The sequence below is a fragment of the Mycobacterium europaeum genome, from assembly GCF_002102155.1.
GTDB lineage: Bacteria > Actinomycetota > Actinomycetes > Mycobacteriales > Mycobacteriaceae > Mycobacterium > Mycobacterium europaeum.
In genome coordinates this window covers 1-54942 of sequence record NZ_LQOU01000044.1, presented here as the reverse complement: position 1 = coordinate 54942, position 54942 = coordinate 1, and the positions used below count along the sequence as shown (strand labels likewise).

General features: G+C 69.0%; 46 protein-coding genes and 2 pseudogenes. 21 read left to right on the top strand and 27 right to left on the bottom strand.

What is annotated here, in order from left to right:
* From AWC03_RS20745 to AWC03_RS20735, 3 genes and pseudogenes are all read left to right on the top strand, one after another.
* A pseudogene (locus tag AWC03_RS20745) lies at positions 1 to 237 on the top strand (HNH endonuclease signature motif containing protein); the annotation flags it as partial.
* A 39-nt stretch (positions 238 to 276) separates the two neighbouring features.
* The gene (locus AWC03_RS20740; protein WP_085242599.1) at positions 277 to 1185 is read left to right on the top strand and encodes a LysR family transcriptional regulator; all 909 of its coding nucleotides are present in this window, start codon (positions 277 to 279) and stop codon (positions 1183 to 1185) included.
* 105 nt (positions 1186 to 1290) lie between these two features.
* Positions 1291 to 2457, top strand: coding sequence for an NAD-dependent formate dehydrogenase (locus AWC03_RS20735; RefSeq protein ID WP_085242593.1), 1167 nt, complete (start codon positions 1291 to 1293; stop codon positions 2455 to 2457).
* Here AWC03_RS20735 and AWC03_RS20730 read toward each other — a convergent pair.
* The 5 genes from AWC03_RS20730 to AWC03_RS20710 all read right to left on the bottom strand — a co-directional run bounded on the left by AWC03_RS20730 (position 2443) and on the right by AWC03_RS20710 (position 9897).
* Positions 2443 to 3888, bottom strand: coding sequence for a lipase maturation factor family protein (locus tag AWC03_RS20730; protein WP_085242592.1), 1446 nt, complete (start codon positions 3886 to 3888; stop codon positions 2443 to 2445). The two genes, AWC03_RS20735 and AWC03_RS20730, sit on opposite strands and share 15 nt — an antisense overlap.
* Positions 3889 to 4070: 182 nt before the next feature.
* On the bottom strand, positions 4071 to 5057 hold the full coding sequence (locus AWC03_RS20725) for an LmeA family phospholipid-binding protein (RefSeq protein WP_085242591.1): 987 nt from the start codon (positions 5055 to 5057) through the stop codon (positions 4071 to 4073).
* 77 nt (positions 5058 to 5134) lie between these two features.
* Complete coding sequence (locus AWC03_RS20720) at positions 5135 to 9391, bottom strand: alpha-(1->3)-arabinofuranosyltransferase (RefSeq protein ID WP_142278452.1); 4257 nt, start codon at positions 9389 to 9391, stop codon at positions 5135 to 5137.
* Between the two features lie 37 nt (positions 9392 to 9428).
* Positions 9429 to 9602 carry a DUF2613 domain-containing protein gene (locus tag AWC03_RS20715; RefSeq protein ID WP_065443914.1) on the bottom strand — a complete coding sequence of 58 codons (174 nt, stop codon included), beginning with the start codon at positions 9600 to 9602 and terminating at the stop codon, positions 9429 to 9431.
* Positions 9603 to 9699: 97 nt separating this feature from the next.
* Positions 9700 to 9897 (bottom strand): DUF2613 domain-containing protein, encoded by a 198-nt coding sequence (locus AWC03_RS20710; RefSeq protein ID WP_085242589.1) that lies wholly within the window; start codon positions 9895 to 9897, stop codon positions 9700 to 9702.
* 135 nt (positions 9898 to 10032) lie between these two features.
* On the opposite strand from AWC03_RS20710, the gene AWC03_RS20705 reads away from it, so the two are divergent.
* From AWC03_RS20705 to AWC03_RS20695, 3 genes are all read left to right on the top strand, one after another.
* Positions 10033 to 11172: a glycoside hydrolase family 3 N-terminal domain-containing protein gene (locus AWC03_RS20705; RefSeq protein ID WP_085242588.1), complete on the top strand. Its 1140-nt coding sequence runs from the start codon at positions 10033 to 10035 to the stop codon at positions 11170 to 11172.
* Between the two features lie 67 nt (positions 11173 to 11239).
* The gene (locus tag AWC03_RS20700) at positions 11240 to 11893 is read left to right on the top strand and encodes a TetR/AcrR family transcriptional regulator (protein ID WP_085242587.1); all 654 of its coding nucleotides are present in this window, start codon (positions 11240 to 11242) and stop codon (positions 11891 to 11893) included.
* Between the two features lie 16 nt (positions 11894 to 11909).
* A complete protein-coding gene (locus tag AWC03_RS20695) occupies positions 11910 to 13160 on the top strand; it encodes a chloride channel protein (RefSeq protein WP_085242586.1) in 1251 nt (416 codons plus the stop codon).
* Positions 13161 to 13166: 6 nt separating this feature from the next.
* Here AWC03_RS20695 and AWC03_RS20690 read toward each other — a convergent pair whose 3' ends face one another.
* Together AWC03_RS20690 and AWC03_RS20685 are read right to left on the bottom strand one after the other, a co-directional pair.
* Positions 13167 to 14009, bottom strand: a complete 843-nt coding sequence (locus AWC03_RS20690) for a MaoC/PaaZ C-terminal domain-containing protein (protein WP_085242585.1) — start codon at positions 14007 to 14009, stop codon at positions 13167 to 13169.
* A 19-nt stretch (positions 14010 to 14028) separates the two neighbouring features.
* Positions 14029 to 15393 carry a 3-oxoacyl-ACP reductase gene (locus tag AWC03_RS20685; RefSeq protein WP_085242584.1) on the bottom strand — a complete coding sequence of 455 codons (1365 nt, stop codon included), beginning with the start codon at positions 15391 to 15393 and terminating at the stop codon, positions 14029 to 14031.
* Between the two features lie 149 nt (positions 15394 to 15542).
* On the opposite strand from AWC03_RS20685, the gene AWC03_RS20680 reads away from it, so the two are divergent.
* On the top strand, positions 15543 to 16883 hold the full coding sequence (locus AWC03_RS20680; protein ID WP_085242583.1) for an acetyl-CoA C-acetyltransferase: 1341 nt from the start codon (positions 15543 to 15545) through the stop codon (positions 16881 to 16883).
* A 299-nt stretch (positions 16884 to 17182) separates the two neighbouring features.
* Here the strand turns inward: AWC03_RS20680 and AWC03_RS20675 are convergent, their stop codons facing one another.
* Positions 17183 to 19018 (bottom strand): acyl-CoA dehydrogenase, encoded by a 1836-nt coding sequence (locus AWC03_RS20675; protein ID WP_085242582.1) that lies wholly within the window; start codon positions 19016 to 19018, stop codon positions 17183 to 17185.
* A 381-nt stretch (positions 19019 to 19399) separates the two neighbouring features.
* Here AWC03_RS20675 and AWC03_RS20670 point away from each other — a divergent pair, with 381 nt between their 5' ends.
* On the top strand, positions 19400 to 19888 hold the full coding sequence (locus AWC03_RS20670; RefSeq protein ID WP_085242581.1) for a flavin reductase family protein: 489 nt from the start codon (positions 19400 to 19402) through the stop codon (positions 19886 to 19888).
* 6 nt (positions 19889 to 19894) lie between these two features.
* Here the strand turns inward: AWC03_RS20670 and AWC03_RS27520 are convergent, their stop codons facing one another.
* From AWC03_RS27520 to AWC03_RS20645, 6 genes are all read right to left on the bottom strand, one after another.
* Entirely contained in the window at positions 19895 to 20050 is a 156-nt protein-coding gene (locus AWC03_RS27520; protein WP_169716541.1) for a hypothetical protein, read from the bottom strand.
* A 99-nt stretch (positions 20051 to 20149) separates the two neighbouring features.
* Positions 20150 to 20896, bottom strand: coding sequence for a succinate dehydrogenase/fumarate reductase iron-sulfur subunit (locus AWC03_RS20665; RefSeq protein ID WP_085242580.1), 747 nt, complete (start codon positions 20894 to 20896; stop codon positions 20150 to 20152).
* Complete coding sequence (locus tag AWC03_RS20660; protein WP_085242579.1) at positions 20896 to 22812, bottom strand: fumarate reductase/succinate dehydrogenase flavoprotein subunit; 1917 nt, start codon at positions 22810 to 22812, stop codon at positions 20896 to 20898. Before AWC03_RS20660 ends, AWC03_RS20665 begins: the two co-directional genes overlap by 1 nt.
* A 45-nt stretch (positions 22813 to 22857) precedes the next feature.
* Positions 22858 to 23685: a hypothetical protein gene (locus AWC03_RS20655; protein WP_085242578.1), complete on the bottom strand. Its 828-nt coding sequence runs from the start codon at positions 23683 to 23685 to the stop codon at positions 22858 to 22860.
* Positions 23686 to 23763: 78 nt separating this feature from the next.
* Entirely contained in the window at positions 23764 to 24069 is a 306-nt protein-coding gene (locus AWC03_RS20650) for a hypothetical protein (RefSeq protein ID WP_085242577.1), read from the bottom strand.
* A gap of 209 nt (positions 24070 to 24278) precedes the next feature.
* Positions 24279 to 24728, bottom strand: a complete 450-nt coding sequence (locus AWC03_RS20645; protein WP_085242576.1) for an Hsp20/alpha crystallin family protein — start codon at positions 24726 to 24728, stop codon at positions 24279 to 24281.
* A gap of 227 nt (positions 24729 to 24955) precedes the next feature.
* Here AWC03_RS20645 and nirB point away from each other — a divergent pair, with 227 nt between their 5' ends.
* Entirely contained in the window at positions 24956 to 27535 is a 2580-nt protein-coding gene (gene nirB / locus AWC03_RS20640; protein ID WP_085242575.1) for a nitrite reductase large subunit NirB, read from the top strand.
* Complete coding sequence (gene nirD, locus AWC03_RS20635; RefSeq protein WP_085242574.1) at positions 27532 to 27888, top strand: nitrite reductase small subunit NirD; 357 nt, start codon at positions 27532 to 27534, stop codon at positions 27886 to 27888. The genes nirB and nirD overlap by 4 nt, the downstream gene beginning before the upstream one ends.
* A gap of 1 nt (position 27889) precedes the next feature.
* On the opposite strand, the gene AWC03_RS20630 is transcribed toward nirD, so the two are convergent.
* The 8 genes from AWC03_RS20630 to AWC03_RS20595 form a co-directional block, all read right to left on the bottom strand.
* On the bottom strand, positions 27890 to 28342 hold the full coding sequence (locus AWC03_RS20630) for a TetR/AcrR family transcriptional regulator (RefSeq protein WP_085242573.1): 453 nt from the start codon (positions 28340 to 28342) through the stop codon (positions 27890 to 27892).
* An 84-nt stretch (positions 28343 to 28426) separates the two neighbouring features.
* The gene (locus AWC03_RS20625; RefSeq protein WP_085242572.1) at positions 28427 to 29206 is read right to left on the bottom strand and encodes a sirohydrochlorin chelatase; all 780 of its coding nucleotides are present in this window, start codon (positions 29204 to 29206) and stop codon (positions 28427 to 28429) included.
* The gene (locus AWC03_RS20620) at positions 29203 to 30348 is read right to left on the bottom strand and encodes a uroporphyrinogen-III synthase (protein ID WP_085242571.1); all 1146 of its coding nucleotides are present in this window, start codon (positions 30346 to 30348) and stop codon (positions 29203 to 29205) included. The genes AWC03_RS20625 and AWC03_RS20620 overlap by 4 nt, the downstream gene beginning before the upstream one ends.
* Before the next feature lie 77 nt (positions 30349 to 30425).
* Complete coding sequence (locus tag AWC03_RS20615) at positions 30426 to 31832, bottom strand: nitrate/nitrite transporter (protein WP_085242570.1); 1407 nt, start codon at positions 31830 to 31832, stop codon at positions 30426 to 30428.
* Between the two features lie 634 nt (positions 31833 to 32466).
* A complete protein-coding gene (locus tag AWC03_RS20610) occupies positions 32467 to 33381 on the bottom strand; it encodes a 5-oxoprolinase/urea amidolyase family protein (RefSeq protein WP_085242569.1) in 915 nt (304 codons plus the stop codon).
* A 15-nt stretch (positions 33382 to 33396) separates the two neighbouring features.
* Positions 33397 to 34071 carry a 5-oxoprolinase subunit B family protein gene (locus tag AWC03_RS20605; RefSeq protein ID WP_085242568.1) on the bottom strand — a complete coding sequence of 225 codons (675 nt, stop codon included), beginning with the start codon at positions 34069 to 34071 and terminating at the stop codon, positions 33397 to 33399.
* A gap of 112 nt (positions 34072 to 34183) precedes the next feature.
* On the bottom strand, positions 34184 to 35182 hold the full coding sequence (locus AWC03_RS20600) for an ABC transporter substrate-binding protein (RefSeq protein ID WP_085242567.1): 999 nt from the start codon (positions 35180 to 35182) through the stop codon (positions 34184 to 34186).
* A gap of 56 nt (positions 35183 to 35238) precedes the next feature.
* Complete coding sequence (locus tag AWC03_RS20595; protein ID WP_085242566.1) at positions 35239 to 35823, bottom strand: acyl-CoA-like ligand-binding transcription factor; 585 nt, start codon at positions 35821 to 35823, stop codon at positions 35239 to 35241.
* 129 nt (positions 35824 to 35952) lie between these two features.
* On the opposite strand from AWC03_RS20595, the gene AWC03_RS20590 reads away from it, so the two are divergent.
* Positions 35953 to 37371 (top strand): MFS transporter, encoded by a 1419-nt coding sequence (locus AWC03_RS20590; protein ID WP_085242565.1) that lies wholly within the window; start codon positions 35953 to 35955, stop codon positions 37369 to 37371.
* 6 nt (positions 37372 to 37377) lie between these two features.
* Here the strand turns inward: AWC03_RS20590 and AWC03_RS20585 are convergent, their stop codons facing one another.
* Entirely contained in the window at positions 37378 to 38628 is a 1251-nt protein-coding gene (locus tag AWC03_RS20585; protein WP_420845687.1) for a DNA polymerase domain-containing protein, read from the bottom strand.
* A 59-nt stretch (positions 38629 to 38687) separates the two neighbouring features.
* On the opposite strand from AWC03_RS20585, the gene fadD2 reads away from it, so the two are divergent.
* Complete coding sequence (gene fadD2, locus AWC03_RS20580; protein ID WP_085242597.1) at positions 38688 to 40367, top strand: long-chain-fatty-acid--CoA ligase FadD2; 1680 nt, start codon at positions 38688 to 38690, stop codon at positions 40365 to 40367.
* Between the two features lie 7 nt (positions 40368 to 40374).
* Here the strand turns inward: fadD2 and AWC03_RS20575 are convergent, their stop codons facing one another.
* Positions 40375 to 40740 carry an ATPase gene (locus tag AWC03_RS20575; RefSeq protein ID WP_085242564.1) on the bottom strand — a complete coding sequence of 122 codons (366 nt, stop codon included), beginning with the start codon at positions 40738 to 40740 and terminating at the stop codon, positions 40375 to 40377.
* A gap of 511 nt (positions 40741 to 41251) precedes the next feature.
* On the opposite strand from AWC03_RS20575, the gene AWC03_RS20570 reads away from it, so the two are divergent.
* Positions 41252 to 41560: a hypothetical protein gene (locus AWC03_RS20570; protein WP_085242563.1), complete on the top strand. Its 309-nt coding sequence runs from the start codon at positions 41252 to 41254 to the stop codon at positions 41558 to 41560.
* 148 nt (positions 41561 to 41708) lie between these two features.
* On the opposite strand, the gene AWC03_RS20565 is transcribed toward AWC03_RS20570, so the two are convergent.
* Positions 41709 to 43910, bottom strand: coding sequence for an acyl-CoA dehydrogenase family protein (locus AWC03_RS20565; protein ID WP_085242562.1), 2202 nt, complete (start codon positions 43908 to 43910; stop codon positions 41709 to 41711).
* A 103-nt stretch (positions 43911 to 44013) separates the two neighbouring features.
* Positions 44014 to 45147, bottom strand: a complete 1134-nt coding sequence (locus AWC03_RS20560) for an alpha/beta hydrolase (protein ID WP_085242561.1) — start codon at positions 45145 to 45147, stop codon at positions 44014 to 44016.
* Positions 45148 to 45259: 112 nt separating this feature from the next.
* Here AWC03_RS20560 and AWC03_RS20555 point away from each other — a divergent pair, with 112 nt between their 5' ends.
* The 4 genes from AWC03_RS20555 (at position 45260) to AWC03_RS20540 (ending at position 49487) form a co-directional block, all read left to right on the top strand.
* A complete protein-coding gene (locus tag AWC03_RS20555) occupies positions 45260 to 45844 on the top strand; it encodes a VOC family protein (protein ID WP_085242560.1) in 585 nt (194 codons plus the stop codon).
* Positions 45841 to 46389, top strand: a complete 549-nt coding sequence (locus AWC03_RS20550) for a hypothetical protein (RefSeq protein WP_085242559.1) — start codon at positions 45841 to 45843, stop codon at positions 46387 to 46389. Before AWC03_RS20555 ends, AWC03_RS20550 begins: the two co-directional genes overlap by 4 nt.
* Before the next feature lie 299 nt (positions 46390 to 46688).
* Complete coding sequence (locus AWC03_RS20545; protein WP_085242558.1) at positions 46689 to 48110, top strand: condensation domain-containing protein; 1422 nt, start codon at positions 46689 to 46691, stop codon at positions 48108 to 48110.
* A gap of 27 nt (positions 48111 to 48137) precedes the next feature.
* Positions 48138 to 49487 carry a hypothetical protein gene (locus tag AWC03_RS20540; RefSeq protein WP_085242596.1) on the top strand — a complete coding sequence of 450 codons (1350 nt, stop codon included), beginning with the start codon at positions 48138 to 48140 and terminating at the stop codon, positions 49485 to 49487.
* A 7-nt stretch (positions 49488 to 49494) separates the two neighbouring features.
* Here the strand turns inward: AWC03_RS20540 and AWC03_RS20535 are convergent, their stop codons facing one another.
* Positions 49495 to 50163, bottom strand: a complete 669-nt coding sequence (locus AWC03_RS20535; RefSeq protein ID WP_085242557.1) for a TetR/AcrR family transcriptional regulator — start codon at positions 50161 to 50163, stop codon at positions 49495 to 49497.
* 82 nt (positions 50164 to 50245) lie between these two features.
* Here AWC03_RS20535 and AWC03_RS20530 point away from each other — a divergent pair, with 82 nt between their 5' ends.
* The 4 genes and pseudogenes from AWC03_RS20530 to AWC03_RS20515 form a co-directional block, all read left to right on the top strand.
* A complete protein-coding gene (locus AWC03_RS20530; protein ID WP_085242595.1) occupies positions 50246 to 51157 on the top strand; it encodes an oxygenase MpaB family protein in 912 nt (303 codons plus the stop codon).
* Between the two features lie 97 nt (positions 51158 to 51254).
* Positions 51255 to 52847: a PPE family protein gene (locus AWC03_RS20525; protein ID WP_085242556.1), complete on the top strand. Its 1593-nt coding sequence runs from the start codon at positions 51255 to 51257 to the stop codon at positions 52845 to 52847.
* Between the two features lie 10 nt (positions 52848 to 52857).
* Positions 52858 to 53763, top strand: a complete 906-nt coding sequence (locus AWC03_RS20520; protein WP_085242555.1) for a class I SAM-dependent methyltransferase — start codon at positions 52858 to 52860, stop codon at positions 53761 to 53763.
* A gap of 193 nt (positions 53764 to 53956) precedes the next feature.
* Positions 53957 to 54910: pseudogene (locus AWC03_RS20515) on the top strand (PPE family protein); the annotation flags it as partial.
* Positions 54911 to 54942 lie beyond the last annotated feature (32 nt).

Below are 54942 nucleotides of genomic sequence, written 5' to 3'. Positions count from 1 at the left end.
CACCACGTCACCGACTGGACCCAGTGCCGGCGCACCGACATCACCAACCTCACCTTCGCCTGCGGACCCCACCACCGCCTCCTGCGACCCGACGGCTGGACCACCCGCAAAAACACCAAAGGCCAAACCGAATGGATGCCCCCGCCCCACCAAGACCGCGGCCAACCCCGAACCAACACCTTCCACCACCCCGAAAAACTCCTGCGCGACGGCGACGATGATGACGACGCGGCCTAGCGACAGCGCCGCCGCTCTCTGCGCGTGGTCGAATGGTCCGTGCTATTCCGTCAGCTGGAGTATTTCGTAGCGCTCGCTCAGGAGCGCCACTTCGCACGCGCGGCGAGCGCTTGCTACGTCTCGCAGCCCGCGCTGTCGGAGGCGATCCGCAAGCTCGAACAGGAGCTCAACGTCCCGCTGGTGCGGCGTGGACAGAAGTTCGAAGGCCTCACTCCCGAGGGCGAGCGGCTGGTGCCCTGGGCCAGACGCATCCTGGCCGACCGCGACGCCCTGAGACAGGAAGTCACGGCACTGCAGACCGGCCTGACCGGCGAACTGCGGCTCGGGGTGGTGCCCGCTGCCTCGACTACCGTTGCGCTGCTTACCGACCCGTTTTGCGCGGCGCATCCGTTGGTTCGGGTCCAACTCGAGGTCAACCTGCGTTCGGCAGGAATCGTCGAGCGGGTCCGCCGGTTCGAACTGGACGCGGGCATTCTCTATCCGGACCAACAGGACACCGCCGACATGCTGGTCACCCCGCTGTACCACGAGCAGCCGGTGCTGCTCGCGAGCGCGGAGTTGCTTGGTGGCGAACGGGAGACCATCGCGTGGTTCGACGCATTGCGGCTGCCGCTGTGTCTGCTGACGCAGGGCATGCGCGGACGCCGGGTCATCGATGACGCGCTGGCCACCCAGGGCCTCGAGGTGACCCCACAGCTGGAGACCGACTCCGTGGTGGCCCTGCTCGCCCACGTTCGCACTGGCCGATGGGCCAGCATCGTCCCACAACCCTGGATCCACACCCTGGGCGCTCCAGCCGGGGTGAACGTGCTGCGGCTGGAACGCCCGTCCGTCACGGCGCTGATCGCGCTGGTGACAAACCGGGCCGAGCCGGGCTCGTTGTTGGCCCGGGCGCTGAGGCAGACGGCGCTCGAGGCGCGCATCGCCGAGACACTCGATGGGCCCTGAGCTCGCCTGATCGGCACCGCCTATCGGCTGGTCGGAATCCGGTCTTGGACGACCCCACCCCCGTCCGCCAAGACTGGAAGTCGTTGCCCGTCAAGGAGGATTCTCATGGCCAAGTGTGTGATGGTGCTCTACCCCGACCCCGTGAACGGCTATCCGCCGCGATATGCGCGAGACACCGTTCCGGCAATTAACGGCTACCCGGACGGCAACACCGTGCCAACCCCCTCGGCGATCGACTTCACCCCCGGCGCGCTCCTCGGCTGTGTTTCGGGTGCGCTGGGGCTCCGCAAGTTCTTCGAAGACGGCGGCCACGAACTGGTGGTGACCTCGGATAAGGACGGACCGGATTCGGAATTTGAGCGAGAACTTCCCGACGCGGACCTCGTTATCTCGCAGCCATTTTGGCCCGCGTACCTGACCCAGGAGCGCATCGCGAAGGCGCGCAATCTCAAGCTGGCACTGACCGCCGGCATCGGCTCCGACCATGTCGATCTCGACGCGGCCAAACAGCACGGCGTCACCGTGGCGGAGGTGACCTACAGCAATAGCATCAGCGTCGCCGAACACACCGTGATGCAGATCTTGGCGCTGGTGCGCAACTTCATCCCGTCGCATCGGTGGGCCGTCGAGGGCGGCTGGAACATCGCCGATTGCGTGGAACGGGCGTACGACCTGGAGGGCATGGACGTCGGGTTGATCGCTGCCGGCCGGATCGGACGTGCGGTGCTGCGTCGGCTCGCGCCGTTCGACGTCAAGCTGCATTACACCGACACGCGCCGACTGCCAGCGGAAGTAGAGAAGCAACTGGACGTCATGTTCCACCCCGACGTCGAATCGCTGGTCAAGTCCGTCGACATCGTTTCGATCCATTCACCGTTGTACGAAGCTACCCGCCAGATGTTCAACGAAAAGTTGCTGTCAACGATGCGGCGGGGCTCCTACATCGTCAACACCGCACGCGGCGAGGAGACCGTTCCCGAAGCGATCGCGGCCGCTCTGCACAGTGGTCAGCTCGCGGGCTACGCCGGAGATGTCTGGTATCCGCAACCGCCACCACCGGATCACCCCTGGCGGACCATGCCCAATAACGCGATGACGCCGCATGTTTCGGGCACAACGCTGTCGGCTCAGGCCCGCTACGCCGCCGGTACCCGCGAGATCCTGGAATGCTTCTTCGCCGGGAAGCCCATCCGCGACGAATACCTGATCGTGGCGGGCGGGAAGCTCGCGGGCACCGGAGCCCTGTCTTACCAGGGCTCAGCCGCGCTGTGACGTCGCCGTCGGCAGCGCCATCGGTCGGACGTAGCCGCCGATCAGGGTCCGGTGCCACCAGGCCCGCTCGCGCCGCAGCTCGGCGGGTGTGGTGAAGCGATACTCGTAGAGCCGTGCGCGCACATACCGCGGTGGGGCATCCGGAAACGGATTGTGCCGCAAGAGGCGCAGCGTGGACCGGTCGTTGCGCAGCAGGCGCTCCAGGAACGGGGTCAGCCAGGGCTGTGCGTAGCCGGGCGAGATGGCCGCGAACCACATCATCCAGTCCAGGCGCAGGTGATAGGGCGCCCACTGTCGCGGCAGCCGGCGCACGGCGCCCGGCTTGCCCTTGAAGTCGTATTCCCTCCACACCGTCTGCTCGGTAAGCCGCGCGTCCTCGGTGCCCTCGATCACCACCTCGTGGCGGACGCGCCCGATGCTGCCAAATGCACCGTAGGTGTTGATCAGATGAAAAGAGTTGAACGACATGTTCATTCGCTGCCGCGACGACAGCATGTTGCGCACCGGCCAGTAGCTCATGAACAGCACCGTCGCCGCGAACACGATGACCACCGCCGCGAACCACAGCGGCGTCGACGAAAACGCGCGATGGGCGGGCAAGCCCACCAACGCGGTCACTGATGAGTCGTCGATCGCGCTGCACGCCAACAGGACCGTCACCCAGTTCAGCCAGGCGAAGTTGCCCGACGCCACCAGCCACAGCTGGGTGATCACGATGATCGCCGCGGCGATGCTGGCGACCGGTTGCGGCGCGAACAACCCGAACGGAACCACCAGCTGCGAGAAGTGGTTGCCCGCCACCTCAATTCGGTGCAGCGGCTTGGGCAGGTGGTGGAAGAACCAGCTCAACGGCCCCGGCATGGGCTGCGTCTCGTGGTGGTAGTACAGACACGTCAGGTCGCGCCAGCACGGGTCGCCGCGCATCTTGATCAGCCCCGCACCGAACTCGACCCGGAACAGCAGCAGCCGAGCCATCCACAACGTGAGCAGCGGCGGCGCCACCCGGTCGTTGCCGAGGAAGATCATCAGAAAGCCGGTCTCCAGCAGCAGCGACTCCCAGCCGAACGCGTACCAGGTCTGCCCGACGTTGACGATCGAGAGGTAGAGCACCCACAGTGTCAGCCACATCAGCATCGCCGCCCAGAGCGGCACCGCGTCGGCCCCGCCTGCGACGATCGCCACCGATACCGCGGCACCGAACCACGACACCGCCGCGAACAGCCGATCGGAGTAGCGCAGGTGAAACAGGCTCGGCGCCCGCCAAAACGACTGCCGGGCAAGGAACCGGGGGACCGGCTGTATCCCGTGCTCCCCGATCAGCGCGCGGAACTGGGCCGCGGCCGCGACGAAGGCCAGCAGGTACACCACGGCGACACCGCGCTCGAGCACTAGTCTGCCGAGCCAATATTCGGGTGCGGAAAACCAGCCCATGGCCGTAACTCCTCGGACGGTGGCGGTCACTCAGACCCGCATATCCAGTCAACCAGCCGGTAAACCGGTAGCCAACACCCGAGAGTAATTTGTTACGGCGCCGGTGCGGAGCGCTTGTCACCATTGACGACGATTGAATCGGTCGCGCCGTGTCACGACCGCTGCGGCCGCGGGTATCCGCGCTAAATGTGGGCCAAACACTTGCTTGCCGGGATCGCGGCATTGCGCGCCGAAAAATGGCCGAGCACACCGTCATCGGTGACGTACACGCTGTCGGCACGGACACCCAGGGGATAGGCCTTCGTCAGCCGCGAAGTAAAGACGTCGAGCGCCATCTGCACGCTCTCGCGGGGTAGCGGGGCGCCCATCGCGTTGATTTTCACGACTTCCAGCCCCAGCTTGCCGCCGGTACTGCGCGGCTTGAGCGTGATACTGCCCAGACCCAGCGGACCGCTGAGCCGGATCGTGTCGGCACTGGGGTCGGTCTTGATGCTGTCGATCAGGCCGCCCACAACGGGAACCGCGTCCCCCACGGTTTCCTTGATGCCATCCGACGTCCAGGCGACCGTGGCGTCCAGCGCGCCGATGGTTCCTTTCGACTTGGCGTTGCCATGCAGGTCGACGTCGTTGACGGTGATATCGGCCTTCATGCCCTTGCCGCCGCGGATCTGGTTTCCCGCGGTGTGTATGGAGATGCCGGTGTAGTGGCCGGTCAAATGCTGCCACAGGAATGGGGTGGGGCCCAAGGACACCGTGGCCGTGTCCTTCACCTCGCATTCGACCGCCGCGGCCACCGCGTCGCCGACGCGCTTGCGGACGTAGAGTTCGGCTCCGATCAGGCCTATTCCGAGTAGCGCCAGCACGATGACGAGAATCAAGGTGATCGACAGCGGGTCGCCGATGAGGCGGCGGATGAAGCGGTGTCCGGTTTTCTGTGAGGCCGCCGTTACCTGCGACGGCGGCCGGGCGTACGGCGGCACGGCCGAATAGGGCTGTGCGGTTGGCGGGATAGTGAGCCGGTCGGGTGGTTCACCCGTGCCATCGGCGTAAGCCGGAGGGATCTCCGTGGTCGGTGGCTCGGCCGGGGCCGCAGGTTGGGCCGCAGAACTCGTGCTGCCCGGACGCGCCCATACCGACGGCTCCTGCGGTGCCTCCTGCGGATTCGTCACTTCAACGATACTAGCTGTATCGGGTGAAAGCGGCCCTGAGTGGTCGGGCGGCACCGCGATGGTCTGGGTGCATCAGGTCAGCGTGCGTGGCGTTGTGGCCGAGCCGGCATGGTCACCACCGAAGCGGCGAGCACCGCAAGCGAAATCAGCGCCAGCAGCTGAACATTCGCGGAATGTCCCGCATAGCCGTCGACCGACCGCCAGGGATTCCGGGACAGCACGGCCCCGGCCAGGATCAGCCCGCCGGCGCTCAGCGCCATGGTCGCGCGGTCCAGGCGCCGACCCCGCAGCGCGTACCGCAGGCCCAGGGCGGCGCCGACCACGGCCACCCCGGCCGCGCCCGCGATCACCGCCCCGCAGGCCAGCACCCCGACCGCCGCCCATGCCCCCGGCTGCCACGGCCGGGCGGGCGGGTCGTCGACTCGACCGCGCCGGGTGCGCCACAGCGCGAGCAGGGCCAGCAGCGGCAGCAAGGCCAGCCCCACCGCCAACCCCGCCCGGTACGGGGCGTTGGACGGGAAGGTCAGCGTGATGGTGCCGGGGTCGCCCGGCGGCACCACCCAGCCCTGCTGCCAGCCGTTGACGGCCACCGGCGTCAGCCGGGCTCCGGCGGCGGTGCGCGCCACCCATCCGGGGTTGATGCTTTCGGGAATCACCAGCACCCGCGACGTGGTCGACGGGGGAGCCTGCACTTCCCGACGGTCCGGGCCCCACGCCCGCCAGGCCGGCACCCCCACGGCGGCCGGCGCGGCGGCGGGCGGGGTACCGCGCTGGCCGGCCGGTGACAGGTCGACGCCGTCGACGACGAACTGCGCGCCCGGGCTGACCAGCAGCTCCTGCTGGCCCCCCGGCAGCGCGATCGGGTCGCGGTCGCAGGCCCGCGCCGCGATCGGCTCGTCGTCGAGCAGCGCGCCGACGGTGGTGCGGATCGACGTGTGCACGAACCGGCCCGCGACTGCGATCACCGGGCCGTGATCGCAGTCGATGGCGATCTCTCGCGCGCGGTCGCGGGCGGCGTCGGCCGGCGCGATCGGGTTGCCGTCGGCGCCCAGCGCCGCGAGCTCGGCCAGCCCGGGCGGCTTGAGCTGGTCGAAGCCGAGTGCGTTGCGGTCGATGACGTCGTCCCAGTCCAGCAGGCTGACGGTGACGGTGTCGGTCACCCGGGGGTTGAGCGGGATGGTCTGCGGTTCACCGGGCTTCAACGCGCGCACTTGCGGGCCGTCACCCAGGTTGACGGCCACCATCCTCGGGTGCGCGGGCAACGCCGACCGGCTGGGCACCAGCCGCAGCGCGGTGACCTCGGTGGGCCGCGGCAGGGTCAGCGTCAGCGTGGGCGCGCTCTTGTGTTGCACCACCCGTTGCGGCGCGGTCCACGCGGTGGCCGGATCGCCGTCGGTCGCCGCGTACGCCGAGCCCAGGACATCGACCAGGTCGGAGTCGCCCCGCGCCCGGGTGGTGTTCGGCTCGGCGACCATGTCGGCCAGCTTGGGGCCCTGTCGGGGCCGCACCCACACCAGCGGGGTCACCGCCACCGGGGCCGGAACGGTCAGCGTCCGGCTGAGATTCACCGGCTCTTCCGGCGTCAGAGCCATCGATGGCGCGCAGCGCACGCCGTCGGGCGTCGGCGCGCAACCCGGTCTGCCGAGCAATTCCGAACCCAGGTCCCAGCCCGCGACGGCCGAACCGGGCGGCGGCCCGGGGACCCGCACGGTGTGCCGCAGCTCGACCGGGTGGGCGAACCCGGACGCGTCGTACTGGGTGATCGACAGGTCGGTGATGCCGAATTGCACGCCGGGAGAGCCGTCGTCGGTGCCCGCGGCGGTGATCCGCACCCACGGCGTCTCGCCGTAGGGCAGCGCCGCGGCGAGCGGCTTGCCGGGCTCGTCGAAGCGCAGGGTCGTGCTGCCGGACGCCGTTTCCAGCAGGATGCGGCGCACCTGCGCGCCGACGGCGGTCGCGCTGGGGGTCAGCGTGATCGCCGCGTTGGTCACCGGGTGGTCGAAATCGACCCGCAGCCACTGCCCGACGGCGGCCTGCAGGGAGTTGGACACCCACGCGGTCGCCGGGTCGCCGTCGACCGCCGCGACGGGGGAGGTCGCCGGCGCGACGTCGGGCATCGCGGTGGAATCCGACGACGAGCTCGACACGGTCACGCGTCCGCCCGTCCAGGCACCGACGACCGGGTCGGCCCCGGGGACGGGATAGTCGGGCACCCGGTTGTAGGTGTGCCGCGCGTCGCCGTCGGCCCGGATGGCCGACGAATGGTGGTCCACCCGGCCGTAGTCGGTCTCGCGCGCCACCGGGGTGTCGGTGACGGTCACCGTCGGCACCGGCAGACCGGCGCCGCGCGCGTCGGCGGTCATCAGCACCGGACCCAGGGGCGGCCGGCCCTGCAGCCGGCGGCGCTCGTCGAGGCGCAGCAGGACCTCCGGTCCGCCGTCCACCCGGGGCAGCCGGTCGACGTCGGCGAAGTACGGCGCGCCCGGATCGCCGGCGGCCGCCACCCGGTAGATCTCGACGGCCGGATACCGCGGACGCAGCCCGCTGTCGGCGACGAAGCCCGCCAGGGTGCCCGGTCCCACCGGCTCGCCGAACTGCGCCACCTTCTGCAGCCCCGGAGATCCGGCGACGGCGCGGTGCACCAGCAGGGGGCGGGCCGACCGCGACGTGTCGGGGTCCAGGTCGTTGCGCACCACCACATACGAAATGCCTTGCCGCGCAAGAGTATCGGCCAGACCCGCCGAGGGCCGCCCGGAGGCGAACAGGCGCTGCACCGAATCCAGCGCCCGGATGGTCTGCGGCGGGGTCAGCGGGATGGAGTCGCGCACGCCCCACGGGCTGCCGCCGAGCACCTGCAGCGGCTCGTCATGGCTGGTGCCCCACACCTGCGTGGCGAACGGCGCGCCCGGGGCCACCAGCACCCGGCCGGGGACCGGCGTCCCGGTGTTGTGCCGGTCGAGCCAGTCGGCGGTTTCCTGCCAGTACCGGGGTATCGCGCTGAAGGTGCCGGGCGGGGTCAGCCGCCCGGTCCACGCCAGCGAGGTGCTCACCATCAGCGCCGTCAGCACGACGATCGCGACCGCCACCCGCCTGTCGCGCTCGGGGTGGGCGAACGCGCGCAGCCACGCCGAGGCGGGCCCCCGGCCGGGCAGCGGGACGCGGCCCAGTATCTGGGCCAGGCCCAGCGCGATCGGGATACGGACCACCGAGTCCAGCTTGTGCACGTTGCGCAGCGGCGCGCCGCCGGCGTCCAGGAACGCCTGCACCGCGTGCGCCACCGGCGAGCCCAGCCCGCCGCTGTAGCCGGCCGCGATCAACAGCACGCCGGCCAGCAGCATCGTCACCAGCCGGCCGCGGGCCGGCATCGCCGGACTGGCCAGCCCCGCCAGCCCCGCCGCCGCGACCAGGCAGGTGGCCAGCACGGCCGCCGAGCCGTTCACCAGCGGCGCGCCCGCGGTGGCGGTCGGCGCGACGTACGGGGTCCAGCTGTCGGTGCCGCGCAGTATCTCGGTCAGCGACGACCATTGCGTCGTCACCCCGGAGGACTCGATGAAGTCCAAGAAGGGCGGGCTGATGGCCCGCAGCAGCACCAGCGCCACCACCCACCACAGCGTCGCCAGGAACAGCGCCACCAGCCACCAGCCGGTGTAGCGCCACCACAGCCGGTTCGGCCGGTGACAGGCCCACCAGATCGCCGCGGGCAGGCAGCCGGCCACGGTGGCGATCGCGTTCACCGCGCCCATCAACGCGACGGCCACGCCGGCCCGCGCGGCGAGCGCCCGCACCGACCGGTCGGTGCACGCCCGCCCCCCCGATTTCAGAGCCAGCATCGTGGGCAGCAACACCCACGGCGCCAGCATCATCGGCAGCGTCTCCGACGAGATGGAGCCCAGCGTGGTCAGCACCCGCGGCGACAGCGCGAACGCGGCGGCGCCGATCACCCGCGACGCCGGGCTGCCGATCCCCAGCGCCTCGGCGACCCGCAACAGACCCCAGAAGCCGACGGTGAGCAGCAGCGCCCACCACAGCCGTTGGGTGACCCACCCGGGCACCGAAAGCAGGTGGCCGATCGCAAAGAACGTGCCGTGCGGGAAGAGGTACCCGTAGGCCTGATTCTGCGCCTGCCCGAACGGCAGCTCGCTGTTCCACAGGTTGGTGGCCCGGGCCAGGAAGCGCAGCGGGTTGGCGGTGAGGTCGAGCTTGGTGTCGGGGGAGACCCGCCCGGGCGACTGCGCGAAGGTCAGCAGCAGGGCGATCGCGCCGACCACCCACAGCCACCGGCGCGAAAGGGGCGCGGCCGGCGAACACGAGACGGGCGGGCCGGCCTCCGCTATGGCCGCCGGATCCGTTGGCGGCGACCCGCTGCGCCCGCTAGCTACGGTTGCCGTACTCGACCCGGTTGAGCACTGACGACTGCGGATCGCCCCCGGGGAGTGGCGGTTTCGTGTCCTGCTGCACCATCAGGGTGATCCCGAAGATCGCCGCCGCGCCGAGCAACAGCCCGACCACCACGCTCGCGGCGGCGGGCGCAATGATCCGGTTCATCAACGGCTCCTTCAAGCATCGGGTTCAAGCATCGGGATACGTGGCGACGGCCTAGCGACAACCTAGCAGAAGCGCGTTCGCGGCCCCCGTGCCCTGGTCAGGGCAGGCAGTGCCCGTGGAAGCAGCGGTCGCCGTACTGCACCTGACCGGGGCCGAGGGGGATCGGCAGCGCCGGGCGGCCCCGCACCGGCGCCGCGTGCTCGGCGACGGCCAGCGTGACGCCGACGGTCGTCGCGAAACCGACCGACAGACCGACCGCGATGCTGGCCGCGGCGGCCAGGGTGAAACCGGTCATCGCTGGCATCTTGCCCCCTAGCCCCGCTGGCACCAGCCCAGGAATGCCCCCGCGCCCGAAGAAGGAAACCCCCGACGAAGACCCCGTCGCTCCCCAGCTCCGCGGGCCCGGATAGCGCCATGAAAACATGGCCCGATGTCATTTTCGCGCACCCTGGCCGTGCTCGCGTCCGTGTCGGCGTTGCTGGCGGGCTGCGCTCACCACGCCGCGCGGCCTCCGGGCCCGTCGGCCTCGGTCAGCAAGCCGTCGGCCGCGCCCGTACCGCCGGCATGCGGTGACCTCACCAAGCTGCCGGTCGGCGACAAGCTGGCCCAGTTGTTGATGGTGGGTGTCAAGAACGCCGATGACGCCCGGTCGGTGGTCGACGGCTACCACGTCGGCGGCATCTTCATCGGCAGCTGGACGGACCTGTCGATCTTCAAGGGGCCGCTGGCCGACATCGCGGCGAAGGCCGGGCCGCTCCCGCTGGCGGTGAGCGTGGACGAGGAGGGCGGCCGGGTGTCGCGGTTGCGGTCGCTGATCGGCGCGGCGCCGTCACCGCGGGAACTGGCCCAGACCCAGACCGTGGCCCAGGTCCACGACCTGGCGGCCGAGCGCGGCAAGAAGATGAAAGACCTGGGCATCACCGTCGACTTCGCCCCCGTCGTCGACGTCACCGACGCCACCAGCGGCGTGATCGGGGACCGCTCGTTCGGCGGCGACCCCAACACGGTCACCGCCTACGCCGGCGCGTACGCGCAGGGGCTGCGGGACGCCGGGCTGCTGCCGGTGCTCAAGCACTTCCCCGGCCACGGGCACGGCTCGGGCGACTCGCACACCGGCGGCGTGGTGACGCCGCCCCTGGCCGACCTGCAGAACGTCGACCTGGTGCCCTACCGCACGCTGGTGACCGCATCCCCGGTGGCGGTGATGCTGGGCCACCTGCAGGTGCCCGGCCTGACCGGCGACGAGCCGGCCAGCCTGAGCCGCGCGGCCGTGCAGCTGCTGCGGGACGGCGTCGGCTACGGCGGCCCGCCGTTCAACGGCCCGGTGTTCACCGACGACCTGTCCAGCATGGGCGCCATCTCCGACCGGTACGGCGTCGCCGAGGCGGTGCTGCGCACCCTGCAGGCCGGGACCGACGTCGCGCTGTGGGTGACCACCGACGAGGTGCCCGCCGTCCTGGACCGGCTGCAGAAGGCGGTGGCCGCCGGCGAACTGCCCGCCCAGCGGGTCGACGAGGCGCTCGGGCGGGTGGCGACGATGAAAGGCCGCAGCCCCGCCTGCGGCCACTAGAATGCCTGTGCGCGTGCGGCGCGTTGCTTACCCTGGAGTCAGATAGCGGGGCTAAGAGAGGCATGCGATGGCGGGTGGCACCAAGCGCTTACCGCGCGCTGTTCGCGAACAGCAAATGCTCGACGCCGCGGTGCAGATGTTCTCGGTCAACGGCTACCACGAGACCTCGATGGACGCCATCGCCGCCGAGGCGCAGATCTCCAAGCCGATGCTCTACCTGTACTACGGCTCCAAGGAGGACCTGTTCGGTGCCTGCCTGAACCGCGAGATGGGCCGGTTCATCGACGCGGTGCGCGCCGACATCGACTTCACGCAGAGCCCGAAAGACTTGCTGCGCAACACCATCGTGTCGTTCATGCGCTACATCGACGCCAACCGGGCGTCGTGGATCGTGATGTACACCCAGGCCACCAGTTCGCAGGCGTTCGCGCACATGGTGCGCGAGGGCCGCGAGCAGATCATCGAACTGGTCGCCGGGCTGGTGCGGGCCGGCAGTCGCACCCCGCGGACCGAGCGTGAAAACGAGATGATGGCGGTGGCGCTGGTGGGTGCGGGGGAGGCGATGGCCAACCAGCTGTCCACCGGCGACATCGACGCCGACGAGGCGGCCGAGCTGATGATCAACCTGTTCTGGCACGGCCTGCGCGGCGCGCCGGAGGAGCGGGAGGCCGCCGCGACGGTGCGACCCGGCAAGGGCGGCCGCACCGCCGGCGGTCGCTAACCCCTAGATTCGTCATGTGGCTCGACCACCCGCCCGCCGCAACGTCGACTTCTTCTGCGCCGTAGTCATCGTCGGGTTGCTGGCCGGGGTCGCCGGGCTGGCGGCGACGTTCGTGCTGCGCTACGTCGAGCACCTCACCTACCACTACACCTTTGGCGCGCTGCTCGCCGGCGTCGCCGCAAGCAGCCCGGTGCGCCGTGTGGTGGGGCCGATGATCGGCGGCGCCTTGGCGGGGCTGGGCTGGTGGGCGTTGCGGCGCAGGGCCGCGGTGCCCCCGCTCGCGGAAACCATCGCCCGCCGGGAACCGATACCGCGGCTCTCCTGGAGCGTCGACGCGCTGCTGCAGGTGCTGCTGGTCGGCTCCGGCGCGTCCCTGGGCCGCGAGGGGGCGCCCCGCCAGTTCGCCGCCGCCCTGGGTGACTGGGGCACGGCGTGGCTGGGACGGTTGACGACCCGCGATCGCGAGATCCTGCTGGCGTGCGCGGCCGGCGCCGGGCTCGGCGCGGTCTACGCCGTTCCCGTGGCCGGTGCGCTGTTCTCCGCCCGGATCATGCTGAGAACCTGGCATCCGCGGGCGCTGGGCGCCGCGCTCGTCACGTCCAGCCTGGCGGTGGCCGTCTGCTCGGCCGCCACGCACGATGAGCCCATCCTGGACTGGCCCAACGCGAACCTGTCCTTCGAACTGACCGGTCAGGCGCTGATCCTGGCTCCGCTGGCGGTCGTGGTGGGGTGGGCGTTCAACAGGTTGATGGCGGCGGCGCGGCCGGCCAGGCAGATGCGGACCTGGGTGCTGGTCCCCGCGCTCGCCGGCGCCGGTCTGGTCATGGGCATCTGTTCGCACTGGTGGCCGGAGTTGCCCGGCAACGGCCGCAGCATCCTGACCGTCGGCCTGGCCAGCGGGCTGACGCTGGCCGCCGCGGCCGCGATCCTCGCCCTCAAGCCGTTGCTCACCGCACTGTTCCTTCGTGCGGGTGGTGCCGGCGGCATGCTCACGCCGTCGCTGGCCACCGGCGCGGCGGCCGGATCGCTGCTGGCGCTGACGATCAACACGGCAGCCGGGACGCATCTGCACGAGCCGACGGTCTCCCTGGCGGGCGCCGCCGGGGTGCTCGCCGTGACGCAGGGCTCACCGATCTGGGCGTCGATCTTCGTCTGGGAGCTCGCCCGCCCGCCGGTCTGGCTGCTCGCGGTCTTCCTGACCGCCGCGGTCGGTGCGCACGGCCTGAAGCTTCTGGTCAGCGGGAACGGCGCGACGCACTCGGGCTGAAGCGCCCTACAGCGCCCGGACCGTGCCGGTCAGATACGGGTAGCCCTTGGCGACGTTGCGCAGCGAGATGTCCCAGCCGTCATGGCCTTCGTCGATGTAGAGACCCGCGGTGCCGGGTAGCACCAGCGGCTTGCCGAATTTCACCGAATACTTCACCGCGTCCGGGAGTCGGGCTTCGATGTTCGCCAGTACGGCTGCGGCGCTGTACATTCCGTGCGCGATGACGGTCGGGAAGCCGAACAACCTGGCCGCGATCGGGTTGGTGTGGATGGGGTTGTGATCGCCCCCGACGACGGCGTAGCGCTGGATCAGCCCGGGGCTGACGCGCAGGACGGCGCTGGGCGGGGGCAGCTTGGGCTGCTTCTGCGGTGGCGGCTTGGGCTCGTCGGACAGGCTGGTGCGTTGCTGGTGCAGGAAGGTCGTGACCTGATGCCAGGCGGTGTCGACGCCGACGCTCACCTCGGTCACCAGGTCGACCAGCAGGCCTTTGCGGTGCTCGCGCAGATTCTCGGCGTGCACGCGCACGCCGACGGTGTCGGTGACCGCGATCGGCCGATACTGCGTGATGTGGTTCTCGACGTGCACCGAACCCATTGCGGCAAAAGGAAAATCGAACCCGGTCACCAGCGACATCATTGCGGGGAAGGTCAACGCGAACGGGTAGGTGAGTGGCACCGCGTTGCCGTATCGCAAACCGGTGACCGCGGCGTACTCGGCCACGTTCGTGCGGTCGATGGGCAGCTCCTCGATGTCCACCGTGCGCGTCGGCAGGTGGTTGCCGCGGGACACCACCGGCAGGGCACCCGCCGCCGCGCGCAGCATGTTCTTCAGGCCGCTTGGCTGGTTCATCGCGTTCTCCTCCTCGCAGCTATGCGCCCAGCATGGCCTGGCCGCAGACGCGGATGACGTTGCCCGTCACCGCGTTTGACGCCGGGCTGGCGAAGTAGGCGATGGTCTCCGCGACATCGACGGGTTGGCCGCCCTGCAACAACGAGTTCAGCCGGCGGCCCACCTCGCGGGTGGCCAGCGGGATGGCGGCCGTCATCTGGGTTTCGATGAACCCCGGCGCGACGGCGTTGATCGTGATGCCCTTGCCGTAGAGCTCGGGCGCCAGTGCCTGGGTGAGGCCGATCATCCCGGCCTTGGTGGTGGCGTAGTTCGTCTGCCCGCGGTTGCCCGCGATGCCGGCCATCGAGGACAGCCCGATCACCCGGCCGCCCTCGCCGAGAGTGCCGTTGGCCACCAGGCCCTCGGTAAGGCGCAGCGGGGCAAGCAGATTGACGGCCAGCACGGCATCCCACCGGGCGTCATCCATGTTGGCCAGCAACTTGTCCCGGGTGATGCCGGCGTTGTTGACCAACACGTCGGCGCGCCCGCCGTGGTGCTCGCGCAGGTGCTCGTTGATCTTGTCGACGGCGTCGGGGGCGGTGACGTCGAGCCACAGCGCGGTGCCCCCGACCCCGCTGGCGGTCTCGGCCAGCGCCTCGGCGGCCGACTCGACGTCGATCGCGACGACGCGGGCGCCGTCGCGGGCGAACACCTCGGCGATCGTCGCGCCGATCCCGCGGGCCGCGCCGGTCACGATGGCGACCTTGCCGTCCAGCGGCCGCTCCCAGTCGGCCGGGGGAGTGGAATCGGCCTCACCGATGTAGAACACCTGGCCGTCGACGTAGGCGGACTTGGCCGAAAGGATGAACCGCATGGTGGATTCCAGGCCCGTCGCAGCGGGTTTGGCGTCGGGCGACAGGTACACCAGCGCCACCGTGGTGCCGTTGCGCAGCTCCTTGCCCAGCGAGCGGGTGAACCCTTCCAGCGCGCGCTGCGCGATCCGCTCGTGCGGGCCGGCGGCGGCGTCGGGCGTGGTGCCGACCACGACGACGCGGGCGGAGTGGCCCAGGTTGCGCAGCAGCGGCGTGAAGAATTCGTACAACCCCCGCAGCCCCTCCGGCGTCGTGATCCCGGTGGCATCGAAGACCAGCCCGCCGAACTGGTCGGCCCAGCGGCCACCCAGGTTGTTGCCGACGAGGTCGTAGTCCTTGGCCAGCGCGGCGCGCAGCGGCTCGACCACGCGGCCCTCACCGCCGATCAGCAGGGACCCGGCCAGCGGCGGGTCGCCGGGCCGATAGCGGCGCAAGGTCTCGGGTTGCGGGACGCCGAGCTGCTTGGCCAGAAACGATCCAGGACCGGAGTTGACGATCTGCGTGAACAGGTCGGACGAGACCTTGGGAGCCACCGGAGCTACCTTCCATCTGCTTCTCAGTCGGGGGTGTGTTACAGCACAACCGTATCGAGGTCGAACTTACTTCAGAGTAAGAACAGTGGGTAGTATGGCCCCAACGGGCATCCGGAAAACCAACAGACCGCAGATACACGGAGAAGACAGTGGCCCCTGCAAGTTCCGAGGCAAGCAACCAGCGCAGCTCGCAGCGGCGACGAGTCGCCGTGCTGGGCGGCAACCGCATTCCGTTCGCCCGGTCCGACGGCGCATATGCCGAGGCCTCCAATCAGGACATGTTCACCGCCGCACTGGGTGGGCTGGTGGACCGCTTCGGGCTGGCCGGCGAGCGATTGGGTGTGGTGGTCGGCGGCGCCGTGCTCAAGCACAGCCGGGACTTCAACCTGACCCGCGAATGCGTGCTGGGCTCCGAGCTGTCGTCGTACACGCCCGCGTTCGACCTGCAACAGGCGTGCGGCACCGGCCTGCAGGCGGCGATCGCCGCGTCCGACGGCATCGCGTCCGGGCGCTACGAGGTGGCCGCGGCGGGCGGCGTCGACACCACCTCCGATCCGCCGATCGGGCTGGGTGACAACCTGCGCCGCACGCTGCTCAAGTTGCGCCGCTCCAAGTCCAACGTGCAGCGGCTGCGGCTGGTGGGCACGCTGCCGGCGACTTTGGGTATCGAGATCCCGGTCAACAGCGAGCCGCGTACGGGCCTGTCGATGGGGGAGCACCAGGCGATCACCGCCAAGCAGATGGGCATCAAGCGCGTCGACCAGGACGAGCTCGCCGCCGCCAGCCACCGCAACATGGCGGCCGCCTACGACCGGGGCTTCTTCGACGATCTGGTCACCCCGTTCCTCGGCCTCTACCGCGACGACAACCTGCGGCCGGATTCGTCGGCCGAGAAGCTGGCGAAGCTCAAGCCGGTGTTCGGTGTGAAGTCCGGCGACGCGACGATGACGGCGGGCAACTCGACGCCCCTGACCGACGGGGCGTCGGTGGCGCTGGTTTCCAGCGAGGAGTGGGCGGCCGCCCACTCGCTGACCCCGCTGGCCTTCCTGGTGGACTCCGAGACCGCAGCGGTCGACTACGTCAACGGCCGGGACGGCCTGCTGATGGCCCCCACCTACGCGGTGCCGCGGCTGCTGGCCCGCAACGGCCTGAGCCTGCAGGACTTCGACTTCTACGAGATCCACGAGGCCTTCGCCTCGGTGGTGCTGGCGCACCTGCAGGCGTGGGAGTCTGAGGACTACTGCAAGGAACGGCTGGGCCTGGACGCCGCGCTGGGTTCGATCGACCGGGCCAAGCTCAACGTCAACGGCTCGTCGTTGGCCGCCGGCCACCCCTTCGCCGCCACCGGTGGGCGGATCCTCGCCCAGGCGGCCAAGCAGCTCGCGCAGAAGAAGGCGGATCAGAAGGGCGGCGCGGGCAAGCCGCTGCGCGCCCTGATCTCCATCTGCGCCGCCGGCGGCCAGGGTGTGGCCGCGATTCTGGAGGCCTGAACCGCCCGTTTCATGACATCGGTCACAGCGGGTTAGTAATCCGGGCGTAGGGGTATCCGAGTGCGCGGATGACCCCGTGTTGTGGTCTGACCCCCCGACCCCGACGGCAATACGGGGCATCCCCAGTCCGTCGCCCGGGCGGCGGAAGAACGCGCCGGGCGTGCGAAAAGGGCCGCCGCTGGAGTGAGGGGATCCAGCGGCGGCCTTTTTGTTTCCGCGCGGTCCGCAAAAACCGCGGTAGATAAAAACCCCGCTCCCATTTCGGGAGCGGGGTTTTGCTCATCACCTCGGAAAGCGGCCTAGAAGGCGGCCTCGTCGAGCTCCATGATGTCGTTGTCCAGCGTCTCGATCACCTCGCGGGTGCCGGCCAGCAGCGGCAGGAAGTTCTTCGCGAAGAACGAAGCCACCGCGACCTTGCCCTCGTAGAACGAGCGCTCTTCGCCGCTGGCGCCGGCGTCCAGCGCCTGCACCGCCACCGCGGCCTGACGCTGCAGCAACCAGCCGATGACCAGGTCGCCGACGCTCATCAGGAAGCGCACCGATCCCAGGCCCACCTTGTAGAGGCTGGTCACGTCCTCCTGCGCCGCCATCAGGTAACCGGTCAGCGTGGCCGCCATCGCCTGGACGTCGGCCAGCGCCTTGGCCAGCAGCTCGCGCTCGGTCTTGAGCCGGCCGTTGCCCGACTCGCTGTCCACGAACTTCTGGATCTCCCCCGACACGTGGGCCAACGCCACACCCTTGTCGCGGATGATCTTGCGGAAGAAGAAGTCCTGCGCCTGGATGGCCGTGGTGCCCTCGTAGAGGGAGTCGATCTTGGCGTCCCGGATGTACTGCTCGATCGGGTAGTCCTGCAGGAAGCCGGACCCGCCGAAGGTCTGCAGGCTTTCGGTCAGCTTGGCGTAGGCCTGCTCGGAGCCGACACCCTTGACCACCGGCAACATCAGGTCGTTGACCTTGACGGCCAGTTCGGCGTCCACCCCGTGGACCGCCTCGGCAACCGCCGCGTCCTGGTATGTCGCGGTGTAGAGGTACAGCGCGCGCAGACCCTCGGCGTAGGCCTTCTGGGTCATCAGCGAACGGCGCACGTCGGGGTGATGCGTGATCGTCACCCGCGGCGCGGTCTTGTCGGTCATCTGCGTCATGTCGGCGCCCTGCACGCGGGACTTGGCGTACTCCAGCGCGTTCAGGTAGCCGGTCGACAGGGTCGCGATCGCCTTGGTGCCGACCATCATGCGGGCCTGCTCGATCACCTCGAACATCTGCGCGATGCCGTTGTGCACCTCGCCGACCAGCCACCCCTTGGCGGGCACGTCGTGCTGGCCGAAGGACAGCTCACACGTGGCGGACACCTTCAGGCCCATCTTGTGCTCGACGTTGGTGACGAAGACGCCGTTGCGCTCGCCCAGTTCGCCGGTCTCGAAGTCGAACAGGAACTTCGGCACGAAGAACAGCGACAGGCCCTTGGTGCCCGGACCCGCGCCCTCGGGGCGGGCCAGCACCAGGTGGAAGATGTTCTCGAACAGGTCACCGGAGTCCGCGGAGGTGATGAACCGCTTCACACCCTCGATGTGCCAGGAGCCGTCGTCCTGCTTGATCGCCTTGGTCCGGCCGGCGCCGACGTCGGAACCGGCGTCCGGCTCGGTCAGCACCATGGTGGAGCCCCAGCCGCGCTCGGCGCAGATCACGGCCCACTTCTTCTGCTCCTCGGTACCCAGGTGGTAGAGGATGTTGGCGAAGCCGGCACCGCCGCCGTACATCCACACGGCGGGGTTGGCGCCCAGCAGGTGCTCGTGCAGGGCCCATACCAGCGCGCGGGGCATCGGCATGCCGCCGAGGACCTCGTCGATGCCGACCTTGTCCCAGCCGGCCTCCGTGACGGCGCGGACTGACTTCTTGAACGACTCCGGCAGGGTCACCGAGTGGGTCTTCGGGTCGAAGACCGGCGGATTGCGGTCACCCTCCACGAACGACTCGGCGATGGGCCCCTCGGCCAGCCGGCTGATCTCTGACAACATCTCGCGGGCGGTGTCGACATCCAGATCGCTGTAGTCGCCCGAGCCCAAAGCCTGCTCAACGCCCAGGACCTCGAACAGGTTGAACACCTGGTCACGGACGTTGCTCTTGTAGTGGCTCACTACGGTTCCTCCTCGTTGAGAATGCCACTCGAGTGGTTGGGTACTAGGTCTAAGTTACCCACCAGTAACACCGCTAAAATATCGCTCCGGACCTGTTCGACGCAAGTCAATGTGAGCCAGATTTCATTGTCTAATTAACCAACCGGTTGGGTAGCCGATGGCACCGCCGCCACCTGCGGTGATGGTGGGACGACTGACAACTCCCGGGGAGCGTGGCCGTCCTGCCGGTGCCCGGTATGCGGGGCCGGGCCGACGCCGGCCGCCGAACTGCGCGCGGACCCCGATGTGCCTTCAGCGCACGGGTATTGGCCAGGTAGGGTCGGGGAACGAGAATCCAGTTCTCGGCTCAAGGGGCGAATCTCAAGGGGCGAATGAATTCCGGTGAACTCGAACAAGAATCTGACACCGTCCACACTTCGTGAGGCCTTCGGCCACTTCCCGTCGGGGGTGGTCGCCATCGCCGCGGAGGTCGGGGGAACGCGGCACGGCCTCGCGGCGAGCACCTTTGTCCCCGTCTCGCTGGAACCGCCGCTGGTGTCGTTCTGCGTCCAGAACACCTCGACGACCTGGCCCAGGCTCAAGGATCTGCCCATGCTGGGCATCAGCGTGCTCGGCGAGGCTCACGACGAGGCGGCGCGGACCCTGGCCGCCAAGACCGGGGACCGGTTCGCCGGCCTGGAGACGGTGTCCAGTGAAAGCGGGGCGGTGTTCATCAAGGGCACCGGCCTGTGGCTGGAAAGCTCGGTCGAACAGCTGATCCCGGCGGGGGATCACACCATCGTGGTGCTGCGGGTCAACGAGGTGACCATCGACGCCGAGGTGGCGCCGATCGTGTTTCACCGCAGCGGGTTCCGGCGCCTCGGAGCCTGAACGCGGCTACGGCCGCCGGCTGAGTTCCGCCCGGAAGCCCGCTATCCGCTGCTCGATCTCGGCGGCGTCGTCGGGGCGGCCCTCCTTGCGCGCAAGATCGGCGCGCGCGGACAACTCGCGTATCGCGGTGCGAATTTCGTTGATGCTGGTGGTTTCTCGCATATCTCCCACGCTGCCTTCCGGAGTTTGGGGGCAGACCGTCGGGCTCGCGCCCGACAGGGTCGATATGCGGGTACCCGGCGCGCCGGGCGGGCTAACGCCTCAGCGTCGGAACAGCTTGTTGCCCAGCCACACCACGGGGTCGTAGCGGCGACCGGCGACCCGCTCTTTCATCGGGATGATGGCGTTGTCGGTGATCTTGATGTTTTCCGGGCAGACCTCGGTGCAGCACTTGGTGATGTTGCAATATCCGAGTCCCGCCTCATCCTGCGCCAGATCCCGCCGGTCCGCGGTGTCGAGCGGGTGCATCTCCAGTTCGGCGAGTCGGATGAAGAAACGGGGTCCGGCGAACGCCTTCTTGTTCTCTTCGTGGTCGCGGATCACGTGGCAGACGTTCTGGCACAGGAAGCACTCGATGCACTTGCGGAACTCCTGCGACCGCTGCACATCCTCCTGCGCCATCCGGTACTCGCCCGGCTGTAGATCCTTGGGAGGCTTGAAGGACGGGATTTCGCGCGCCTTCTCGTAGTTGAAGGAGACGTCGGTGACCAGGTCCCGGATCACCGGGAAGGTCCGCAGCGGCGTGACCGTCACGACCTCGTCCTCGGCGAAGGTGGACATCCGGGTCATGCACAGCAACCGCGGCACCCCGTTGATCTCCGCCGAGCAGGAGCCGCACTTGCCGGCCTTGCAGTTCCACCGCACCGCCAGGTCGGGCGTCTGGGTCTGTTGCAGGCGATGGATGATGTCGAGCACCACCTCGCCCTCGTTGACCTCCACCGTGAAGTCCTGCAGCGCGCCGCTGGCATCGTCACCGCGCCACACACGCATGGTCGCGTTGTAGGTCATTAGCCTCTCCGTCCTGGATGCTCGGCCAGCTCGTCGTCGGTGTAGTACTTCTCCAGCTCGGAGATCTCGAAGAGCTCCAGCAGATCGGGCCGCATCGGAACCTGGTCCTTGCGGGTGACGCTGATGTCGGGAATCACCTCGTCGCCGCCGGCGGCCTGGCAGACCAGCAGCACCTTGCGCCAGCCGGAATCCATCGACGGGTGGTCGTCGCGAGTGTGGCCGCCGCGGCTCTCGGTGCGCTCCAGCGCGGCCTTGGCGACACACTCGCTGACCAGCAGCATGTTGCGCAGATCGATGGCCAGGTTCCAGCCGGGGTTGTACTCGCGGCCTCCGTCGACGTGCAGGTTCTTGAACCGCTCGCGCAGCGTGTCCAGGCGGGAGAGGGCCTCGGAGATCTCGTCGGCCTTGCGGATGATGCCGACCAGGTCGTTCATCGACTGCTGCAGCTCGAGCTGCAGCGTGTAGGGATTCTCCGCCGCGGCGCCGTTGGGCGGTGCCTCGAAGGGGGACAGCGCCCGCTTGGCGGCGGTCTCGACGGCCTCGGCCGAGATGGTCGGGCGGCTGCTCAGCGCCCGCACGTAGTCGGCCGCGCCCAGGCCGGCCCGCCGCCCGAAGACCAGCAGGTCCGACAGCGAGTTGCCGCCCAGGCGGTTGGAGCCGTGCATGCCGCCGGAGCACTCACCGGCCGCGAACAGGCCCGGCACGGTGGCCGCACCAGTGTCGGCGTCCACCTCGACACCGCCCATCACGTAGTGACAGGTGGGCCCGACTTCCATCGGCTCCTTGGTGATGTCGACTCCGGCCAGCTCCTTGAACTGGTGATACATCGACGGCAGGCGTCGCTTGATCTCCTCGGGCGTCAGCCGGGACGCGATGTCGAGGAACACGCCGCCGTGCGGGCTGCCCCGGCCGGCCTTGACCTCAGAGTTGATCGCGCGCGCGACCTCATCGCGGGGCAGCAGGTCGGGGGTCCGGCGGGCCGAGTCGTTGTCCTTGAGCCACTGGTCGGCCTCTTGCTCGGACTCGGCGTACTGGCCTTTGAACACCGGCGGGATGTAGTCGAACATGAACCGCTTGGAGTCGGAGTTCTTCAGCACACCGCCGTCGCCGCGGACGCCCTCGGTGACCAGGATGCCCTTGACGCTGGGTGGCCAGACCATGCCGGTCGGGTGGAACTGGACGAACTCCATGTTGATCAGCGACGCACCGGCCCGCAGGGCCAGGGCATGCCCGTCGCCGGTGTACTCCCAGGAGTTCGAGGTGACCTTGAACGACTTGCCGATGCCGCCGGTGGCCAGGACGACCGCGGGCGCCTCGAACATGATGAATCGGCCCGTCTGGCGCCAGTAGCCGAAGGCCCCGGCGATCGCGTCACCGTCCTTGAGCAGTTCGGTGATGGTGCACTCGGCGAACACCTTGATGCGCGCCTCGTAGTCGCCGAGTTCGGCGTAGTCCTCCTGCTGCAGCGAGACGATCTTCTGCTGCATGGTGCGGATCAGTTCCAGGCCGGTGCGGTCACCGACGTGCGCGAGCCGCGGGTAGGTGTGGCCGCCGAAGTTGCGCTGGCTGATCTTGCCGTCCTTGAGGCGATCGAACAGCGCGCCATACGTTTCCAGCTCCCAGACGCGGTCCGGTGCCTCCTTGGCGTGCAGCTCGGCCATCCGCCAGTTGTTGAGGAACTTCCCACCGCGCATCGTGTCGCCGAAGTGGGTCTTCCAGTTGTCTTTCGGGTTGGTGTTGCCCATCGACGCCGCGCAGCCGCCCTCGGCCATCACCGTGTGGGCCTTGCCGAACAGCGACTTGCACACCACCGCGACCTTGAGGCCGCGTTCGCGCGCCTCGATGACCGCTCTCAGCCCCGCGCCGCCGGCGCCGATGACGACTACGTCGTAGGCATGCCGCTCGACCTCAACCATGAAAACCCTCGCTCGCTAAGTTCCGATTGTTCCTCGAAAGGCTTTTCAGCCAACAAATCTCAGGTCAGGGATGGCGCCGCCGGCCACCAGCGCGATGTAGAAGTCGGTGAGCATCAGGGTGCCCAGCGTGATCCAGGCATACATCTTGTGTCGGGTGTTGATCTTGCTGACCTGGGTCCAGATCCAGTACCGCACAGGGTGCTTGGAGAAGTGCTTGAGCCGCCCGCCGGTCACGTGCCGGCACGAGTGGCAGGACAGCGTGTAGACCCACAGCATGATGACGTTGCCCACCATGATCAGGTTGCCCAGGCCGAAGCCGAAGCCGTGCGGGCCGGAGTCGGAGTGGAAACCGATGATCGCGTCGTAGGTGTTGATCACCGAGATGATGCCGGCGATGTAGAAGAAGTACCGGTGGCTGTTCTGCACGATCAGCGGGAACCGGGTCTCACCGGTGTAGTGGACGCGCGGCTCGGCCACGGCGCAGGAGACGGGCGACTGCCAGACCGTGCGGTAGTAGGCGCCACGGTAGTAGTAGCAGGTCAGCCGGAACAGCAAGAGGAACGGCAGCGTCAGCGCCGCGTACGGCAGCCACCACACGTCCGGCAGGATCTGCGGCCAGAAGTCGCCGGCCTCACCGCAGGCCTTGCTCACGCAGGGCGAGTAGAACGGCGTCAGGTAGTGGTACTTCGGGACGAAGAAGTAATTCTGCTGGAACGCGCGCGCCGTCGCGTAGATGAGGAACGCGGCGAAGCCGAGGTCGATCCTCAGCGGCGACACCCACCACCGGTCGGTACGTAGGGTCCGTTGCGGGATGCGGGCGCGTGTGGGTGAAAAGACACCGGACGCAGGACGGTTCGCCGTGGGTGCGCTCATCTAGTGTTCCTCTTCGAACGGGCTGTTGGTCGAAGGGTACACAGAGAGCACCCCCTCACTTCCGGGGGGCTTGGGTTGTCAGTACCTGCTGTGACCCCCGACACCCTCGTCGTCGACATCGCGCCAGAATTCGGTGTCGTACGGGGTGTCGGAGATGACGATCTTCTCTGCGGAATGCTGCACCGTGGCGCGCGTCAGGTCCAGTTCGGACACGTCCGTGTCGAGCAATTCGACGTCGGACAGGATGCGGTCGGCGTCGATGACGATGCGCCGCATCGCCGGGGTGTCCCCGTAGCGATTCCTCAACGAACCCACGCACCGCCGCAGGCCGCCGATGAGGTCGTGAAGTTCGGCGAGTTCAGTCGTGCCAGTAGGAAGTGTCAACGGAAATCTCCTAGGCGGGTGGTGTTGCGGATCACAGTACGCTTGCGATCCTATCCACGGCACAGCCCGGCGTCAGCCGACTCGCTTTCTTACTTCCTGATGGCCGCCGAGCGCGCGCATCGTTGACCGGCTCGGGTGACCGGAGAAAACCGCGGCGCGGCAAGCGGTTCCGGCGGGGTGCGGGCCCCGCCGGAACCGTTGTCCACCTGTTACTTGCTGATCGCGATCCGCTGCGCCTGGCTTCCGGCGTACGCGCCGGCGACCCGCACCGTCAGCACCCCGGCGTCGTACGAGGCCGTGATGGCGTCCCCGGTGACGTGGGCCGGCAGCTGGAACGAGCGGCGGAAGGAGCCGTACCGGACCTCGCGCAGGGTGCGCCCGACACCTTCCCCTTCGTCGTGGGCGTACTGATCGCGGCGTTCGCCATGGATCACGAGCCGGCCGCGGTCGACCTCGACGTTGACATCCTGCTCGGCGTCAACGCCCGGGAGCTCGACGCGTACGATCGCGTCGTCACCGTCCTTGACGATCTCCGCAGCCGGATTGAAACCGCTGGTAGCGGGCTTGTACCAGTCCGCCGAGGCGGCGGGGCCGAAGAAGTCGCGCAACCACCGGTCGGTGTCCCAGGCCGGTCGCGACCACAATGCGAGGTTACTCATCGGGATCTCCTTGCACTTCCTTGAGCTTTGTTGTGGATTTGCTGTGTCCGGCGCCGTTGCGGCCGGCTACAAGGAGAAACATGAGTCGACCACGCTTAAGTTCCACCTAGGCGTTCGCCTTTGGCGAACGAATATTCACAACGCTCCCTGTGAGTTGTGAGATCCTCGTCATAGGACCGTCACATTGGGCGAAACCGCGGTAATTTCTGACCGCTAACCTCAAAGCCATGGCTGCAGACGGGATTTCGCGCGCGCACTGTGCGGGCCGTCACACCGTCGTAGTCGGGCACGGCATGGTGGGGCACCGTCTGGTCGAGGCGCTCCGGGCGCGCGACACCGAGGGGTCGTGGCGCATCACGGTTTTCGCCGAGGAGGCGGACGCGGCTTACGACCGCGTCGGGCTGACCTCGTACACCGAGAGCTGGGACCGCAAGCTGCTGGCACTGCCGGGCAACGACTACGCGGGTGACGAACGGGTTCGGCTGGTGCTGAACGCCCGGGTGACCGAGATCGACCGGGAAGCGAAGTCCGTGGTGACGGCCGACGGGCAGCGGTGCGGCTACGACACATTGGTGTTGGCCACCGGTTCCTACGCGTTCGTGCCCCCGGTGCCGGGCCACGACCTGCCCGCGTGCCACGTCTACCGCACGCTCGACGATCTCGACGCCATCCGCGCCGACGCCCAGCGCACGGTGGAAGCCGGCCGCACCCCGGCGGGTGTGGTCATCGGCGGTGGTCTGCTGGGCCTGGAAGCCGCCAATGCACTGCGCCAGTTCGGCTTACAGACGCACGTCGTCGAGATGATGCCACGACTGATGGCCCAGCAGATCGACGAGGGCGGCGGCGCGCTGCTGGCCAAGATGGTCGGTGACCTGGGCATCGCGGTGCACGTGGGCACGGGCACGGAGTCGATCGAAGCGATCGACCACCCGGACGGGGTGTCGTCGGTGCGGGTGCGCCTGACCGACGGCGAGGTCATCGACGCCGGGCTGGTCATCTTCGCGGCCGGCATCCGGCCGCGCGACGAGCTGGCCCGGACCGCGGGCCTCGACCTTGCCGAGCGCGGCGGTGTGCTCACCGATTTGGCTTGCCGCACAAGCGATCCGGACATCTACGCGGTCGGCGAGGTGGCCGCGATCCAGGGCCGGTGCTACGGCCTGGTGGGGCCCGGTTACACCTCCGCCGAGGTGGTGGCCGACCGCCTGCTGGACGGCGCCGCGGAGTTCGGCGAAGCGGACCTGTCCACCAAGCTCAAGCTGCTCGGCGTCGACGTCGCCAGCTTCGGCGATGCGATGGGGGTGACCGAGAACTGCCTCGAGGTCGCCATCAACGACGCGGTCAAGCGAACCTACGCCAAGCTGGTGCTGTCCGACGACGCGAAGACCCTGCTGGGCGGAGTCCTGGTGGGCGACGCCTCGGCGTACGGGGTGCTGCGGCCCATGGTCGGCAGCGAGCTGCCGGGCGACCCGCTCGCGCTGATCGCTCCGGTCTCCGGCGACGCTCCGGCGTTGGGAATCGGTGCGCTGCCCGATTCCGCCCAGATCTGCTCCTGCAACAACGTCACCAAGGGCGACCTGAAGTGTGCGATCGCCGACGGCTGCGCCGACGTGCCCTCGCTCAAGTCGTGCACGTCGGCCGGCACGTCGTGCGGCTCGTGTGTGCCCCTGCTCAAGCAGCTGCTGGAAGCCGAGGGCGTGGAACAGTCCAAGGCGCTGTGCGAGCACTTCAGCCAGTCCCGGGCGGAGCTCTTCGAGATCATCTCGGCCACCGAGATCCGGACCTTCTCCGGCCTCTTGGAGCGCTTCGGTCGCGGAAAGGGTTGCGACATCTGCAAACCCGTGGTCGCCTCGATCCTGGCCTCCACCGGCTCGGACCACATCCTCGAAGGCGAGCAGGCCTCGCTGCAGGATTCCAACGACCACTTCCTGGCGAACATCCAGAAGAACGGCAGCTACTCGGTGGTGCCGCGGGTGCCCGGCGGTGACATCAAACCCGAGCATCTGATCCTGATCGGCCAGATCGCACAGGACTTCGGGCTCTACACCAAGATCACCGGCGGCCAGCGTATCGACATGTTCGGCGCGCGGGTCGACCAGCTGCCGGAGATCTGGCGGCGGCTGGTCGAGGGCGGCATGGAATCGGGCCACGCCTACGGCAAGGCGCTGCGCACCGTGAAGAGCTGTGTCGGCACCGACTGGTGCCGCTACGGGCAGCAGGATTCGGTGCAGCTGGCCATCGATCTGGAGTTGCGGTACCGGGGTCTGCGGGCGCCGCACAAGATCAAGATGGGCGTCTCGGGTTGTGCGCGCGAGTGCGCCGAAGCCCGCTCCAAGGACGTCGGCGTCATCGCGACCGAAAAAGGCTGGAACCTCTACGTCGGCGGGAATGGCGGCATGACGCCCAAGCACGCCCAGCTGTTGGCCAGCGACCTGGACACCGAGACGCTGGTCCGCTACGTCGACCGGTTCATCATGTACTACATCCGGACCGCCGACCGGCTGCAGCGCACGGCGCCCTGGGTCGATTCGCTCGACGGCGGCCTCGATCACGTGCGCGAGGTCGTGTGCGAGGACTCGCTGGGCCTGGCCGGGGAATTCGAGGCCGCAATGGAGCGGCACGTGCAGAACTACAAGTGTGAATGGAAGGGCGTGCTCGACGACCCCGACAAGCTGTCGCGGTTCGTCTCGTTCGTCAACGCCCCGGACGAAGTCGATTCGACGGTGGAATTCACCGAGCATGCCGGGCGCAAAATCCCGGTGTCCATTGGGATGCCGAAGATCCGTACGGGAGCTGGAGAGGAATCATGACGCTTCTCAACGACATTGCGGTATGGACGACGGCCTGCGAGTACGACCGTCTCATCCCGGGCCGGGGAGTCGGTGTGCTGCTCGACGACGGCTCCCAGGCGGCGTTGTTCCGGCTCGACGACGGCTCGGTGCACGCGGTCGGCAACGTCGACCCGTTCTCCGGCGCGGCCGTGCTCTCGCGCGGCATCGTGGGCGACCGCGGGGGCCGGGTCACCGTTCAATCGCCGATCCTCAAGCAGGCCTTCTCGCTGGAAGACGGCGAATGCCTGGACGATCCGAACTTCTCGGTGCCGGTGTATCCGGCGCGCATCACCGCCGACGGCTTCGTCCAGGTCGGCCGGATCGCCGCCTAGCCTAGCGGGTGATGTCGCCGACGAGGTAGCGCTGCATCGTCGGGCCGATCGCGTCGACGAGCGCGTCGACCGACATCGAATGCAGCGGCTCGGAGCGGATGCCGTAGCGCATGATGCCCAGCCCCACCAACTGCGAGGCGCATAACGAGGCGCGCGTGGCGGCCTTGTCGGCCCCGAGCAACTTGAGCAGCGGGCCGAACACCGGCCCGACGAACATGCTCTGGACGGTTTCGGCGGTCTTGGCCATCCCGGTGGACGCGATGGCGCTCGCGGCGAACGGCCCGCCGCCGGCGGCGTCCCAGGTGGTGATCAGCATGCGCAGCGTTTGCCGGCCCACCTGATTGGCCCCGCCCGTCACGATCCGGTCGATGAATTCCGGTGTGCCGAAGGGCAACCGCAGCATCTTGGCCACCGGGTCGAGGAGCCCGCGCGACGGCTCTTCGCGACGGGACATGGTGCCAGGATCGCCGGAATCAGGCCAAAGATCAAGCGTGGGCGGCGTCGGCGCGCCTCAACGGCCGGCTCTTCGCGGCTTTCCTCACGCGGCGGGATTGGGGCGCACGAGGCGGTCGTGAACCAGTCGGTGCACGCTCGACCGGCGCGAAGCGTGCCGGATGGTGGGGGCGAGCACCGGCGGCATGGCCCGGCGGAATCGATTGGCGATCAGGCGGGTCAGGCCGGGATGGGTGCCCAGCGGTCGACTGACCAGGTCGGCACCGCAGGCGTACAGCCGCTCCTGGAAGAGGCCGTCGGCCAGCAGGTAGGACGCGACCACAACGCGCGCGTTGTTACGGCGAGCGTGGCGCCTCGCCTCGTCCACCGCCTCGGGCAGCTGCCGATCTCCGCTGGCCGCGAACGCCAGGCTCACTCGCGACCCGGTGAGCGCCGACACCAGCGTCGCGGTGGTGTGCAGGTCGGCGCGCGCTTTGACATCCGAGGTTCCCGCCGCCGCCAGGATCACCGAATCGCCGGGACGCCAGCCGCATTTGACCAATTGGTCGCCGACGATCCGGGCCAGCTGGCCACTGGGGCCCAGGGCCGGCGTGACGATGACGTCGGGATGCCCGCTGCGCCCGACGTGGGCCGGTAGGTCCGCGCGGACGTGGTAGCCGCGCGACAAGAACGCGGGCAGCACGACCGCAGGCCGGCCGGTGGCCCTCACCCGCGACAGCACCTCGCTGGGCGTGGGGCCCACCACGTCGACGAACGCGAGCTCCACCGGGCGTCCGATCAGCGAGCCCGCTTGTGCGGCAAGGTCTTCCGCCATCGACACACCCTCGGGCCGGCGGGTGCCGTGTGCGACCAGGATCAGCGTCATGGGACATCCGGCCGTTGATCGGTCGCGATCCGGTAGCCGCGCTTGACCACCGTCGCGATGATGTTCTTGTCGCCCAGGGCCGTTCGCAGACGCAGCACGGCCGTATCGACGGCGTGCGGGTCGTTGCTGTTGCCGGGCAGCGCGCGCAACAGATCGCCGCGGGCGACGACGTCGCCGGGGCGCTTCGCCAGCGCGCGCAGAATGCCCATGCCCGACGGTGACAGCACCTTGATCGAGCCGTCCACCAATACGCAGGTGCCGCGGATGTCGACCGTGTGGCCGGCCGCGCGGACCGTGCACGAGCCCAGCAGCGGCAGCTCCTCGGCGACGTGACGGGCCAAGGCGCCCAACCGCATTCGTTCCGGCGATGACGTCGGGATGCCTTTGCGGATCAGCGGCTTGGACGTCACCGGGCCGACGCACATCGCGTGCACGTCGCTGCGCAGGGCGCCCAGCAGTTGGTCCTCGACGTCGAGCTCGCGGCTGCGCTCGAGCACCGCCGCGGCCGCGGGCGCCGACGTGAAGGTGACCGCGTCGAACTGGCGCGCGGCGATGCCCGTCACGAGCTGATCGAACGTGCCGCCCAACGGCGTTGGCTTCCAGCGATATACCCGGACGGGCACCACCTGGGCGCCCGCCATGCGCAGCCCGCCGAGGAACTCCGGGAAGGGATCCCACGCGTCCGCGGCGCCGTGCAGCTGGACCGCCACCCGCAGCCCGTCCACGCCCGACTTGAGCAGGTATTCCAGCACTTCCTGGGATGACTCCGATTCCGGGGACCACTCCTCGTGCAGGCCTGCGGCGCGCAGCGCGCCGGTCGCCTTCGGTCCGCGCGAGACGACGCGGGCCGACGACAACGCGTGCAGGAGCGGGTTGACCAGCCCCCAGCCCTCGGCGGCGGCCAGCCACCCGCGGAAGCCGATGCCGGTGTGGGCGACCAGGATGTCGGGTGGTTCGGCGATCAACGCCTCGGTGTTACGGTGCAGTTCGTCGTCGTCGGGCAGCGCGATCATGTTGATCGCCGGCGCGCTGCACACCTCGGCGCCCTGGCGGCTGAGCAGGGCACACAGCTCCTCGGAGCGCCGCGCCGACGTCACCGCGATGCGGTAGCCCGTCAGCGGCTGGGAGTCCGGCTGGCCCATATCACCTGTGTATGCCCATCAGATTTCGGTTGCGTTACCTGGCAATTGCTTGCGCATTGCCCGCCATGAGGGTGGTCTCACATCCGGGCGGGCTCGGAGTGCGCTTGGGCGTCCGCTACGGACGCGCCCGTCGAGGCGGGCCGACGCACATACCTTCCCCAGGTCACGATGGCGGCCGAGACGTAGAAGGCCAAGAAGGCCGCGAACGCCAAGGTGTCGGTGCCGGTGCTGATGTAGGACTGCCGGAGTGCGAGGTTGATGCCCACACCGCCGAGCGCGCCGAACGCGGCGACGAATCCGATCACCGCGCTCGACGTGGCCTGCGACCATCGGCAACGATCGGCCTCGGGCATCTCGAGCCGACGACTACGCGCCTCGAAGACCGACGGAATCATCTTGTACACCGACCCGTTGCCGAGCCCGGCCAGAGCGAACAGGGCCATGAAGCCGCAGACGTAACCGACCATGGTGGCCGAGGTCGTGAGGCCTGGGGTGTGGTCGTCGTGAACGCTGATGGCGATGAGAAACGCGGTGACGATTCCCATCGTGGCCAGGACCGCCAGGGTGACGCGGCTGCCGCCGACCCGGTCGGCCAGCCGCCCGCCATAGATGCGGGCTATCGACCCCAGCGCCGGGCCGATGAACGCGAATTCGGCGGCGTGCAAAGAGGCTTGCGCGTGGCTCTGGCCGGTGCCGACGAAGTTGATCTGCAGCACCTGGCCGAAGGCGAACGAGAACCCGATCCAGGAGCCGAAGGTGCCCAGGTAGAGCATCGCGAGCAGCCAGGTGTCGCGCTCGAACAGGATCGAGCGCAGATGGCTGACGTCGTACGTGGCGTGCTCGAGATTGTCCATGTAATGGGCCGCTCCGATGGCGACGACCGTCAGCAGGACCAGGTAGAGCCCGCACACCCAATACGGTTGGCGGCGGCCGGCGATGGCGATGACCAAGAGCCCGACCAGCTGGATCATCGGCACGCCGAGGTTGCCGGCGCCGGCGTTGAAGCCGAGCGCGAAGCCCTTGCGCCGATGCGGGTAGAAGAAGTTGGTATTTGTCATCGATGCCGCGTAATTGGCGCCGCCCATTCCCGTGAGGGCGGCGCACACCAGATACGGCCACAGCGGCAGACCGGGGTGAGCCAGCAGCCAGATCGTGCCGGCGGTGGGCGCGACCAAGACCAGGATCGAAAACACCGTCCAGTTGCGCCCGCCGAAGGTGGCAATGCCAAGTGAATAGGGGATACGCAGGCAAGCGGCGACGAAGGTGGCCGTTGCGCCGAGGAGGAATTTGTCGGCGGCCGAAAAGCCGTAGACGCTCTGGGGCATGAACAGCGCCATCACCGGAAACAGGGTCCAGACGCCGAACGCAATGTGATCGCACGCGATGATCCAGAGCAGGTTGCGGCGAGCGATCTTCTTGTTGCCGGCCTCCCAGGCCACGGCGTCTTCTGGATCCCAATGCGTGATGCGGTGATCGCGGCTCATCCGATGGTCACCTTTCATCGACGGCATTCTTTCCGGGGTTTGGCACCGCGCCGTGCCGTCGGCCGGCGGCGCACTTGTCGCCGAGGCTTCGTGGATGTCAGCGTCACCCATCCTTCGCCGAGATCGCCTGGGAGCGTTGAGGTATGAAGCGGACGCTGAGCCACAGCCGGGTCGCGGACAGCCCCCAAGGCGGCGTGCATACGGCTCCTTCTCGTCAGGCTCCACTAGCCGGCGCATCCGGCTGACGACGGACCAGGAATCGGTGAGCTCAACCCGTGGGCCGGGAGAGTTGCGCGGAATCTGGCTGGCGACGCCACGTGGGCACCTCAAACCGAAGAGGCATGCCCCGCCGTAGTTTTCGATGCTCACATCAACGAGGGGAGCGGGTCAACTCGATTCGGGTGAAATCGCCTGTTAGTTGATTACCAGTTATCTGGCAAATCGCTGAAGAACGGTCGGGGCCGCAAAGACCCCTGGTCGGAGACGCTCTCGAGCGCCCAATGGGCGAGCGACGATATTCGCGCCCGCGCAGGTGAATTCGTCCCTGGCGTACGGTCATGTGTGAGCTGTAGAACACATCCTTGCCGCTCGAGGGGCAAACGTGCGTGGGTCGACCCGGCAATCGTGTGCGCCGTCACAAGGGCGAGCCCGTGGCACCGACCTGTGAGTGAACAACCACCGCAGCCCGAGGGCGCGACCAGTGCAGGCGCACCGACTGGCCGGGGCGCACCTGGGCGATCTTGTCGATGTCCACGTCGACGACCACGCCCACCACCGGGTAACCGCCGGTGACCGGGTGATCTGGTCCGAGGATCACCGGTAAACCGTTGGGCGGCACCTGAATTGCGCCGCGGGTGGTGCCCTCGCTGGGCAGCTGGCGGTCCGGGTAGCAGTACTGCAGGGGGCGGCCGGTCAAGCGCATCCCCACGCGGTCGCTGCGGTCGGAGGCCACCCAATGGTTGTGCACCAGGACATCCGGGTCGACGAACCAGTCGTCGCGCGGCCCGGGCACCACGGCCAGTTCGACCAGGTCGCCGGTGATCGCCGCCACCGGGGCCTGGTCCAGCTCGGGGTAGTCGGGGGTGTGCTCACCGACGGGAAGCTCGTCTCCCGCCCGCAGCGGCGCCGGGCCGATGGCCGACATCACGTCGTAGCTGCGCGAGCCCAGCACCGGCTCCACACCGATGCCACCGCGCACCGCCAGATAGGTCCGCAGCCCGGCGCGGGGCATGCCCAAGGCGATCACCTGGCCGTCGCGAACGTGTTGAATGCTGTTGGTGCCGAACCTGTTTCCGTCGACGGTCGGGTCAGTGTCGGCCCCCGTTACCGCGATGTCGACGTCGCCGCCCCGGACGCGGGCCGCGAAACCGCCGAACGTGACCTCGACGGTGGCGCGGTCACCGGGGTTGGCGACCAGCCGGTTGGCCAGTTGGTGCGCGCGCCGGTCGGCGGCCCCCGACCGGCTCACGCCCAGGTGGGCCAGCCCCGGCCGGCCCAGGTCCTGGACGACGGCGAGCGGTCCGGTGCGGAGGATCTCCAGGGTTGCCACGGCGGTCTCCTTACCTCAGACGGCCCGGAACTGGACCCACATGCCCTGCGTCAGCAGCGCCGGTGCGGGCCGTGCGAGGTCCCACATGACCGCGTCGGTGCGGCCGATCAGCTGCCAGCCGCCCGGCGACCGGCGCGGGTATACCGCGCTGAATTCGCCGGCCAGACCGACCGAGCCGGCGGGCACCGACGTGCGCGGCTCCGAGCGGCGCGGCACCTGTAGGCGCGGATCCCCGTCGACCAGATACGCGAAGCCCGGGGCGAACCCGCTGAATCCGACCCTCCAGAGCGAACCGGTGTGGGCGTCGATCACCTGCGCGATGGTCAGTCCGGTGTGCCCGGCCACCTCGGCGAGGTCCGGGCCGTCGTAGACGACGTCGATGACCACGTCGGCGCGGCGAGGCGCAGCGGTGTCCTGCTCGGCGGTGACCCGCATCTTGCGCAGTCGCTGACGGACCACGCCTTGGTGGCGCGGCCCGTCGAGCCTCACCAGCACCGTGCGGGCCGCCGGGACGATGTCGACCACGCCGGGCAACGCCGCGGCCCGCAACTGCGCCGCCCATGCCAGCACCTCGGCGGTGCCGCCGCATTGCAGCATCAGCGCGCTGTCGCCGAAGTCCAGAACCGTGTTGCCGACCAGTTCCGTCGGCAGCTCCTTGGCCATGTTGCCGGTAAGGTCCGTCACGCTCATTACTCGACGGTAACCGCACGATCGTGGGCCGGGCGAGGGGCGAGCGTCGGATTTTCGAACACTGCCAGAGCTGCCTTAGCAAACACTCAAACGCCGCTGGCGCGGCGGGCATCTAACCGAGGATTTTGGCCAGTTGCGGGGGCAGCTGGTCGGCGACCAAGGGGTAGCTCAACGGCGAGGAGAACGCGATTGCGCCGGCCTGCTCCTTCGTGGTGAAGATGTGCCGGTTCTGCGCGGTGGCCTGGGACGCCGCCACGTCGGGGTCGGCGAGCAACGCCTTCTGGTCGTCGGGGCTCTCGGTCGTCCAGATGACCACGTCGGCGGAGTCGAGCACCGCTATGACGTGATCGCGCGGGATGACGGCGCGGTGGTCGCTGCCGAAGGGCTTGATGCTGTCGGCGATCACCAACCCCATCTGGTTGAGGAAGTCGGTGCGCCAGCCCGCCATGGTCGCGACGACGGTCCCCTGCCAGAGCGTGCCCTCCATCAGCAACGCCTTCTTGCCCGTCCAGTTCGGGTGTTCCCTGGCGACGGCGGTGAATCTCTGGTCGACGCCGTCGATCAGCGATTTCATCTGGTCGGCCTGAAACACGGCCCGGCCGATGACGGTGGCCTGCTGCTTCCACGGCTCGAAGAAGGCGTCGCCGTCCGACTGCGGCACGGTCGGGGCGATCGCGGAGAGCTTCTGATAGGTGTCGGCGTCCACCCCGGCGTTGGTGGCCACGATCAGGTCCGGTTTGAGCCCCGCGATCTGGTCGACCGGGATGCCGTTGTCGAGGCTCAGCACCACCGGCTGGGCGCCGCCGAGTTTGGGCTGTGCCCACGGCCACACCGCGAACGGCTGATCACCGAACCAGTTGGTCACGGCGATCGGCACGACGCCGACCGCGAGCAGGTCGTCCTGCTCGGTGTAACCGGCGCTGACCACGCGCTTGGGGGGCTCCTTGATCACGGTCTGACCGAAGAGGTGGTCGATCGTCACGGATTTGCCGCCGCCCGTGCCCGGGGACGGTTTGCGCGACGAGCACGCCGCCGGGGAGCCGGCGACCGCAGCGACGGCCGCAGCCGCTGCGAGCTGCAAGAATCCCCGTCGATTCCAACCCTGTGGCATCGCGTGAGATTATCGCGTTCCGCGCTCGCGACGACATCGCCGCGCGGTTGCGCCGCTCAGCCCAGCGGCATGCCGGCGTCCAGGAAGTCCAGGGCGCGATAGATGGTGTCGGAGGTCTTCGGCGCGCTGTCGTAGGCGGCCATCATGGCGCCGACCATCGCGCCGACGTACACGCGGACCTCGAAATCGGTTGCGGGACGGCCGATCCGGCGACCGATCGCCTCCGCCATGACGTTGACGGTGCGGTGGTACTCGTCGTAGAGGGCGGCCTTGAGCTCGGGTATCGAGAAGATCAGCCGCTGCCGGGTGTTCTCGAACTCCTGCTGCTCGGGCGTCAGGCCGGCCATCGTCGTTGCGTAGGCGCGGCGGATCGCCTGGCTCGGCGACAAGTCGGGTGGCTGGGCGTCGAACGCCGCCAGGATCAGCGGGTCGAGGTCGTCGGCGAGCAGCAACGACTCCTTGGAGCCGAAGTAGCGGAAGAACGTGCTGGGCGACACCTCGGCGGCCTCGGCGATCTGTTCGATGGTGGTGGCGGCGTAGCCGTTCGCGTCGAACAGGCGGAACGCCTCGCGGCGGAGGGCATGGCGGGTTTTGATCTTCTTGCGTTCGCGCAGCCCCAGGAGCTGATCGGTCGCCGGCATGCGGCAATTCTCCCGCACTCGGGGGGTAAAAAGTTCTGACAAGCGACGAACCGCCGTTGCGAGATCCACGTATCGCCGACGTAACTGCGCCCACGCGGCCCGGTAACAGTCCCTTCTTAACGTCGGGGCGTGACTACGACGACCACGCCAGAGTCGACCGCTCCCGTCCTCGCCCCCGCGCGTCCGCAGCACCCGAGTCATCGGGGCGGGCACTGGATCGACGATTGGCGGCCCGAAGACCCCGCGTTCTGGGAGGCGACCGGCAAGCCGATCGCCCGGCGCAACCTGATCTTCTCCATCTTCGCCGAGCACGTCGGGTTCAGCGTGTGGATGTTGTGGAGCATCGTGGTGGTCCAGATGACCGCCGGTTCCCACGGGCACCCGTCCGCGTCCGGTTGGGCGCTGACCGCCAGCCAGGCGCTGTGCCTGGTCGCCGTGCCCAGCGGAGTCGGCGCCTTCCTGCGCCTGCCCTACACCTTCGCGGTGCCGCTCTTCGGCGGGCGCAACTGGACGACCATTTCGGCGGCGCTGCTGCTGATTCCGTGCGTCCTGCTGGCCTGGGCGGTCAGCCATCCGGGCCTGTCGTTCGCGGTGCTGGTGGCGATCGCGGCCACCGCCGGCTTCGGTGGCGGCAACTTCGCCTCGTCGATGGCCAACATCTCGTTCTTCTACCCGGAGAAGGACAAGGGCTGGGCGCTGGGCCTCAACGCGGCCGGCGGCAACATCGGCGTCGCGGTGGTGCAGAAGATCATCCCGCCCATCGTGGTCGCCGGCGGGGGCGTGGCGCTGTCGCGGGCCGGCCTCTTCTACATCCCGCTGGCCGTGGTGGCCGCAGTGTGCGCGTTTGGATTCATGAACAACCTGTCCGAAGCGAAGGCCGACGTGAAGCCGGTGTGGCAGTCGCTGCGGCATCCCGACACCTGGGTCATGTCGCTGCTGTACATCGGCACGTTCGGATCGTTCATCGGCTACTCGGCGGCCTTCCCGACGCTGCTCAAGACCGTGTTCGGCCGGGGCGACATCGCGTTGACGTGGGCTTTCCTCGGCGCGGGCATCGGCTCGGTCATCCGGCCCCTGGGCGGGAAGCTGGCCGACCGGATCGGCGGCGCCCGGATCACCGCCGTCAGTTTCGTCATGCTCGCCGTGGGCGCCGCGGCGGCGCTGTGGTCGGTCAACGCCAAAAGCCTGCCGGTGTTCTTCGCCAGCTTCATGTTCTTGTTCGTCGCGACCGGCATCGGCAACGGCTCGACCTACCGGATGATCTCGAGGATCTTCGTGATCAAGGGCGAGCTCGCCGGTGGCGACCCGGACACCATGGTGCACATGCGCCGCCAGGCGGCGGGCGCGCTGGGCGTGATCTCGTCGATCGGCGCCTTCGGCGGCTTCATCGTGCCGCTGGCGTACGCCTGGTCGAGGTCGCACTTCGGCAGCATCGAGCCCGCGCTGCGGTTCTACGTGGCCTTCTTCCTGGTCCTGCTCGCGGTCACCTGGCACTGCTACCTGCGGAAGAAGAGCCCCTACCAGGCGCCAGCGCGGGTCGGGGTGTAGCCGGATTCAGCGTGACGGCTTCTGCCTGCCGCCGTATCCGTCCCAAGGGGAGTAGTCCGCGATCAGGTCCTCCTGCGCCGGGCGCTGGTCGGCCGGCACGTGCTGCAGGTTGATCCGGATCCGGTACCAGATCGAACTCGGTCCCCGCATCCCGTCGACCAGCACGTCGGCCGGCTGCAGCAGGGCCGCCGCGGCGGGGTGGCGGCCGCGCCAGGTGTCCAGCGCGGCCAGCGCCTCGTCCTTGGTCTTGGTGCGGGCGATCTCGATGAGCGGCATCACCGACCGGCGCCGGCCGTCGGCCGTGCCGGATCCCTTCGGCGCGCGCTCGGGTGGCCCCATCTCCTCGGCCAGCGCAAGCAGGCGGTCGAGCTCGCCGACGGCGTCGTCCATCCCCGCCCAGGGGTCACCCATGGCGGCGAACCGCCCGGGCACGGTGTCGATGGTGAACTCCTCGGGGCGGCGCTCGGTGACTTCGTCCCAGAACAGCGGCGTGGACACCCGGGCGTCCGGCGTCGCCCGCACCGAGTACGCCGACGCCACCGTGCGGTCCTTGGCGTTCTGGTTGAAGTCGACGAACACCCCTTCGCGCTCTTCCTTCCACCAGCGGCTGGTCGCGGCGTCGGGCACTCGGCGCTCGACCTCCCGGGCGACGGTCTGGGCGGCCAGGCGCACCTGCCGGAATTCCCAGCGCGGCGCGATCCGGGCATAGATGTGAAAGCCGCGCGAGCCCGACGTCTTCGGCCACGCGACCAGGCCGTAGTCCTCCAGCACCTCGCGGGCCACCAGCGCCACGTCGACGATCCGCCGCCAGTCGACCCCGGGCATCGGGTCCAGGTCGACCCGCAGCTCGTCGGGATGCTCGAGGTCGTCGGCCAGCACGGGGTGCGGGTTGAGGTCGACGCAGCCCAGGTTGACCGCCCACGCCAGGCCGGCGGCGTCGTGGATGACGGCTTCGGCGGCCGACGTGCCGCGCGCGTAGCGCAATTCGGCGACGTCCACCCAGTCGGGCCGGTTCTTCGGGGCGCGCTTCTGGAACACCGCCTCCTCGGAAATGCCCTTGACGAAGCGCTTCAGGATCATCGGCCGGCCGGCCACGCCGCGCAGGGCCCCCTCGGCCACCGACAGGTAGTAGCGAACCAGGTCGAGCTTGGTGTGCGCTCCCGAGCCGCGGTGGGCGTCGAACACCACCTTGTCCGGGTGGGTGATCGTGACCGTGCGCCCGGCCACCTCCAGCGAAACCGGGCCCATGTTCATCATCGTAAGTCGATGGGTACTTACCCCTCGGAATGCGACGGACGTCACATAGGGTGGGATTCATGCCTAATCTGATTGGCCTGCCTGGGCAGGCGGTTGCCAAGGTTCAGCAGTACCTGGAACGCGGGTCAGCCGAATTGCACTACGTGCGCAAGATCTTCGAGGCGGGCGCCTTCCGGCTGGAGCCGCCGCTGAACTACGCCGCGATGGCCAACGACATCTACAAGTGGGGCGAGTTCGGCATGCTGCCCTCCCTCAACGCCCGGCGCCACCCCGACCGGGCCGCGTGCATCGACGAGGAGGGCGAGTTCACCTTCGCCCAACTCGACGAGGCCGCCCACGCGGTGGCGAACGGCCTGCTGGAGATGGGTGTCAAGGGCGGCGACGGGGTGGCGATCCTGGCGCGCAACACCCGCTGGTTCCTGATCGCCAACTACGGCGCCGCCCGGGTGGGTGCCCGCATCATCCTGCTCAACAGCGAATTCTCCGGCCCGCAGATCAAGGAGGTGTCGGAGCGCGAGGGCGCCAAGCTCATCATCTACGACGACGAGTACACCAAGGCCGTCAGCAAAGCCGAGCCGGAACTGGGCAAGCTGCGCGCGCTGGGCACCAACCCCGATGCGGATGAGCCGTCCGGCAGCACCGACGAGACGCTGGCCGACCTGATCGAGCGCAGCAGCAAAGAACCCGCCCCGAAGGCGTCCAAGCACGCGTCGATCATCATCCTCACCAGCGGCACCACCGGCACCCCCAAGGGCGCGAACCGCAGCACCCCGCCGACCCTGGCGCCGGTCGGCGGCATCCTCTCGCACGTTCCGTTCAAGGCCAACGAGGTGACCTCGTTGCCCGCCCCGATGTTCCACGCGCTGGGCTACCTGCACGGCACCATCGCGATGTTCCTGGGCTCGACCCTGGTGCTGCGCCGCAAGTTCAAGCCACCGCACGTGCTCGAAGACATCGAGAAGTACAAGGTGACCGCCATGGTGGTGGTGCCGGTGATGCTGTCGCGGATCCTGGACGCGATCGAGAAGATGGACAAAAAGCCCGACCTGTCCAGCCTGAGGATCGTCTTCATCTCCGGATCGCAGCTGGGCGCCGAGCTGGCCAGCCGCGCGCTGAAGGATCTGGGCCCGGTCATCTACAACATGTACGGCTCCACCGAGATCGCGTTCGCGACCATCGCCGGACCGCAGGATCTGGAACGCAACGCGGCGACCGTCGGACCGGTGGTCAAGGGTGTCAAGGTCAAGATCCTCGACGACAACGGCAAGGAGAAGCCGCAAGGCGAGGTCGGCCGGATCTTCGTCGGCAACGCGTTCCCGTTCCAGGGCTACACCGGCGGCGGCCACAAGCAGATCATCGAAGGCCTGATGTCCTCGGGTGATGTCGGGTATTTCGACGAGCACGGCCTGCTGTACGTCAGCGGCCGCGACGACGAGATGATCGTCTCCGGCGGGGAAAACGTCTTCCCCGCCGAGGTCGAGGACCTCATCAGCGGGCACCCGGAGGTGGTCGAGGCGACCGCGATCGGCGTCGAAGACAAGGAATGGGGCCACCGGCTGCGGGCCTTCGTGGTGAAGAAGGACGGCTCCGACGTCGACGAGGACACCATCAAGCACTACGTCCGCGACCACCTGGCGCGCTACAAGGTGCCACGTGAGGTGGTCTTCCTCGACGAACTGCCGCGCAACCCGACCGGCAAGATCCTCAAGCGCGAGCTGCGCGAGATGGAGGTCGACTAGCCCGGCGTCAGCGCCGGTCTTTGATGGCCCGGGTGATCTGTGCCGCGAGTTTCGGGTCGACCAGCAGCTGGTCGATGAGCGCGGTGAGAACCTCTTGGCCGGTCACCCGGGCGACGCCCAGCCGGTCGGCGGCCTCCCGCTGCCAGATGTCCAGGGCACGGTGGGTGGCCGCCGGCAGGTCGACGGTGCGCCGCGTCCGCTGAACCCGTCCCGCCTGGTTGGTTGCCGGCGGGCTGACCATCCGCTGCGGGGACTGCTGGCCGAGCCCGGTCAGGCGCTCGGTCGGCGCGGCATCTCCCGCCGCGGCGCCCGACTGCGCGGGGCCCCGGAAGCCTCCGACGCCGGGTCCGATGTGGCTGCGGTTGAAGTTCACTGCGGCGGTCGTCCTCCGATGAGTGGCCGATCAGTAAATCAGCGCTCGAATGTGTCAATACTGATTCTTCCACCGTCTACGGCGTAAGTCGCGTGACCGGGCCGCCGCCCGGCCGCCCCGGCGGCGGTCCCGCCGCCGGGGGATTTCGGCAGCAAATCACTGTTAGTAGCTGGATGCCGCGGCGCATAAGGGGGCTCATTGCGGCGTGCGGGAAAATGACGAGAATTCTGCACCGACTAATTCAGCCAATATGCGGGTACGCGGCCGCGTAAGCCAGTATTTCAGTAAAGCCTTTTCTAGCAGGATATATCCGTGGGCTGCGCGGATCAGTATCGCGCAGTTTCCTGAAATCAGAGGTTCAGTAAATAAGATAATTCCGGGCCTGGATGAGTGCGCGCAATAGCGTTGTTACATAATTCACAGCGCAATTTCAGTGTAGTTTGGTTGTTTGCCGGGAAACTCCTAGCTAACGTTTTTCCTGTCGGTATCAAATTCTGGAAGGGGCCCTGCGATGACGAACTCTTCGCGATCGCTCCGCCGCGCGGCCGCAAGCGCGGCCGGTGCGTCGGCCATGGCCGCAGCGCTGCTGTTCGGCGGCGGCGCCGTCGCCCAGGCGGCTCCCGCACCGGGAACCGGCAACAGCTTCACCACCGCCGGCCCGCACGGGGCGCCCGGTGGGCCCGGAATCCTTCCCGACCGTCCAGGAGGGGGTCATGGCGGATGGGGCGGTGGCCACGGATGGAACGGGGGGCACCGTGGCCAGGGTTGGGGGAACCGCGGATTCTGGGCCCCCGGGCACTGGTGGAACTGGTGGTGGTGAACCAGCCTCCCCGTGTTAGCCGGCCAGCCTCGACGTGCCGATCCACTCCTAGGCTGACCGGCCCACGGGATGGGGGGGAAACCATGCCGGCCTGACCACCCCTCAGGTCGGCATGGCCCTCTTCCAAGGCCGAATGGCCAACCGGCGGTTAGGGATCGCGCGGAAGGCCGAGCAACCGCTCGGCGATGATGTTCAGCTGCACCTCGGAGGTGCCGCCATAGATCGTCGTGGCCCGGCTCGCCAGCAGATACTCGCCCCATTTGCCGGGCGGTTGATTGGTGTCCCCGATCGCGGCCTCGGTGCCGAACGAGGACACCGCGAACTCGGCGTATCCCTGCCCGGTGCGCATCGAGAGCAGCTTCGAGATGGCCGCGGACGGCATGGCGTCGCCGCCGGCCAGCGTCAACAACGTCGAGCGCAGGTTCAGCACCTTGGCGGCGTGGCCCTCGGCAATCAACTGACCGGCCCGGTGCTGCGCGACCGGGTCGAACTGCCCGTCGCGCACGAAGTCGACGAACTGGCCGAGGGTGGCCAGAAAGTTGGCCTCGCTGCTGCCGATCGAAACCCGTTCCGCCGTAAGGGTATTGCGGCTGACTTCCCACCCACGGTTCACCTCGCCGAGCACGCATTCGTCGGGCACGAACACGTCGTCGATGTAGACGGTGTTGAACATCGCGTTCCCGGTGAGCTCGCGCAGCGGCTTCACCTCGACGCCCTCACTGCGCATGTCCAGCAGGAAGTAGGTGATGCCGTTGTGTTTCGGGGCGTTCGGGTCCGTTCTCGCCAGGAGCGCGCCCCACTGGGAGAGCTGCGCCGCGGTGGTCCAGATCTTCTGACCGGTGATTCGCCAGCCGCCGTCCGTCCGGGTTGCCTTGGTGCTCAGCCCGGCCAGGTCCGATCCGGCGCCCGGCTCGGAGAACAGCTGGCACCAGATCATCTCGCCGCGGAAGGTCGGCGGCAGGAACCGCTGCTTTTGCTCCTCGGTGCCGAAGGCGACGATCGACGGGATGATCCACGTCGCGATGCCCATCTGCGGGCGCTTGACCCGGCCGGCGGTGAATTCCTGGGCGATGATGACCTGCTCGATCGGACTGGCGGCGCGGCCCCAGGGTCTCGGCAGGTACGGCAGCGTCCAGCCGCCCTCGGCGATGGCGACCTTGCGCTGGTCGCGCTCCATCGCCTTGAGCGCGGTCACCTCGGCGCAGATCTCGTCGCGCAGCTTCTCGGTGTCGGGGTCGAGGTCGATGTCGACCGCCCGAAGCCCGGTGCTGGTGGCGGTGTGCACCACCTTCTGCGGGTATTCCGAACCGCGCCCGAAGGAGGCGGCCAGCATCAGCGCCCGGCGGTAGTACACGTTCGTGTCGTGCTCCCAGGTGAATCCGATCCCGCCGTGCACCTGGATGCAATCCTGCGCGCACCGTTGGGCGGCCGCCGGCGCCAGTGTCGCCGCGACGGCGGCCGCGAACTCCACTTTGGGACCGCTGATGTCCCAATCGTTTTCGCGTGCCTCGTCGAGAGCGCGGGCGGCGTCCCACACCGCCGCGGTAGCCCGCTCGGTGTCGGCGATCATCTCCGCGCACTTGTGCTTGATGGCCTGGAACTGCCCGATCGGCCGGCCGAACTGTTCGCGGATCTTGGCGTATTGCGACGCGGTGTCGGTCGCCCAGCGCGCCACCCCGATCGCCTCCGCCGACAGCAGGGTGGTCATCAACGCGTGCGCGGTCGCCATGCTCAGGTTGCCCAGCGCGGCGTCGGCGCCCACCTCGACGGCGTTGGCGCGCACATGGGCGATGAGGCGCAGCGGGTCGATGCTTCGCACCGGCTCGATCTCGAGCTCCTCGGCGCGCACCACCACCCATTCCTCGCCGCTGTCGATCGCGACCGGGAGCACCAGCACGGAGGCCTGCGCCGCCGCGGGTACCGCGCGGACCTCGCCGCGCAGCACCAGCGTGTCACCCTGACGGGTCGCGGTCAGCCCGCAGCAGTCCATCGCGTACGCGGCGATGGCGGCGCCCGAAGCCAGCTCGGAGAGCACCTTGGCGTGCGGATCGCTGGCGGAGATCAGGGCGCTGGCGATCGCCGACGGCACGAAAGGCCCGGGCACCGCGCCGTAGCCGAACTCGGCCAACACGATGGCCAGCTCGAGGATCCCGAAGCCCTGCCCGCCCACGGACTCGGCCAGGTGCAGGCCCTGCAGGCCTTGGTCCGCGGCGGCCTGCCAGTACGGCGGGGGATTGTCGATCGGTGTTTCCATGGCCGCGTGCAACGCCTCGGACGGCGCGATGCGCGCCACCAGGGACCGCGCCGAATCGGCCAGGTCTTGATGCTCAGGAGTGATAGCGATCGGCATTGGTCGCCTTCCCATGCGTTCGGGTTCCGTCTCGGCCAAGCGCCTTCCAAACTAACAACCGGTCGGTTGGTTGACCACAGGGGCCGCCGGGCGGTGCGGGCTCTCAGTGGTAGCGCTTGGCGATCCACTTGGCGATGATGTCGGCCTGCTCGCCGCGGGCGCCCGGGGTGGTGAAGTAGTGATCGGTGTCGATCGACGCCTGCGTCTTGTCGGGGCCGGCGAGCGCGGCGAAGATCCGTTGGGCGTCGGACGGAAACACACCGGTGTCGGCCTCGGCGTTGATCACCAGGGCGGGGCAGCTGATGCGGGCCAGGTGTGGTTCGGCCCGGGTCTGCGCCACCCGCAGGCTCCACATGCCCAGCCAGTTGCGCAGGGTGCAGGCCGCGGCGATCCCGTGCGCCGACCGGTTGGCCTTGGCCGGGACGCCGGCATAGCACATGTTCGGTTGACGCCTCGTGGGCTCGATGCTGGCATCGACCATGCGCGGATCGGCCCAGGTGCGCATGACGCAGAACGGACGGTCGGAAAACCCCGCCGCGCGAACGCGTTTGAGCTCCGTCTCGGCCCAGTCGGTGATGGCGTGGTTGCGTGCCGTCTGCGCACGGCGGTAGCGGTCGAGGAACTCCGGCGCGAACGGCGGGCCGTTGCGCTCGTTGAACAGGTCGAGGTCGACGTCGGTGGCGACGGGGTCGTTCTCGTCGACGACGGCGGCATCCATCCAGGCCGTCAGCACGTCGGGCCGCCCCGGGTGGGCCGCCGTGGCCACGTAGCCGTCGGCGGCGGGCAGCTCGGTCAGGCCCGTCGCGGGCCGCATCCCCTCCAATGGGGTTACGTTCGGTTCGACGGCCTGCGACTGATACGCGGCCATCAACGATCCGCCGCCCGAGTTGCCCAGCAGCACAACCGTTTCGACGCCCTGCACTTCGCGCAGCCAGCGCACCCCGACGCCGATGTCGACCAGTGCGTGGTCGAGCAGGAAGCTGCTCTCGAAGCCACGGAACCTGGTATTCCAGCCGAGGAAGCCCACCCCACGGGCCGCCATGTAGTCGGCGAGGTAGTGCTCGGAGAAGTCGATCTGGTAGTGGGTGGCGATCATCGCCACCTTGGGCTTGCGCCCCACCCCGCGGTGGTACAGGCCCTGGCAGGGATGCCCGCCCGCGCCGGCGCGCCCGGCGGTGGGCGACGGCAAGCCGACGAACTCGCGGACCACTCCCGCGGCACCGGTGTGAACAGTCATTTCAGCAGCCCTGCTGGCGATGGAGATCTCGGAGAAAACTGAAGCTGATGTTAGATTCTTGAATTACATCTTGGCCAGGATTTCCCACGCCGGGACGGAGGGGAGCCGCGCGATGATCAAGCCCCACAACACCAACACGGAATTCGAACTCGGCGGAATCAACCACGTCGCGCTGGTTTGCTCGGACATGGCCCGCACCGTGGATTTCTACACCAACGTCCTGGGCATGCCGTTGATCAAGTCGCTGGACCTGCCCGGGGGCGCGGGCCAGCACTTCTTCTTCGACGCCGGCAACGGCGACTGCGTCGCCTTCTTCTGGTTCGCCGACGCCCCCGACCGGGTGCCGGGCATCTCGTCGCCGGCCGCCATCCCCGGCATCGGCGACATCACCAGCGCGGTGAGCACCATGAACCACCTGGCATTCCACGTGCCGGCCGAGAAGTTCGACGCCTACCGCCAGCGGCTCAAGGAGAAGGGCGTGCGGGTGGGGCCGGTGCTCAACCACGATGAAAGCCCCATGCAGGTGTCGGCCACCGTGCACCCCGGGGTGTACGTCCGTTCGTTCTACTTCCAGGACCCCGACGGCATCACGCTCGAATTCGCATGCTGGGTCAAGGAATTCGGCCCCCGCGACGCGAGCACGGTGCCGAGGACCGCGGCCGACCGGCGGCCCGCCGTGCCGGCCGGCCGGCCGTGACCGACGGCATCCTGTCCGACGCCCAGATCGCGGCCCTGACGCCCGGCCAGCGGCGTGACCTGATCACCCGGCTGGAACAACCCGTGAGCGACATCGTCGACCCGGTATTCCTGGCCCGCGTGCGGCGAATCCGGTTGCGCCTGACGGCCGGTGGCTCGGCGGTGATGATCCCCTGGCTGGGCTATCTGTCCACGACGCTGCCGGAGAACTACGTCGTGCACAACTGGCCCCTCACCTGGATGGGCTACGACGCGCTGTTGATGATCTTCATGGCGGCGACGGCCGCGTTCGGCTACCTGCGCCGTCAGGTGCTCATCCCGGCCGCGTTCACTACCGGTGTGCTCCTGATCTGCGACGCATGGTTCGACCTGATGACCGCCGGCCCCAGGGACCTCTGGCTGTCGGTGGCCACCGCGGTGCTGGTCGAGCTGCCGCTGGCGGTCTTTATGATCGTCAGCGCGCTGCGGCTCATGCGCCTGACCATGGAGCGGTTCTGGCTGCTGGATCCCGGGATGCGGATGTGGCAGCTACCGCTGTTGCCGTGAGTCCCTGCCGTGGTGCGGTCAGGGTAGAAGAGGTTACCGGCGTCGTCGCGAGAACGCGGGGGATTGCGAATCTCGGCAAAAACCGCGTAATCCCCGCTTTCCTGTACTAACGTCCAACAACAGCGACTCGGGGGTACGAGCGACGACCGTAGAGGCAACGGCAGCTACGGAAATCGGTTCGCGAAGATCCCTGGTACGACATTGAATTCATATCGCGCATAAACCCATTCGCGGACTGGGTTTCCGGTACCTCTTTGCCGCACAACGGAATCAGCACCTTACAGAGCGAGGATCAACCAATGGTCGCACTCGGAAACATCTACGAATGGGAACCGCCGCACGGCCCACTGACCACGTGGACGGCCACTCCCGCCGCGCACGAAGCGGCCCGCACCGCGCCGTTGAGCGATTTGGTTCCGAGTTATCAGCAGACCCAACACCTCTGGACCGCCCACCTCGGCAACACGATGAACAGACAGCTCCCCCGGCTGATGGTCGTGGCGTGGGACATCCCCGGCACGTGTGACATCCCGGCGATGACGGCGGCGATCAATGCCCATGTCCGTGGGCAGGACACCTACCACAGCTGGTTCGACATCGTCGAAGGCGCCATCGTCCGCCGGGCGATCGCCGACCCCGGGGTCATCGAATTCGCTCCGACGGCGTTCGGAACGATGAGCCCCGAGCAGGCGCGTGCGCACGTCCTGACGACGACACCCGAGACGCTCGGATGGGGTTGCTTCACTTACGGAGTCATCCAGGGACCGGGCCACTTCACCTTCTACGCCAGCGTCGACCACCTGCACATCGATGGTGTGTCCGCCGCGCTGATCTTCCTCGACATCCACCTCACGTACCAGGAACTGGTGCTGGGTGCGCCCGGTGTCGAACTTCCCCCGCCCCCCGAGGTGAGAAGCTACCGCGACTACACCGTGCGGCAGCGCGAGACGGCGGCGAGCCTGTCCCTGTCCTCCCCGGAGATCAAGGACTGGATTGCGTTCGCGCGCGAGACCGACGGTGACTGGCCGAGTTTTCCGCTGCCGCTGGGCGACACGTGGGCCAGCTGCAAGGGTGACCTGATCACGGTCGACTTGCTGGACGCCGCGGGGACGGAGTCCTTCGACGCCGCCTGCTGCGGGGCCGGTGCCCGGTTCATCGGAGGCGTCTTGGCCTGCACAGCGCTGGCAGAGCGCGAATTGACGGGCAAGAACACCTATTTCGGGTTCACCGCTCGGGACACCCGGACCCCGGGCGTCGACACGATGACGGTGGGATGGTTCGCCAGCCTGATCCCGGTCACGGTGCCGACGGCCGGCGGTTCGTTCCCGGAGGCGGCGCGGGCGGCCCAGAAGTCCTTCGACTCCGCCAAGGACCTCGCCGCGGTGCCGGTCGAACGGGTGCTGGAGTTGGCGACCCCGGATGAGCTGGGCATCAAGCTGCCCACCCGACTGCCGATGATGATGTCGTTCCTCGACTTCCGGAAGATTCCCCTCGTCGGGATGTGGGCGGAGATGAATTTCGGGACCTATGGCGACAGCCTGTCCGCCGGCGGGATCAACATGTGGATCAACCGGCACGTCGAACGCACCACGGTGACGATCTCCTTCCCGGACAACGAGATAGCCCGGGAGTCGGTGCACTGCTACCTGGCCGCGCTGATCCGGGAGTTCGCCCGCGTCATCGAGACCACCCCCGACCAGCCCGATGTGGTTGCGGCCTAGGCGCACAAGACGGCGGGAGTCGTGATGATGAGCAACGTGCTGGACCTGGCCGACCAGACCCTCTTTCTCGGCGAGCGGGCGACCGCCGCTACCAGTGTGCTGCAATGCGTCTGGGTATACGACCGCGCTGTCGACGTCGACGGTCTGCGACGGTTCCACCGCCATCTCGGTCGGGGCCGGCTGCGTCGCCGCATCGAACGGTCCGCGTTGCCGTTCGGCAGGCATCGCTGGGTGGCCCCCACCGCTCAGCCGGAGCTCGAGATGGTCGCGGCGCCACGGCCCCGTGAGGCGATCGGCGACTGGCTGGAAGAACAGGCGGGCAAGCGGCCCGACGCCGAGCACGGGCCCGGCTACCACCTCGCCGTGCTCCCGTTGACCGACGGCGGCGCGGTGGTGAGCCTGGTGACCACCCATTGCCTCACCGACGGCGTCGGGCTCTGCGAGGCGTTGGCGGACGCGGCGTCCGGTCGCGACGACACCATCGACTGGCCGGCCCCGGCGGCACGGCCGCGGTGGCGGGCGCTGCGTGAGGACGCGCACCAAAGTGCATGCGACGCATCAAGCGTGGGCGGCGCTCTGGTCGCCGCGATCCGCCTGGCCGGGACCGCGCGCCACGCTGGCGGCGCGGCGCCGGCCGCCAAGCGGCCCGCGCCCCCCAGCGGGGCGGACGAACTCATCACGCTGCCCATGACGACGCTGTTCATCAACGCCGACGAGTGGGACGCGCGCGCGGAGGCGCTCGGGGGAACGAGCAACGCGCTGCTCGCTGGACTGGCCGCGCACCTCGCCCGGCGAGTGGGGCGGGTCGCCGCGGACGGAACGGTCACCGTGGGAATGCCGGTCAACGAGCGCACCCCGGGCGACACCCGCGCGAACGCGGTCGTCAACGTCGACATCACGGTCGACCCCGGTCCCGCGACGACCGACCTGCGCCAGATTCGCGCCGGGGTCAAGGAGGCCCTGACCCGCCACCTGGACGAGCCCGACGAGCGCTGGGCTTTGCTGCCGCTGGTTCCGCTGATCCCGAAGCGCGTCATGCGGCGCCTGATCGGCGTGGTCACCGGCGGTTCAACCACCGTCGTGTCGTCCAACCTCGGGGCGCTGGAACCGGCCGTCAACCGGCCGGATGGCACCGACGCCGATCACTTCGCCATGAGGACCGTGTACCCGGGGGTGACCACCGCGACCATGTACCGCACCAACGGCGCACTGGCGTTGTTGTCCGGGCGGGTGAACGGTCAAGTATTCGTCTCCTTCCTCGCCTACGAGCTCGGCCGGCACAACTCGATCGAGCAACTGCTGCAGAATGTTTCGAGCGCGCTGAGCGACTTCGGCCTCACCGCCACCACGGCTTGGCGCGCGGTCTGCCCGGCGTGACGCTGCGCTAGGTGTCGGCCGACGCCCGTGCTTCGGTGGCCCGGTAGAGCCTTGGCTCGGCCAGTTCGTCGAGCAGGGCGGCCAGGTGATCGACGAGCTGGTCGGGTTCGAGCCGGACGTCGCCGGCGAGCCAGGCGCTGATCGTCTGCCCGACGCCGCCGACCACGAAGTGCGCCGCCGCCTTGATGCGGTCGTTTGCCGGAACCCGCATCGCGTCCCCGACGTGCTGGCCGGACAGCATGGCGAACAGCGCGCTGGACTCGGCGCGCTTGCGCACGATCACCGGATCGGCCAAGTGCGTGCTGAACAGCAGGCGCCCGAGGCGGGGGTCGTCGGTGACGGTGCCCACGATGTTGGCCATGCCCGCCCGGGTCTGCTCGTGCGCCGGCACCGCCGCCACCGCGGCCTGCGTGGTGGTGGCCAGCCGGGCGACCACCCAATCGAACACGGAGGCGACGAATTCGTCCTTGTCGGCGAAACTCTCGTAGAAGTACCGGGCCGCCAGCCCGGCCTGCCGGCACACGCCGCGCACGGTGACCGCCGAGACGCTCTGTTGCTCGGCGCCGAGCAGCTCGAGGCCCGCGGCCAACAGTCGGTTGCGCCGCGTCGCCAGGCGCTGCGCGGCCTCGACGCCGCGGTACGGCCGCGCGCTGGAGGTCTCGCTCATGCCAACCATCTTGACACCGGCGGGGCGCCGCGACAATATCGGGAAACACCCGTTCGCACATTCGCGGGCGGTGCCGCGGGAGGGGATGACGATGGCGATGCGCGAGGCTGCTCACGAACCGGCGCGGCATGTCGAGCGCCCCATCGCCGACCCGCCCCGGCGATCCCCCGGACTGCGGCGCCGGCGGGCGCTGGGCATCGATGAGGGGTTGATGGGCGTCGCCCTCTTGGCCGGCCCGGCGAACGTGGTCATGCAGCTGGCCCGCCCCGGTGTCGGCTACGGCGTCATGGAGAGCCGCGTCGAGAGCGGGCGCGTCGACCTGCATCCGATCAAGCGTGCGCGCACCACCTTCACCTACCTGGCCGTGGCGACCAACGGCAGCGACGCCCAGAAGGACGCCTTCCGTCGTGCGGTGAACCGCGCCCACGCGCAGGTCTACTCCACGCCCGAAAGCCCGGTGCGATACAACGCCTTCGACCCCGAACTGCAGTTGTGGGTGGGGGCATGCCTGTACAAGGGCGGGGTCGACATCTACCGCATGTTCGTCGGCGAGTTGGAAGGCGAGGACGCCGACCGCCATTACCGGGAGGGCATGGCGCTGGCCACCACCCTGCAGGTGCCGCCGGAGATGTGGCCGGCGGACCGGGCCGCGTTCGACCGGTACTGGCAGGAGTCGCTGGCCAAGGTCCACATCGACGACGCGGTCCGGGAGTATCTCTACCCCATCGCGGCGGCCCGCATGCCTGGGCTGGCGCTGCCGCGCCGGCTGCAGCGCGCCTTCGACGACTTCGCGTTGCTGATCACCACGGGCTTTCTGCCGCAGCGGTTCCGCGACGAGATGCGCCTGCCCTGGGACGCCGCCAGGCAACGGCGCTTCGACCGCCTCCTGGCGGCGCTTGCGCTGGTGAACCGGAGCCTGCCGCGGTTCGTTCGCCGGTTCCCGTTCAACGTCCTGCTGGCCGACGTCGATCGCCGGATCAGGACGGGGCGCCCGCTGGTCTGAGGCGCGGGGGCGCGCCGCACCGCGTCGTGTTGATAACGACAATCATATTCATTAAGCTCTCCTCTGCCTGGTAAGCCCTCCAGCCCGAGGAGTACCTATGACGGCGCCGATCTGGATGGCTTCGCCACCCGAGGTGCACTCCGCGCTGCTCAGCAGCGGCCCCGGTCCGGCGCCGCTGCTCACGGCGGCGGGTGCCTGGTCCGAACTGAGCGCCGAATACGCTTCGGCCGCAGCCGAACTCAGCGGTGTCTTGGCCGCGGCGCAGGCCGGTGCGTGGGCGGGGCCCAGCGCGGAGTCGTATGTGGCCGCGCATGCGCCCTACCTGGACTGGCTCACCCGGGCCGGTGCGAACAGCGCGGCGGCGGCCGCCGAACACCAGACCGCCGCCGCCGCCTACACCGCGGCGCTGGCGGCCATGCCGACGCTACCGGAGCTCGCCGCCAACCACGCCGTCCACGGCGCGTTGGTGGCGACGAATTTCTTTGGCATCAACACGATTCCGATCGCGGTCAACGAGGCAGACTATGCGCGGATGTGGGTGCAGGCCGCCGGCACCATGACCACCTACCAGGCGGTCTCGACCGCGGCCGTCGCGGCGACACCGCAGACCGACCCGGCTCCGCAGATCGTGAAAACCGATGCCAACAACCAAAACTCGGGCAGCAGCTTCCACGATCCCACGATCGACAATCCGCTCGACGACTTCATTGCGAAGGTCCTGAAAAACCTCGGCATCAATTGGGACCCCGCGCAGGGCACCGTCAACGGGCTGCCCTATGACGCGTACACCAACGCGTCGCAACCGATTTGGTGGGTCGTTCGGGCGCTCGAACTGCTCGAGGATTTCGAGCAGTTCGGCTACTACCTGGTGCACAATCCGGCGCTGGCCTTCCAATACATCGTTCAGCTCGCGTTGTTCGACTGGCCAACGCACATCCTCGAGATCCTGACCACGGCGCCCCAGCTCTTAGCGCCCGCGCTGCTGCTCGCCGTCGCCCCCTTCGGAGCCGTCGGCGGCCTCGCCGGGCTGGCCGGCCTGGCCGGGATACCGCAGCCCCAGGTCGTGCCGGCGGCGGTGCCGGCACCCGCCCCACCGCCCGCCCCGATGCCGGCCGTCGCGATGACACCGACCGCCGCCGCGCCGGCGGCGGCTCCCGCCTCGGCCCCCGCGTCCCCTCCCGCGCCGACGGCGACCACGGTGACCACAACCGCGCCCTCCGCCCCGCCGCCGCACGCGGCGGGTTTCGCACCGCCCTATGTCGTCGCCCCGCCGGGCATCGGAACCGGCTCCGGGATGGGTGCGGCCGCGAGCTCGAGCGCCAAACGCAAAGCGCCGGAACCCGATAGCGCCGCGGCGGCGGCCGCGGCGGCGCGGGAGCAGGCCAGGGTGCGGCGCCGCAGGCGGGCCACCCGGCGCGACTACGGCGACGAGTTCGCGGACATGAATGTCGGCGTCGATCCGGATTGGGGCGCGCCGGCCGGCCCGGGGCCGTCGGTCGCATCCGACCTCGGCGCCGGGAGGCTGGGGTTCGCCGGGACCGCGCTCAGGCACGCGCCCGCCGCCGCGGCGGGATTGGCCACGCTGGCCGGGGACGGGTTCGGCGGCGGCCCGCAAGTCCCCATGACGCCGGGCACCTGGGACGCCGACGGCGCCGCGGAGCCGGATCCGCCCGTCACCGGGCGCCGGTAATGTCGACTCCGTGCGTAGCGAAGGCGATACCTGGGACATCACAACGAGTGTCGGTTCGACGGCGTTGTTCGTGGCGACGGCGCGGGCGCTGGAGGCGCGCAAGCCGGCCCCGCTGGCCGTCGACCCCTATGCGGAGGTGTTCTGCCGCGCCGTGGGCGGATGGGCGGCCGACGTCCTGGACGGCAAGGCCCCCGATCACGAGCTGACGACGGCCGACTTCGGCCAGCATTTCGTCAACTTCCAGGGCGCCCGCACCAAATACTTCGACGAATATTTCCGGCGCGCGGCCGACGCGGGCGTCCGGCAGGTGGTGATCCTCGCGGCGGGCCTGGACTCCCGCGCCTACCGCCTGGACTGGCCGGCCGGCACGACCATCTTCGAGTTGGACCAGCCGCAGGTCCTCGACTTCAAGCGTGAGGTGCTCGCCTCGCAGGGCGCCCGGCCGAACGCCGAGCGCCGCGAGATCGCGGTCGACCTGCGCGACGACTGGCCGCAGGCGTTGCGCGACAGCGGCTTCGACGCCACCCGGCCGTCGGCGTGGATAGCCGAGGGCCTGCTGATCTACCTCCCGGCCGCCGCGCAGGAGCAGCTGTTCACCGGCATCGACGGGCTGGCCGCCCCGGGCAGCCACGTCGCGGTCGAGGACGGGGCCCCTCTCGACCAGGACGACTTCGAGGCAAAACGCGAGGAAGAGCGCGCCAAGATGGCCGAGGGCGCCGAGCGACCCTTCTACCAGCTGGTCTACAACGAGCGGATTGCGCCCGCGACCGAATGGTTCGGCGAGCGGGGTTGGACCGCGGTCGGCACCCCGCTGGCCGACTTTCTGCGCCAGAACGGCAGGCCGGTTCCCGGGCCGGACATCGACGCCGGGCCGATGGTCGCCCGTAACACCCTGGTGAGCGCCGTCAAAGGCTGACCCGGCCCGCTCGGGCGCGTGATGAGTTCTCCATGAGTTGAGCGCGCGCCGGAACTTTCCCGCGCCGTGCTGCGACTACTACCGGGCTGATCGGTGCGCCGCCCAACAGCCCGGGCGGCGTCGGTCTCGGCCCGGCGAGGAGTTCCGGCGTGACGCTGCGCGCTTTTTCCGACGGTCCGGCCGGCGGTCGGCGATGACTGCCCCCGTGTGGATGGCGCTACCGCCGGAGGTCCATTCGGCACAGCTGAGCAGCGGCCCCGGCCCGGCCGGCCTGCTGGCCGCGGCGGCCTCCTGGAGCTCGCTGAGCGCCACCTATGCCTCCGCGGCGGACGAGCTGTCGGCGACCTTGGCGGCGGCGCAGGCCGGGGCGTGGGAGGGCCCCACCGCCGAGCAGTACGTGGCCGCCCACGCGCCTTACCTGGCGTGGCTGACGCGGGCCGGCGCCACCAGCGCCGCGGCCGCCGCCCGGCACGAGACCGCCGCCGCGGCCTACACCGCGGCGCTGGCCGCCATGCCGACCGTGCCGGAGCTGGCCGCCAACCACGCGGTTCACGGCGCACTGGTGGCGACCAATTTCTTCGGCGTGAACACCATCCCGATCGCGGTCAACGAGGCCGACTACGCGCGGATGTGGGTCCAGGCCGCCACCACGATGTCCACCTACCAGGCGGTCTCGACCGCGGCGGTGGCCTCGACGCCGCAGACCGACCCGGCGCCGGTCATCCTGCACGCCGACGGCGGCGACGAACCCGACGACACCGGGATCGTCGACAACGACGGCGGCAACCCCTACCAGCTGAGCTGGTGGATCAACCGATTCACGGAGATCTTCCAGACCATCGCACGGGATTTGGAGGAGTTTCCGGAAAACCCGTCCGAGGCGCTGACCCAGCTGCTCAACGACATCGGGCTGCTGATCGCGGACGAGTTCACCCATGCGATCGAGGCCTTCCAGGCGTTCGCCCCCCAGATCGCGGCGTTCACGCTCGCCCTGCCGGCCGGCGCCGCGGCCGGCCTCGTGGGGCTGGTGGGGTTGACCGCGATCCAGCCCCAGCCGGCCCCGGTCGCGGCCGCCGCGCCGGCACCCGCGGCCCCGAAACCGATGCCGGTGGCGGCCGGGCCGCCGGTGAGCGTCGCGGCCACGCCCACGGTGCCTTGATCCGCGCCCAGGCCCCGGCC

Bases quoted from the DNA above. Each gene is read 5' to 3' on its own strand.
- AWC03_RS20735 (WP_085242593.1), top strand. From the start codon at position 1,291: ATGGCCAAGTGTGTGATGGTGCTCTACCCCGACCCCGTGAACGGCTAT.
- AWC03_RS20730 (WP_085242592.1), bottom strand. From the start codon at position 3,888: ATGGGCTGGTTTTCCGCACCCGAATATTGGCTCGGCAGACTAGTGCTC.
- AWC03_RS20715 (WP_065443914.1), bottom strand. From the start codon at position 9,602: ATGAACCGGATCATTGCGCCCGCCGCCGCGAGCGTGGTGGTCGGGCTG.
- AWC03_RS20710 (WP_085242589.1), bottom strand. From the start codon at position 9,897: ATGACCGGTTTCACCCTGGCCGCCGCGGCCAGCATCGCGGTCGGTCTG.
- AWC03_RS20705 (WP_085242588.1), top strand. From the start codon at position 10,033: ATGTCATTTTCGCGCACCCTGGCCGTGCTCGCGTCCGTGTCGGCGTTG.
- AWC03_RS20700 (WP_085242587.1), top strand. From the start codon at position 11,240: ATGGCGGGTGGCACCAAGCGCTTACCGCGCGCTGTTCGCGAACAGCAA.
- AWC03_RS20690 (WP_085242585.1), bottom strand. From the start codon at position 14,009: ATGAACCAGCCAAGCGGCCTGAAGAACATGCTGCGCGCGGCGGCGGGT.
- AWC03_RS27520 (WP_169716541.1), bottom strand. From the start codon at position 20,050: ATGCGAGAAACCACCAGCATCAACGAAATTCGCACCGCGATACGCGAG.
- AWC03_RS20665 (WP_085242580.1), bottom strand. From the start codon at position 20,896: ATGACCTACAACGCGACCATGCGTGTGTGGCGCGGTGACGATGCCAGC.
- AWC03_RS20660 (WP_085242579.1), bottom strand. From the start codon at position 22,812: ATGGTTGAGGTCGAGCGGCATGCCTACGACGTAGTCGTCATCGGCGCC.
- AWC03_RS20655 (WP_085242578.1), bottom strand. From the start codon at position 23,685: ATGAGCGCACCCACGGCGAACCGTCCTGCGTCCGGTGTCTTTTCACCC.
- AWC03_RS20645 (WP_085242576.1), bottom strand. From the start codon at position 24,728: ATGAGTAACCTCGCATTGTGGTCGCGACCGGCCTGGGACACCGACCGG.
- nirB (WP_085242575.1), top strand. From the start codon at position 24,956: ATGGCTGCAGACGGGATTTCGCGCGCGCACTGTGCGGGCCGTCACACC.
- nirD (WP_085242574.1), top strand. From the start codon at position 27,532: ATGACGCTTCTCAACGACATTGCGGTATGGACGACGGCCTGCGAGTAC.
- AWC03_RS20630 (WP_085242573.1), bottom strand. From the start codon at position 28,342: ATGTCCCGTCGCGAAGAGCCGTCGCGCGGGCTCCTCGACCCGGTGGCC.
- AWC03_RS20625 (WP_085242572.1), bottom strand. From the start codon at position 29,206: ATGACGCTGATCCTGGTCGCACACGGCACCCGCCGGCCCGAGGGTGTG.
- AWC03_RS20620 (WP_085242571.1), bottom strand. From the start codon at position 30,348: ATGGGCCAGCCGGACTCCCAGCCGCTGACGGGCTACCGCATCGCGGTG.
- AWC03_RS20615 (WP_085242570.1), bottom strand. From the start codon at position 31,832: ATGAGCCGCGATCACCGCATCACGCATTGGGATCCAGAAGACGCCGTG.
- AWC03_RS20605 (WP_085242568.1), bottom strand. From the start codon at position 34,071: ATGAGCGTGACGGACCTTACCGGCAACATGGCCAAGGAGCTGCCGACG.
- AWC03_RS20600 (WP_085242567.1), bottom strand. From the start codon at position 35,182: ATGCCACAGGGTTGGAATCGACGGGGATTCTTGCAGCTCGCAGCGGCT.
- AWC03_RS20595 (WP_085242566.1), bottom strand. From the start codon at position 35,823: ATGCCGGCGACCGATCAGCTCCTGGGGCTGCGCGAACGCAAGAAGATC.
- AWC03_RS20585 (WP_420845687.1), bottom strand. From the start codon at position 38,628: ATGATGAACATGGGCCCGGTTTCGCTGGAGGTGGCCGGGCGCACGGTC.
- fadD2 (WP_085242597.1), top strand. From the start codon at position 38,688: ATGCCTAATCTGATTGGCCTGCCTGGGCAGGCGGTTGCCAAGGTTCAG.
- AWC03_RS20570 (WP_085242563.1), top strand. From the start codon at position 41,252: ATGACGAACTCTTCGCGATCGCTCCGCCGCGCGGCCGCAAGCGCGGCC.
- AWC03_RS20565 (WP_085242562.1), bottom strand. From the start codon at position 43,910: ATGCCGATCGCTATCACTCCTGAGCATCAAGACCTGGCCGATTCGGCG.
- AWC03_RS20560 (WP_085242561.1), bottom strand. From the start codon at position 45,147: ATGACTGTTCACACCGGTGCCGCGGGAGTGGTCCGCGAGTTCGTCGGC.
- AWC03_RS20555 (WP_085242560.1), top strand. From the start codon at position 45,260: ATGATCAAGCCCCACAACACCAACACGGAATTCGAACTCGGCGGAATC.
- AWC03_RS20545 (WP_085242558.1), top strand. From the start codon at position 46,689: ATGGTCGCACTCGGAAACATCTACGAATGGGAACCGCCGCACGGCCCA.
- AWC03_RS20540 (WP_085242596.1), top strand. From the start codon at position 48,138: ATGAGCAACGTGCTGGACCTGGCCGACCAGACCCTCTTTCTCGGCGAG.
- AWC03_RS20535 (WP_085242557.1), bottom strand. From the start codon at position 50,163: ATGGTTGGCATGAGCGAGACCTCCAGCGCGCGGCCGTACCGCGGCGTC.
- AWC03_RS20530 (WP_085242595.1), top strand. From the start codon at position 50,246: ATGGCGATGCGCGAGGCTGCTCACGAACCGGCGCGGCATGTCGAGCGC.
- AWC03_RS20525 (WP_085242556.1), top strand. From the start codon at position 51,255: ATGACGGCGCCGATCTGGATGGCTTCGCCACCCGAGGTGCACTCCGCG.